48 protein-coding genes (1 of these 48 only partly in view) are annotated in these 55,653 nt (G+C 70.3%); 22 read left to right on the plus strand and 26 right to left on the minus strand.

Annotated features, from left to right (window positions below; genetic code table 11):
* Positions 1-105: 105 nt before the first annotated feature.
* From ACODT0_RS09140 to ACODT0_RS09150, 3 genes are read left to right on the plus strand one after another with little or no spacing between them, the layout of a single operon-like run.
* Positions 106-696, plus strand: a complete 591-nt coding sequence (locus tag ACODT0_RS09140) for an NAD(P)H-dependent oxidoreductase (protein ID WP_057595873.1) — start codon at positions 106-108, stop codon at positions 694-696.
* 31 nt (positions 697-727) lie between these two features.
* Positions 728-1,699: a PDR/VanB family oxidoreductase gene (locus tag ACODT0_RS09145; protein ID WP_413762026.1), complete on the plus strand. Its 972-nt coding sequence runs from the start codon at positions 728-730 to the stop codon at positions 1,697-1,699.
* Positions 1,700-1,707: 8 nt separating this feature from the next.
* Positions 1,708-2,373, plus strand: coding sequence for a TetR family transcriptional regulator C-terminal domain-containing protein (locus ACODT0_RS09150; RefSeq protein ID WP_057595875.1), 666 nt, complete (start codon positions 1,708-1,710; stop codon positions 2,371-2,373).
* On the opposite strand, the gene ACODT0_RS09155 is transcribed toward ACODT0_RS09150, so the two are convergent.
* The 11 genes from ACODT0_RS09155 to mdeB all read right to left on the minus strand — a co-directional run bounded on the left by ACODT0_RS09155 (position 2,366) and on the right by mdeB (position 14,719).
* Positions 2,366-2,830, minus strand: a complete 465-nt coding sequence (locus tag ACODT0_RS09155) for a RidA family protein (RefSeq protein WP_057595876.1) — start codon at positions 2,828-2,830, stop codon at positions 2,366-2,368. The two genes, ACODT0_RS09150 and ACODT0_RS09155, sit on opposite strands and share 8 nt — an antisense overlap.
* On the minus strand, positions 2,827-4,035 hold the full coding sequence (locus ACODT0_RS09160; protein ID WP_489041102.1) for an amidohydrolase family protein: 1,209 nt from the start codon (positions 4,033-4,035) through the stop codon (positions 2,827-2,829). The genes ACODT0_RS09155 and ACODT0_RS09160 overlap by 4 nt, the downstream gene beginning before the upstream one ends.
* On the minus strand, positions 4,017-4,835 hold the full coding sequence (gene otnI / locus ACODT0_RS09165; protein ID WP_479671097.1) for a 2-oxo-tetronate isomerase: 819 nt from the start codon (positions 4,833-4,835) through the stop codon (positions 4,017-4,019). Before otnI ends, ACODT0_RS09160 begins: the two co-directional genes overlap by 19 nt.
* A gap of 45 nt (positions 4,836-4,880) precedes the next feature.
* Positions 4,881-5,555 carry a class II aldolase/adducin family protein gene (locus tag ACODT0_RS09170; RefSeq protein WP_489041103.1) on the minus strand — a complete coding sequence of 225 codons (675 nt, stop codon included), beginning with the start codon at positions 5,553-5,555 and terminating at the stop codon, positions 4,881-4,883.
* A 75-nt stretch (positions 5,556-5,630) separates the two neighbouring features.
* The gene (gene otnK / locus ACODT0_RS09175) at positions 5,631-6,902 is read right to left on the minus strand and encodes a 3-oxo-tetronate kinase (protein ID WP_489041104.1); all 1,272 of its coding nucleotides are present in this window, start codon (positions 6,900-6,902) and stop codon (positions 5,631-5,633) included.
* 3 nt (positions 6,903-6,905) lie between these two features.
* Positions 6,906-7,919, minus strand: a complete 1,014-nt coding sequence (denD, locus tag ACODT0_RS09180; RefSeq protein WP_296742414.1) for a D-erythronate dehydrogenase — start codon at positions 7,917-7,919, stop codon at positions 6,906-6,908.
* Positions 7,920-7,924: 5 nt separating this feature from the next.
* Positions 7,925-8,848 (minus strand): L-threonate dehydrogenase, encoded by a 924-nt coding sequence (gene ltnD, locus ACODT0_RS09185; RefSeq protein ID WP_489041105.1) that lies wholly within the window; start codon positions 8,846-8,848, stop codon positions 7,925-7,927.
* A gap of 95 nt (positions 8,849-8,943) precedes the next feature.
* The gene (locus ACODT0_RS09190; protein WP_261208980.1) at positions 8,944-9,753 is read right to left on the minus strand and encodes a FadR/GntR family transcriptional regulator; all 810 of its coding nucleotides are present in this window, start codon (positions 9,751-9,753) and stop codon (positions 8,944-8,946) included.
* Between the two features lie 40 nt (positions 9,754-9,793).
* Complete coding sequence (locus tag ACODT0_RS09195; RefSeq protein WP_489041106.1) at positions 9,794-10,966, minus strand: MFS transporter; 1,173 nt, start codon at positions 10,964-10,966, stop codon at positions 9,794-9,796.
* 3 nt (positions 10,967-10,969) lie between these two features.
* Entirely contained in the window at positions 10,970-11,974 is a 1,005-nt protein-coding gene (locus tag ACODT0_RS09200; RefSeq protein ID WP_489041107.1) for a GlxA family transcriptional regulator, read from the minus strand.
* Positions 11,975-12,064: 90 nt separating this feature from the next.
* Positions 12,065-14,719, minus strand: coding sequence for an alpha-ketoglutarate dehydrogenase (gene mdeB, locus ACODT0_RS09205; RefSeq protein WP_489041108.1), 2,655 nt, complete (start codon positions 14,717-14,719; stop codon positions 12,065-12,067).
* Between the two features lie 105 nt (positions 14,720-14,824).
* Between mdeB and ACODT0_RS09210 the strand changes: the two genes are divergently transcribed.
* On the plus strand, positions 14,825-15,298 hold the full coding sequence (locus tag ACODT0_RS09210) for an Lrp/AsnC family transcriptional regulator (RefSeq protein ID WP_057595886.1): 474 nt from the start codon (positions 14,825-14,827) through the stop codon (positions 15,296-15,298).
* A gap of 18 nt (positions 15,299-15,316) precedes the next feature.
* Here the strand turns inward: ACODT0_RS09210 and ACODT0_RS09215 are convergent, their stop codons facing one another.
* The 3 genes from ACODT0_RS09215 to mltA form a co-directional block, all read right to left on the minus strand.
* On the minus strand, positions 15,317-17,365 hold the full coding sequence (locus ACODT0_RS09215) for a PhoX family protein (protein ID WP_489041109.1): 2,049 nt from the start codon (positions 17,363-17,365) through the stop codon (positions 15,317-15,319).
* 223 nt (positions 17,366-17,588) lie between these two features.
* Entirely contained in the window at positions 17,589-19,853 is a 2,265-nt protein-coding gene (locus tag ACODT0_RS09220; protein ID WP_489041110.1) for a PhoX family protein, read from the minus strand.
* Positions 19,854-20,078: 225 nt separating this feature from the next.
* Positions 20,079-21,230, minus strand: a complete 1,152-nt coding sequence (mltA, locus tag ACODT0_RS09225; RefSeq protein WP_261208972.1) for a murein transglycosylase A — start codon at positions 21,228-21,230, stop codon at positions 20,079-20,081.
* On the opposite strand from mltA, the gene ACODT0_RS09230 reads away from it, so the two are divergent.
* From ACODT0_RS09230 to ACODT0_RS09240, 3 genes are all read left to right on the plus strand, one after another.
* A complete protein-coding gene (locus ACODT0_RS09230; RefSeq protein ID WP_172705778.1) occupies positions 21,229-21,390 on the plus strand; it encodes a hypothetical protein in 162 nt (53 codons plus the stop codon). The two genes, mltA and ACODT0_RS09230, sit on opposite strands and share 2 nt — an antisense overlap.
* Positions 21,391-21,585: 195 nt before the next feature.
* The gene (locus ACODT0_RS09235) at positions 21,586-22,248 is read left to right on the plus strand and encodes a YiaD family glycine zipper/OmpA-like lipoprotein (RefSeq protein WP_057597447.1); all 663 of its coding nucleotides are present in this window, start codon (positions 21,586-21,588) and stop codon (positions 22,246-22,248) included.
* A 108-nt stretch (positions 22,249-22,356) separates the two neighbouring features.
* Positions 22,357-22,929, plus strand: a complete 573-nt coding sequence (locus ACODT0_RS09240; RefSeq protein WP_057597446.1) for an OmpA family protein — start codon at positions 22,357-22,359, stop codon at positions 22,927-22,929.
* Between the two features lie 61 nt (positions 22,930-22,990).
* On the opposite strand, the gene ACODT0_RS09245 is transcribed toward ACODT0_RS09240, so the two are convergent.
* The 4 genes from ACODT0_RS09245 to ACODT0_RS09260 form a co-directional block, all read right to left on the minus strand.
* The gene (locus tag ACODT0_RS09245) at positions 22,991-23,617 is read right to left on the minus strand and encodes a response regulator transcription factor (protein ID WP_057597445.1); all 627 of its coding nucleotides are present in this window, start codon (positions 23,615-23,617) and stop codon (positions 22,991-22,993) included.
* 44 nt (positions 23,618-23,661) lie between these two features.
* A complete protein-coding gene (locus ACODT0_RS09250) occupies positions 23,662-25,698 on the minus strand; it encodes a two-component system sensor histidine kinase NtrB (protein ID WP_057597448.1) in 2,037 nt (678 codons plus the stop codon).
* 77 nt (positions 25,699-25,775) lie between these two features.
* The gene (locus ACODT0_RS09255; protein WP_057597444.1) at positions 25,776-26,591 is read right to left on the minus strand and encodes a carbon-nitrogen hydrolase family protein; all 816 of its coding nucleotides are present in this window, start codon (positions 26,589-26,591) and stop codon (positions 25,776-25,778) included.
* Positions 26,588-30,937 (minus strand): YhdP family protein, encoded by a 4,350-nt coding sequence (locus ACODT0_RS09260; RefSeq protein WP_261208966.1) that lies wholly within the window; start codon positions 30,935-30,937, stop codon positions 26,588-26,590. The genes ACODT0_RS09255 and ACODT0_RS09260 overlap by 4 nt, the downstream gene beginning before the upstream one ends.
* A gap of 25 nt (positions 30,938-30,962) precedes the next feature.
* On the opposite strand from ACODT0_RS09260, the gene glnE reads away from it, so the two are divergent.
* Together glnE and ACODT0_RS09270 are read left to right on the plus strand one after the other, a co-directional pair.
* Positions 30,963-33,779, plus strand: coding sequence for a bifunctional [glutamate--ammonia ligase]-adenylyl-L-tyrosine phosphorylase/[glutamate--ammonia-ligase] adenylyltransferase (gene glnE, locus ACODT0_RS09265; protein ID WP_057597442.1), 2,817 nt, complete (start codon positions 30,963-30,965; stop codon positions 33,777-33,779).
* Between the two features lie 46 nt (positions 33,780-33,825).
* On the plus strand, positions 33,826-34,947 hold the full coding sequence (locus ACODT0_RS09270) for a septal ring lytic transglycosylase RlpA family protein (protein ID WP_412180239.1): 1,122 nt from the start codon (positions 33,826-33,828) through the stop codon (positions 34,945-34,947).
* Positions 34,948-34,966: 19 nt separating this feature from the next.
* On the opposite strand, the gene ACODT0_RS09275 is transcribed toward ACODT0_RS09270, so the two are convergent.
* The 3 genes from ACODT0_RS09275 to ACODT0_RS09285 form a co-directional block, all read right to left on the minus strand.
* On the minus strand, positions 34,967-35,428 hold the full coding sequence (locus tag ACODT0_RS09275) for a carboxymuconolactone decarboxylase family protein (protein WP_422099831.1): 462 nt from the start codon (positions 35,426-35,428) through the stop codon (positions 34,967-34,969).
* A 90-nt stretch (positions 35,429-35,518) separates the two neighbouring features.
* Entirely contained in the window at positions 35,519-36,412 is an 894-nt protein-coding gene (locus ACODT0_RS09280) for an RNA polymerase sigma-70 factor (protein ID WP_489041111.1), read from the minus strand.
* A 91-nt stretch (positions 36,413-36,503) separates the two neighbouring features.
* Positions 36,504-37,361 carry a ferritin family protein gene (locus ACODT0_RS09285; RefSeq protein WP_057597796.1) on the minus strand — a complete coding sequence of 286 codons (858 nt, stop codon included), beginning with the start codon at positions 37,359-37,361 and terminating at the stop codon, positions 36,504-36,506.
* A 128-nt stretch (positions 37,362-37,489) separates the two neighbouring features.
* On the opposite strand from ACODT0_RS09285, the gene ACODT0_RS09290 reads away from it, so the two are divergent.
* The 4 genes from ACODT0_RS09290 (at position 37,490) to ACODT0_RS09305 (ending at position 41,803) form a co-directional block, all read left to right on the plus strand.
* Positions 37,490-38,119, plus strand: a complete 630-nt coding sequence (locus tag ACODT0_RS09290) for a glutathione peroxidase (RefSeq protein ID WP_057597797.1) — start codon at positions 37,490-37,492, stop codon at positions 38,117-38,119.
* Between the two features lie 326 nt (positions 38,120-38,445).
* Positions 38,446-39,762 (plus strand): NAD(P)/FAD-dependent oxidoreductase, encoded by a 1,317-nt coding sequence (locus ACODT0_RS09295; protein ID WP_479671107.1) that lies wholly within the window; start codon positions 38,446-38,448, stop codon positions 39,760-39,762.
* Positions 39,759-40,562, plus strand: coding sequence for a DUF1365 domain-containing protein (locus tag ACODT0_RS09300; protein WP_413762010.1), 804 nt, complete (start codon positions 39,759-39,761; stop codon positions 40,560-40,562). Before ACODT0_RS09295 ends, ACODT0_RS09300 begins: the two co-directional genes overlap by 4 nt.
* A complete protein-coding gene (locus ACODT0_RS09305; RefSeq protein WP_261208956.1) occupies positions 40,559-41,803 on the plus strand; it encodes an SAM-dependent methyltransferase in 1,245 nt (414 codons plus the stop codon). The genes ACODT0_RS09300 and ACODT0_RS09305 overlap by 4 nt, the downstream gene beginning before the upstream one ends.
* A 65-nt stretch (positions 41,804-41,868) precedes the next feature.
* On the opposite strand, the gene ACODT0_RS09310 is transcribed toward ACODT0_RS09305, so the two are convergent.
* Positions 41,869-42,480 (minus strand): glutathione S-transferase N-terminal domain-containing protein, encoded by a 612-nt coding sequence (locus ACODT0_RS09310; RefSeq protein WP_057593676.1) that lies wholly within the window; start codon positions 42,478-42,480, stop codon positions 41,869-41,871.
* A 116-nt stretch (positions 42,481-42,596) separates the two neighbouring features.
* Between ACODT0_RS09310 and purB the strand changes: the two genes are divergently transcribed.
* From purB to ACODT0_RS09330, 4 genes are all read left to right on the plus strand, one after another.
* Positions 42,597-43,976: an adenylosuccinate lyase gene (gene purB, locus ACODT0_RS09315; protein ID WP_057593677.1), complete on the plus strand. Its 1,380-nt coding sequence runs from the start codon at positions 42,597-42,599 to the stop codon at positions 43,974-43,976.
* A gap of 193 nt (positions 43,977-44,169) precedes the next feature.
* Entirely contained in the window at positions 44,170-45,297 is a 1,128-nt protein-coding gene (locus ACODT0_RS09320; protein ID WP_489041112.1) for a PepSY-associated TM helix domain-containing protein, read from the plus strand.
* Positions 45,298-45,428: 131 nt separating this feature from the next.
* Positions 45,429-47,564 (plus strand): TonB-dependent receptor family protein, encoded by a 2,136-nt coding sequence (locus ACODT0_RS09325; RefSeq protein WP_489041113.1) that lies wholly within the window; start codon positions 45,429-45,431, stop codon positions 47,562-47,564.
* Between the two features lie 64 nt (positions 47,565-47,628).
* On the plus strand, positions 47,629-48,189 hold the full coding sequence (locus ACODT0_RS09330) for a YaeQ family protein (RefSeq protein ID WP_057593680.1): 561 nt from the start codon (positions 47,629-47,631) through the stop codon (positions 48,187-48,189).
* A 10-nt stretch (positions 48,190-48,199) separates the two neighbouring features.
* On the opposite strand, the gene ACODT0_RS09335 is transcribed toward ACODT0_RS09330, so the two are convergent.
* Both ACODT0_RS09335 and ACODT0_RS09340 read right to left on the minus strand, forming a co-directional pair.
* Complete coding sequence (locus ACODT0_RS09335; RefSeq protein ID WP_413762007.1) at positions 48,200-48,502, minus strand: DUF2007 domain-containing protein; 303 nt, start codon at positions 48,500-48,502, stop codon at positions 48,200-48,202.
* 12 nt (positions 48,503-48,514) lie between these two features.
* Positions 48,515-48,982 carry a DUF3717 domain-containing protein gene (locus tag ACODT0_RS09340; RefSeq protein WP_057593719.1) on the minus strand — a complete coding sequence of 156 codons (468 nt, stop codon included), beginning with the start codon at positions 48,980-48,982 and terminating at the stop codon, positions 48,515-48,517.
* A 494-nt stretch (positions 48,983-49,476) separates the two neighbouring features.
* Between ACODT0_RS09340 and ACODT0_RS09345 the strand changes: the two genes are divergently transcribed.
* The 3 genes from ACODT0_RS09345 to ACODT0_RS09355 all read left to right on the plus strand — a co-directional run bounded on the left by ACODT0_RS09345 (position 49,477) and on the right by ACODT0_RS09355 (position 51,270).
* Positions 49,477-50,223: a TerC family protein gene (locus ACODT0_RS09345; protein ID WP_057593682.1), complete on the plus strand. Its 747-nt coding sequence runs from the start codon at positions 49,477-49,479 to the stop codon at positions 50,221-50,223.
* Positions 50,224-50,301: 78 nt separating this feature from the next.
* Entirely contained in the window at positions 50,302-50,766 is a 465-nt protein-coding gene (locus tag ACODT0_RS09350) for a hypothetical protein (RefSeq protein WP_057593683.1), read from the plus strand.
* 150 nt (positions 50,767-50,916) lie between these two features.
* Complete coding sequence (locus tag ACODT0_RS09355; protein ID WP_489041114.1) at positions 50,917-51,270, plus strand: phage holin family protein; 354 nt, start codon at positions 50,917-50,919, stop codon at positions 51,268-51,270.
* Positions 51,271-51,286: 16 nt separating this feature from the next.
* Here ACODT0_RS09355 and ACODT0_RS09360 read toward each other — a convergent pair whose 3' ends face one another.
* Complete coding sequence (locus tag ACODT0_RS09360) at positions 51,287-52,873, minus strand: M48 family metalloprotease (RefSeq protein ID WP_489041115.1); 1,587 nt, start codon at positions 52,871-52,873, stop codon at positions 51,287-51,289.
* Between the two features lie 53 nt (positions 52,874-52,926).
* Here ACODT0_RS09360 and moaC point away from each other — a divergent pair, with 53 nt between their 5' ends.
* Positions 52,927-53,418, plus strand: coding sequence for a cyclic pyranopterin monophosphate synthase MoaC (gene moaC / locus ACODT0_RS09365; protein WP_413762005.1), 492 nt, complete (start codon positions 52,927-52,929; stop codon positions 53,416-53,418).
* On the opposite strand, the gene ACODT0_RS09370 is transcribed toward moaC, so the two are convergent.
* The gene (locus ACODT0_RS09370) at positions 53,415-54,893 is read right to left on the minus strand and encodes a PglL family O-oligosaccharyltransferase (RefSeq protein WP_489041116.1); all 1,479 of its coding nucleotides are present in this window, start codon (positions 54,891-54,893) and stop codon (positions 53,415-53,417) included. The two genes, moaC and ACODT0_RS09370, sit on opposite strands and share 4 nt — an antisense overlap.
* Before the next feature lie 415 nt (positions 54,894-55,308).
* Here ACODT0_RS09370 and ACODT0_RS09375 point away from each other — a divergent pair, with 415 nt between their 5' ends.
* Positions 55,309-55,653: the 5' portion of a type IV pilin protein gene (locus ACODT0_RS09375; RefSeq protein WP_479671116.1), read on the plus strand. The gene runs 135 nt beyond the window's last position; only the first 345 of its 480 coding nucleotides appear in the window; the start codon lies at positions 55,309-55,311; the stop codon falls past the right edge of the window.

The raw sequence follows: 55,653 nt of genomic DNA on the forward strand, positions 1-55,653 counted from the left end.
GTGCGGACGCACACGCGTCGTCGCGCGCCTTGATGGGCGGGCTCTGGCGAGCTTCGCGACCCCTTGCATAGCGTTAACAGGTCCTATCGGCGAACCGGCCCTCCCATGAAAACGCTCGTCGTTCATTGCCATCCGAACCCTGACAGCTTCAACCACGCGCTCTACCGCACGGCGCTCGCCGCCCTCGAACCCCGCCACCAGGTCCGGGCCATCGACCTGTACGCCGAGGGCTTCGACCCGACGCTGACCCGCGAGGAACGCATCGCGTACCTCGACAACACCCAATTGATCCGCGAACGCGTGCAACCCCACGTCGAAGCGCTGCTGTGGGCCGAGCACCTGGTGTTCGTCTATCCCACCTGGTTCCACGGACCGCCCTCGATGCTCAAGGGCTGGCTGGAGCGGGTGTGGCTGCCCGGCGTGGCCTTCCTGCCGGCCGAGCGCAAGGGCCAGGCCGCGCGCTCGGGCATGCGCCACATCCAGCGCCTCACGGTGGTCACCACGGGCGGCTCGCCGCGCTGGTTCGTGATGGCCATCGGCGACCCCGGGCGGCGGCTGTTCACGCGCGCGCTGCGCGCCCTGTTCGCCTGGCGCTGCAAGGTGACCTGGCTGCAGCTGCACGACATGAACGCCGTGACCGCGCTCGACCGCACGCGCTTCATCGAGCGCGTGGCGCGCAAGCTGCAAACGCTGTGACCACGACCCCAACGATCCGGGAGAAAACACCATGAGCCTCGAACGCACGCTCACCGTCCGCGTGACGCGCATCGCGCGCCAGACGCCCGAAATCCTGGCCTTCGAACTGGCCCATCCCTGGGGCCGCGCGCTGCCCGGCTACGAGGCCGGCGCGCACATCGACGTGCACATGCCCGGCGGCTTCTCGCGCCAGTACTCGCTGGCGCGCGCGCCCTCGGCGGGCGCCGTCTCGTCCTACCTGATCGGCGTCAAGCGCGAGGCCGCGAGCCGCGGCGGCTCGGCCTCGATGCACGAGCGCGTGCGCGAAGGCGACCTGCTGCCGATCAGCACGCCGCGCAACACCTTCCCGCTGCAGGCGCGGGCGCGCCATCACCTGCTGCTGGCCGGCGGCATCGGCATGACGCCGCTGCTGGCGATGGCGCAGGCACTGGCCGCGCGCGGCGAGGGCTTCACGCTGTGCGTGTTCGCGCGCGCCGAGGAGCACCTGGCCTTCGCCGAGGCGCTGCGCGATCCGGCGCTGGCGCCGCACGTGCGGCTGCACCTCGACCAGGGCGACGCCTCGCAGCGCATCGACCTGCGCGCGCTGCTGGCCGCGCATGCCGGTGCCGCCCATCTCTATGTCTGCGGCCCCGGCGGCTTCATGCAGGCGGTGCGCGACGCGGCCGCCGCCGCGCGGTGGCCCGAGGACGCGATCCACGCCGAGTACTTCGCCGCGCCCACCGATGCCGCCGCCACCGCGGGCCAGCCCTTCGTGCTGCGGCTCGCGCAGCGCGGCATCGTGGTGCCGGTGGCGGCCGACCAGACCGCCGTCGACGCACTGCACGAGGTCGGCATCGACATCCCGGTGTCCTGCGAGCAGGGCCTGTGCGGCACCTGCGTGGTCGGCGCCGAAGGCGAGGGCGCCGAGCACCGCGACTTCTGCCTCACGGGCAGCGAGCGGCGCCACAAGGTGGCGCTGTGCTGTTCGCGCGCCAAGGGGGCCGAGCTGGTGGTGCAGCTCTGAGACCGCGCATGGCCAGGACCACCGCCGTCGACACCGCCGAGGACGCCGAGGGCCCCGCCACGCGCGGGCGCTCGCGCAAGTACGCGCAGGTGCTCGGCGTGATCAACCAGGCCGCGATCGAGGTGTTCGCGAGCGAGGGCCTGGCCGGCGCCTCGACGCAGGCGATCGCCGACAAGGCCGGGCTCTCGAAGGCGCAGCTGCACTACTACATCGACAGCAAGGAGGCGCTGTACCGGCAGATCCTGCAGGACATCCTCACCGACTGGATCGTGGTGTTCGGCTTCGACGACGAGGCCCTGGGCCCGCGCAAGGTGCTCGGCGACCTGATCCGCCGCAAGATGGCGTTCTCGTTCGAGCACCCGCTGCGCTCGCGCATCTTCACGGCCGAGATGCTGCGCGGCGCGCCGGTGCTCAACCCCCTGATGGACACGAGCAAGCAGCGCACCGACCAGGCCGCCGCCGTGATCCGCAACTGGATGGACCAGGGCCTGATGGACGAGGCCGACCCGATGCTGGTGCTGTTCCACATCTGGGCCGTGACGCAGTTCTACGCCGACCACGCGACCCAGGCCGCGTACTTCCGCAACACCGCGCAGCACGGCGACGAACAGGACCGCGGCTACCTGGTCGAGCAGGTGACGGCGTTCCTGTTCAAGGGCGCGGGCGTCAGGTAGCGCGCACCGGCAGGTACATGGTGGCCTCGACCTCCACCAGCACCTCGTCGCCCGGCAGGAAGCGCGACACCTCCACCACCGTGCTGACCGGCGGCTCGCCCGGATAGAACAAACCGCGCACGCGGTTGTAGAAGGCGTAGTGCGGCAGGTGGCGGAAGTACTGCACCAGCTTCACCACGTCCTCCATGGTGCCGCCGTGCTCGGCCGCGATCTGGCGGATGCGCTCCAGCACGAACCAGCTCTGCGCCACGATCGGCGCCTCGAACACGTCGACCGACATCTGGCCGGTGGCGTAGCCCAGGCCCTGCAGCGCGCTGCGCCCGGCCTCGGGAATGGCGTCGTAGCCGGCGACCGCGCGGCGCGTGGCCGGGTCGACGGCGACCACGCCGCTCATGTAGACGAAATCGCCGACGCGCTTGGCGGCGGCATAGTTGGCCATCGGCTTGCCCATGCTCATGCGGTGTGCTCCAGGATCCGGCCCGCGCGGATGACGCTGCGGCGGCGGCCGCGCGGGTCGATGAGTTCGTGTTCGTCGGTGGCGGCCAGCACCACCAGATCGGCCGGACAACCCGCGGCGATGCGACCGTCCCAGGCCAGCCCGAGCGCGCGCGCCGGCGCGAGCGTGATGCTGTCGATCCAGTCGAGCGCCGGCGCGAGGTGCGCCACCTGCACGCCGAGGCCGAAGGTCTCGACGAGGTCGTAGCTGCCGTAGGGATAGAAGGCGTCCTGCACGTTGTCCGTTGCCAGGCTCGCACGCAAGCCGCGTGCCGCGGCCTCGCGGATGCGCGTGATGCCGCGCGGCACCGGCGTGCGGTCCCAGGCGCCCTGCAGGTAGAGGTTGGTGGTGGGCAGCGCGACCAGGTGCAGGCCCGCGCCCGCGCACAGCGCCAGGGTTTCGTGCGCCACGGCATCGTCCTGCACCGAGAGCGAGCAGGCATGGCCGCAGACCACGCGGCCCGCGAAGCCGCGTGCGCGCACCAGCTGCGCGATGGCGCGCAGGCCGCTGGCGTCGGCATCGAGGCCCTCGTCGACATGGAAGTCGAGCGACAGCCCGTGCCTGTGCGCGAGCTCGAACACGCGGTCGAGCTTGGGCAACAGGGCCTCGTTGCGGTAGACGAAGGCGCCGAGCGCGCCGCCCGCGCGCGCCACCTCGCGCGCGATGCGCTCGCCGGCCTCGGCATCGGCGAACAGGTCGAGCGGCGTGAGCGAGACGAACTGCAGCTCGACGCGGCCGCGCCAGGCCTCGCGCAGCGATTCGAACACCGCGAGCGAGACCGGCGCCTCGGGCTGCACCCAGTCGAGGTGGGTGCGCAGCGCGCGCGTGCCGCTGCGCCAGGCGTCCTCAAGCGCGCGCTCCATGCGCGGGCGCAGCGAGCCGGCGGTCCAGCCGGCGCGGTGGCCGTTCATGCGCTCGATGGCCGCGAACAGGTTGCCCTGCGCCGCGCCCACTTCCTGCACGGTGTAGTTCTTGTCGATGTGCGCATGCGCGTCGACGCAGGCGCTCAGCACGATGCCGCACGCCACCTCTTGCTGCGCGCTCGGCGCGACCGAGGCCACGCGATCGCCGTCCAGCACCAGGTCGAACAGCTCGGCCTCCGACGCGAAGCCGCGCAGCGGCTTCGGGATGCGCAGCGCCTCGAGCTTCACTGCGCCTCGCGCCACGCGCGCAGCCAGCCCAGCCCGGCCGAGGTGCCGCCGGGTTCGCTGCCGCGCCGCGGCCGGTATTCGCAGCCGACCCAGCCCTGCCAGCCGGTCTGCGCCGACACCTCGTCGATCACCTGGAACAGGTAGGGATAGTTCTGCTCGCCGATGTCGGGCTCGTGGCGCTCGGGCACGCCGGCGATCTGGATGTGGCCGACGCGGCCGGTGGGCAGGTACTGGCGGATCTTCATCGCGACGTCGCCCTCGACGATCTGGCAGTGGTAGAGGTCCATCTGCACCTTGAGGTTCGGCGCGCCGATGCTCTCGACGATGGCGTGCGCATGGTCCTGTCGGTTGAGGAAGAAGCGCGGGATGTCGCGCGTGTTGATCGGCTCGATCAGCACGTCGCGCCCGGCCTTGGCGGCCTCCTCGGCGGCCCAGCGCAGGTTGTCGACGTACACCTGCTGCACGGCATCGGCCGTGAGGCCCTCGGGCACCAGCCCGGCCATGACGTGGATGCGCGGGCAGTCGAGCGCGACCGCGTAGTCGATGGCCTTGGCAATGCCTTCGCGGAACTCGGCATCGCGCCCCGGCAGGCAGGCCAGGCCGCGTTCGCCGCCCTCCCAATTGCCGGGCGGGCCATTGAAGAGCACCTGTTGCAGGCCGTTGTGCCGGAGGCGCGCGACGATGTCCTCCTTGGAGAAGGCATAGGGAAACAGGTACTCGACGGCCTCGAAGCCGTCCTTCGCGGCGGCATCGAAGCGATCGAGGAAGTCCAGCTCGGGATAGAGCATCGAGAGGTTGGCGGCGAAGCGTGGCATGGCGTTGTCTCTTTGAAGTTCTGGCGATTGTGGTCTCGAACGAACTTACCAGCGCGCGCCGAAAGTCGCGCGCAGTTCGGCGATCTGTTCGGGCGACAGCGACGCGGGTGGCGTGGCATGGTCGCGCGTCATGAGGTGGAGCCTGGCGGTCTCCTCGAGTTCCTCGAGCACGGCCATCGCGGCGGCGGGGGTGTCGTGCCACACGTTGGGGCCGAGGCGGTCGAGCATCACGGCACGGATCGGCACGCCGGCCGCGCCGCGCTGCGCGATGGCCTGCGCGACCTCGGCCGCCGCTTCGGGCGCGCCCGGACGGTGGTAGTGGATGCGCGGCACGTGGCCGACCTTCATCACGAAATAGGGCGTGAGGGCAGGCAGCAGTTCGTCGCTGGCTCCGCTCAAGGTGAGCGCGACGCAGTGGGAGCTGTGGGTGTGGATCACGCAGGCGGTGTCGGCATCGAATGCTCGCGCTGCTTCGTAGATGCGCATGTGCAGTGCGATGGTCTTGCTGGCACGGTCACCGCTGGTCTGTTGCCCCTGCGCATCGAGCCTCGCGAGCCGCGCGGGGTCGAGGAAGCCCAGGCAGGCATCGGTGGGGGTGATGAGGAAACCGCCGTCTTCCAGGCGCACGCTGATGTTGCCGGCCGTGCCGTGGACGTAGCCTCGGTCGAACAGGCTTTTTGCCGTGCGGCAGATTTCTTCTCTTGCTTTTGTTTCGGTCATGGTTTTTTTGGCTTGTTCGGGGCGCGTGCACAGGACCCATCGGCGTGAGCCCGCCCCGAACACGACCCAGGCAGTTCACCCCAACACCGCAAACGCCTTGGTAAAGAAATCATCCCCCCCGAAGTTCCCCGACTTCAAGGCGATATGCACCCCGGTGTCAGGCGCCAACGAGGAACGCGCATGACACCACGGCACCCCCGGATCGATCTGCGGCCCGATCTGCATCTGCGCGATGCCGAGCGCCTGCACGCAGGCCCCGGAGGTTTCGCCGCCCGCCACCACGAGCTGGCGCACACCGTGCTCGACCAGCCCGCGCGCGATCGCGGCGATGGTGCGCTCGACCATCGCGCCGGCCTCTTCCACGCCCAGTTGGCCTTGCACCGACTTCACGGCACCGGCTTCGGCCGTGGAGTAGACGAGCACCGGCCCCTTGTCGATCAGCGGCGCGGCCCAGGCCAACGCCTCCGCCGCGACATCGACACCGGCCGCGATGCGCAGAGGATCGATGGCCAATGCCGCGCCGCCACGGCCGATGAAGTCGAGCACCTGCCGGTTGGTGGCCAGCGAGCAGCTGCCCGACACCACCGCCGTGCGGCCGCCGGCCTTCGGCAGCGCGCTGGCCTGCGAGGAGGGTGCGAGCCCGAAATTGGCCGGCAGGCCGATGGCCACGCCCGAGCCCGCGGTGACCAGCGGCAGCTTCGCGAGTGCCGGGCCCATGCGCAGCAGGTCGTCGTTCGACACCGCGTCGACGATCGCGATCGACACGCCCTCGGCCTTCAGCTGCGCGATGCGCGCTTCGATCGCTTCCGCGCCGCGCGCCACCACCGCGTGATCGATCAGCCCCACCTTGCGCCGGCACTGCGCCTGCAGCACCCGCACCAGGTTCGGGTCGGTCATCGGCGTCAGCGGATGGTTCTGCATGCCGCTCTCGTTGAGCAGCACCTCGCCCGCGAACAGGTAGCCCTTGAACACCGTGCGCTTGTTGTCGGGGAAGGCCGGCGTGGCGATGGTGAAGTCGCAGCCCAGCGCCTCCATCAGCGCCTCGGTCACCGGGCCGATGTTGCCCTGCGGCGTGCTGTCGAAGGTCGAGCAGTACTTGAAGTAGATCTGTTGCGCGCCCTGCGCCTGCAGCCAGCGCAGCGCCTCGAGCGACTGCGCGATGGCCTCGGCCGGCGCGATGGTGCGCGACTTGAGCGCCACCACCACCGCATCCACGTCGGCCGCGAGCGGGCCCTCGGGCACGCCGATCGTCTGCACCACGCGCATGCCCGCGCGCACCAGGTTGTTGGCGAGGTCGGTGGCGCCGGTGAAATCGTCGGCGATGCAGCCGAGCAGCAGCTTCGCCATGGCTCAGCCCTTCACCGCGAGCTTGACCGCCTGCGGGTTCTCGCGCACGTAGTCGCGCAGGATCGCGTCGAAGCTGGCATCGGCCTTCAGGCCCAGCGCCTCGGCACGCGCCGCATGCACGCGGCTGGGCCAGCTCGTGACGATCTTCGCGATCGCCGCGTCGGGCTCCCAGTCGATCAGGCTCGTCGCCTCGGTGCCCGCGATGCGCTCGAGCGCCTGCGCCATCTCGCGCACGGTGGTGGTCAGCGCGGGCAGGTTGACCGCCGTGCGCGCGCCCCACTCGGCGCCGCTGGCCGTGGCCGCGCGCACGATGCCCGCGATGGTGTTGCCGGGCGAGGCGAGTGCCACCGGCGTGTCGGGCGCGACCGGGCAGCGCGCGCGTTCGCCCGCCAGCGGTTCGCGCAGCATGCCGCTGAGGAAGCTCGAGGCCGCGCCGTTGGGCCGGCCCGGACGCACCGACACCGTCATCAGCCGCACGTTGCGGCCCTGCACGAAGCCCTTGCGCGTGAAGTCGGCCACCAGTTGCTCGCCGACGAACTTCTGGATGCCGTAGCTGTTCTGCGGCGTGGGCAGCGTCGTGTCCTCGATCAGGGCCGGCAGCCGCTGCTCGGGCGAATCGCCGAACACCGCAACGGAGCTCGAGAACACGAACACCGGCGCATGGCCGGCGCGGCGCGCGGCCTCGAGCAGCGCGCGCGTGGTGTCGAGGTTGCTGCGCATGCCGAGGTCGAAGTCGGCCTCGCATTCGCCGCTGACGGCGGCCGCCAAGTGGAACACGAGCTGGCTGCTGGCGATCGGCAGCGCGCCGCTTTGCGCCTGCTCGAGCAGGTCGCCCTGCAGGAACTGCACGCGCGCGTCGGCCGCGAGGTCGGCCGGCGGCGCCACGCGGTCGGCCAGCACGATGCGTTCGATGGGCTGCGGTGCGGCGCCGGCCAGCGCCAGCGGTCCCTGGGCGAGCAGCGTGCGCGCGAGGCGCGCGCCGAGGAAGCCGCAGCCGCCGGTGATGAGGATGTTCATGGTCGTCATTCTGGAGTGGATGTCGAGGAAGGCAGCGTGATGCCCGGGAAGATCTTGATCACCGCGCTGTCGTCCTCGCGCGCATGGCCCGCGGTCGAGGCCTGCATGAACATCTGGTGCGCGGTCGACGACAGCGGCAGCGGAAACTTGCTCGCACGCGCCACGTCGAGCACCAGGCCCAGGTCCTTCACGAAGATGTCGACCGCCGACAGCGGCGTGTAGTCGCCAGCGAGCACGTGCGCCATGCGGTTCTCGAACATCCAGCTGTTGCCCGCGCTGTGGGTGATGACCTCGTAGAGCGCGGCCGGGTCCACGCCCTCGCGCAGGCCCAGCGCCATGGCCTCGGCCGCGGCCGCGATGTGCACGCCGGCCAGCAGCTGGTTGATGACCTTCACCTTGCTGCCCGCGCCCGCGCTGTCGCCGAGCCGGTAGACCTTGGCGGCCATCGCGTCGAGCACGCCGCCGGCCTTTTCGTAGGCCGCGGGCGTGCCGGCGGTCATCATCGTCATCTGGCCGTTCGCGGCCTTGGCGGCACCGCCCGAGATCGGCGCGTCGAGGTAGAGCAGGCCGAGCTTCGCGAGCCGCGCCTCGAGCGCCACCGACCAGTTCGGGTCGACGGTCGAGCACATCACGAACAGGCTGCCGGGCTTCATCGAGGCCGCGCAGCCCGGCGTGCCGCCATCGCCGAACAGCACCGCCTCGGTCTGCTGCGCGTTCACGACGACCGAGATCACGATGTCGCTGGCGGCGCCGAGCGCGGCCAGCGTGTCGCAGGCGGTGCCGCCGTCGCGCGCGAAGGCCTGCGCGGCCTCGCGGCGCAGGTCGAACACGTGCGGCGCATGGCCCGCGCGGCGCAACGACTGCGCCATGCCGGCGCCCATGGCGCCGAGGCCCACGAGGCCGACGACGGGAGGGGAGGAAGTGGTCATGGAGGAAGGGGCAGGATGATTTGTCAGGTCATCATACAAATTTGAAGCGACTTTGTCTTGCCCGGAATTCCCCCGACCGCCCCCCCGACCGACTCTCAGGAAGCCTTCTTGCGCCGCCCCTTGCCGGCCGCCGCGCTCTCCTGCAGCCCCTCGACCAGCGGCCGCGCGAGCTGCGCGCCCTCCTGCTGCCAGAAGGCCGGGTCGGCCTGCTCGATGCGGCGGATCGCGTTGTCCATGTGAGTCTTGGCGGCCTCGCGCGCGCGCAGCGCATCGCCGGCCTCGATCGCCTCGACGATGCGCGCGTGTTCCTGCGCCACCTCGCGCGCGAAGTCGGCGCGGCGCGCCTCGTTGGCACGCGTGACGCGGGTGGCGCCATGCAGGAACTGCCGCAGGTACTGCAGGGTGCCGATCAGGAACGGGTTGCGCGCGGCCTCGGCGATGGCGCGATGGAAGCGCACGTCCTCCTCGGCGCCGTTGCCGCCCACGGCCACGGCCGCATGCAGCGCCGCGATCGCGTCGCGGATGCGGCGCACGTCCTCGGCCGTGCGGCGCTCGGCCGCCAGCGCCGCCACCTCGGCCTCGAGCGCACGGCGCAGCTCGACCATCTGGATCACCGCCTCGCGCGAGGCCACGTGCGGCAGTTCGAAGCGCAGCGGCTCGACCCCGGCCGCGCGCACATACACACCGCTGCCCTGGCGCGAATCGACCAGCCCGAGCGACTTGAGCCGCGACACCGCTTCGCGCACCACCGTGCGGCTGACGCCGAACTGCTCGGCCAGCGCGGACTCGGTCGGCAGCCGGTCGCCTTCGGACAAGCGCCCGCTGCGCACCTCGGCCGCCAGCGCATCGGCCACCTGGTCGGCCAGGCGGACGGCGGGGGCGAGCGATTGGAAGCGGGCGGTCATGAATGGGCTGCGACTCTAACGCAGGCCCTTGCAACGCCTCCTAGGCCCGTCCGACCGCCGGCCGCGCGTTGAACCAAAGCAGCGTCAGCGCGAACGCCAGCAGCGGCAGCATCGCGAGGTTGATCGCGATCCAGCCCACGCCCGCGAGCAGCGCGCCCGAACCGAAGGACATCAGCACGGCCGTGGTGCCGTTGCTCAGCTCCATCAGCGCCTGCGCGGGTCCGCGCTCGTGCTCGGCATGCGCCTCGGCCAGCAGCGTGGTGCCGGCGATCAGCATCAGGTTCCAGCCCAGGCCCAGCAGCAGCGAGCTCGCGAGGAAGTGCGCGAAGTCCTGGCCCGAGAGCGCGACCGCGGCGCTGGTCGCGAGGATCGCCGAGCCCAGCATCGCGACGCGGCGGCTGCCCCAGCGGTCGACCAGCGCGCCGGCGAAGAAGGCCGGCGCGAACATGCCGAGCACATGCCACTGGATCACCTGCGCGGCCGCGGCGGCGGAGAAGCCGCAGAAGTCCATCGCGAGCGGGGTCGCGTTCATCGCCAGCACCATGAGGCCGTGGCCGATGGCGGTCATGAGGATGGCGGCGCGCAGCATCGGTCGCGCGAGCAGCGCGCGCATCTGGGCCCAGCCGCGCGCCACGGCCGGCGGCGCCGCGCCCTCGCGCAAGCGCGACATGGCGGCCACGCCGCACAGCGCCAGCACCGCGATCGCGAGGTAGGCGCCCGCGAAGGGCACGGGCAGCGCATTGCGAGTCCAGACCGCGATGGCGGGCGCGAACACCGCCGCGCAGACACCGCCGCCGACCACCAGCGCGGCGGCGCGGCCCTTGTGGCGCGGCTCGACGGCCTCGAGCGCGGCATAGCGGTAGAAGCCGGCCGAGGCCTGGTAGCCGCCGATGCAGGCGGCGCCGAGGCAGAACAGCGCGAAGCTGCCGAGCCCCAGGCCCGTGGCGCAGACCAGCCCGCCCACCACGCCGAGCAGCGCGCCGCCCATCAGGCCATGGCGGCGGCCGCGCCGCTGCATGAACATCGACAGCGGCGACACGGCCGCGAGATTGCCGAGCACCAGCAGCGCGAGCGGCAGGGTGGCCAGCGCGGGCCAGGGCGCGAGCCGCAGGCCCGCGACCGAGGTCAGCGTGATGCCGATGATCGAGCACGACCAGTAGAGCGCCTGGCCAAGGAACAGCAGCCGGATCGCGGGATTGCGCAGCAGCTGCATCGCTCAGCCCCCGGCGCCGAAGCGCTGCACGAAGGCCTGCGGGCTCACGGCGAGGTGCTTGTGGAAGCTGCGCCGCAGCGTCTCGGGATGGCCGAAGCCGCACAGCCGCGCGACCGTCGACACCGAGGTCTGCGCATGGGCCAGCAAGGCCGAGGCGGCCTCGACGCGCACCCGCTCGACGTAGTGGCCGGGCGTCATGCCGAGCTCGCGCCGGAACACGCGGCTCAGGGTGCGCGGCGGCATGCAGGCGCGCTCGGCCAGCGCCTCGAGCGAGAGGTCGCCCGCGAGCTGGCCCGGGATCCATTCGAGCAGCGACGACAGCCTCGGCGCATGCGTGGCCTCGGGCGCGAGGAAGCGGCTGAACTGCGCCTGCCCGCCGGGCCGGCGCAGGAACATCACGAGCCGGCGCGCCACCGCCAGCGCGATCGCGCGGCCGAGGTCGTGCTCGACCAGCGCCAGCGCGAGGTCGATGCCGGTGGTGACGCCGGCCGAGGTGAAGACATGGCCATCGCCCTCGCGCCCGCTCGGGTCGTAGGTATGGAGCCGGTCGGCCGCCACCTCGATCGCGGGATGGCGCGTGCGCAGCGCCTCGACGCTGTCCCAGTGGGTGGTGGCGAGGCGGCCGTCGAGCAGGCCGGCCTGCGCGAGGATCAGCGCGCCCGAGCAGACCGAGCCGAGCCGGCGCACGCGCGGCTCGGCGCGCTGGAGCCAGGCCAGCAGCGGCGCGTTGCGCAGCTGGGCCTCGGCGCCCCAGCCGCCGGGCACGAGCACGGTGTCGAAGCGCGCCGGGTCCTGGTCCTCGCGCGCGGCCTCGGCCAGCAGCGAGAAGCCGGCCGAGCAGGCCACCGGTCCCACCGCGTCGGCCAGCAGGTGCAGCGAATAGCCGGCCGGGCGGCCCTGGCGCTGCAGCTCGACATTGGCCGAGGCGAACACCTGCAGCGGACCGGTGACGTCCAGCACCTGGACATCGGGATAGATCGTGCAGGCGATGGCGCGCGGCGTTTGCATGCCGGCAGTGTCGTGCGCGCCGCGGTTGGCCGCAACGACAACGACCCCACGGATCCGGCCACTTTCGGCGTGGCCGGCCCGTTCGGTCGATCAGCCCAGCGCGTGCCGCGCGGCCTTCGCGATGCTCTGCGCGTCGACGCCGAAGAAGCCGCGCAGGGCGGCGCGCGTGTCGCTGCGCCCGAAGCCGTCGGTGCCCAGCGTGAGGTAGCGGCGGCCCGCGGGCAGGAAGGCACGGATGCTCTCGGGCACGGCGCGCACGTAGTCGGTGGCGGCGACGATCGGCGCCTTGCCCTGGCCGAGCTGGCGCGCGACGAAGGCCTCGCCCGTGTCCTCGCCAGCGATGGCGCGCTGCTCGCAGGCCAGGCCGTCGCGCGCGAGCTCGCTCCAGCTCGTGACGCTGAACACCTCGGCCTCGATGCCCTCGTCGGCCAGCAGCTGCGCGGCCTTCACGACCTCGGTGAGGATCGCGCCCGAGCCCAGCAGCGTGACCTTCTTCTTCGCCTTGCCCGAGGCCGGCGCGTAGGTGCCAAAGCGATAGCAGCCGCGCAGGATGTCGGCCTCGGCGCCCGCGGGCACGTCGGGCTGCGCGTAGTTCTCGTTCATCAGCGTGACGTAATAGAACACGTCCTGCTGCTCGACCATCATCTCGCGGATGCCCGCGTCGACGATCACCGCCATCTCGCCCGCGTAGGCCGGGTCGTAGGCCTTGCAGTTGGGAATGGTCGCGGCCACGAGGTGGCTGCTGCCGTCCTGGTGCTGCAGGCCCTCGCCGCCGAGCGTGGTGCGCCCCGAGGTGGCGCCGAGCAGGAAGCCGCGCGCGCGCTGGTCGGCCGCGGCCCAGATCGCGTCGCCCACGCGCTGGAAGCCGAACATCGAGTAGTAGATGTAGAACGGCAGCATCGCCAGGCCGTGCACGCTGTAGCTGGTGGCCGCGGCGGTCCAGCTCGCGATGGCGCCGGCCTCGCTGATGCCTTCCTCGAGGATCTGGCCGTCGGTGGCCTCGCGGTAGCTGAGCACCGAGCCGATATCCTCGGGCGCGTAGCGCTGGCCCACGCTCGAATAGATGCCGACCTGCTTGAACAGGTTCGCCATGCCGAAGGTGCGCGCCTCGTCGGCCACGATCGGCACGATGCGCGGGCCCAGCGCCTTGTCCTTGAGCAGGTTGCCCAGCAGGCGCACGAAGGCCATGGTGGTGCTCATCTCCTTGCCAGCGGCCGCGACCGCGAACTGCGCGTAGTTCGCGATGTCGGGCTTGGCCACCGCTTCGCAGGCGGTCTCGCGGCGCGGCATGGCGCCGCCGAGCGCCTCGCGGTGCTGGCGCAGGTAGCGCATCTCGGCGCTGTCCTCGGCCGGGCGGTAGAAGTCCATGGCGGCGGCCTGCGCGTCGCTCAGCGGCAGGTCGAAGCGGTCGCGGAACTCGATCAGGTCGACCTCGCCCATCTTCTTGTGCGAGTGCGTGGTCATCTTGCCCTGGGCCGCGCTGCCCATGCCGTAGCCCTTCTTGGTGTGGGCCAGGATCACGGTGGGCCGGCCCTTGTGGACGGCCGCCGCGGCATAGGCGGCATGGATCTTCACGAGGTCGTGCCCACCGCGCTTGAGGCGGTCGATCTGCTCGTCGGTCATGCCCTCGGCCAGGCGCGCGAGCTCGGGGTTCTGGCCGAAGAAGTTGTCGCGGTTGAAGCGGCCGTCCTTGGCCGCGAAGGTCTGCATCTGGCCGTCGACGGTGGCGGCGAAGGCGCGCGCCAGCGCACCGCTGGTGTCGCGCGCGAACAGGCCGTCCCAGTCGCTGCCCCAGACCAGCTTGATCACGTTCCAGCCGGCGCCCGCGAACAGCTTCTCGAGCTCGTCGATGATGCGGCCGTTGCCGCGCACCGGGCCGTCGAGCCGCTGCAGGTTGCAGTTGACCACCCACACGAGGTTGTCGAGCTTCTCGCGCGCGGCCAGGGTCAGCGCGCTCATCGATTCGGGCTCGTCCATCTCGCCGTCGCCGAACACGCCCCAGACCTTGCGGCCTTCGCAGTTCAGCAGGTTGCGGTGCGAGAGGTAGCGCATGAAGCGCGCGTGGTAGATCGAGCTGATCGGGCCGATGCCCATCGAGCCGGTGGGGAACTGCCAGAAGTCCGGCATCAGGTAGGGATGCGGGTAGCTGCACAGGCCGCGCGCGCCGCTGCCGTCGACGAAGGCGGGCGCGGTGAGTTCCTGGCGGTAGTGCGCGAGGTCGCCTTCGCTCAGGCGCCCTTCGAGGTAGGCGCGCGCATAGACGCCGGGCGCGCTGTGCGGCTGGAAGAACACGAGGTCGCCACCATGGGCGGCGCTGCGCGCATGGAAGAAATGGTTGAAGCCGGTCTCGAACAGGTCGGCCGCGCTCGCATAGCTCGCGATGTGCCCGCCGAGCTCGCCATAGGCCTGGTTGGCCTTGGCCACCATCGCGAGCGCGTTCCAGCGCATCAGCGAGGCCAGCTTCTCCTCGACCGCGAGGTCGCCCGGGAACGGCGGCTGGTCCTCGGCCGCGATGGTGTTGACGTACGGCGTCGACAGCTCCGGCTGCCAGCCGATGCGCTGCTGGCGTGCGAGCCGTGCGAGTTCGTCGAGCATCTGGCGCGCGCGCTGCGGCCCGTGGACCTGCGCCAGCGCGAGGAAGGACTCGCGCCATTCGGCGGTCTCGGCGGGATCGGGGTCGTGCGACAGCGCTGCCTCGTCGAGCAGCAGGGCACGGATCTGGTCGGCGGAAATCGGGGCGTTCATGTCGGCACTTTAAGCCGCCACGAAAAGAATTGGCTACTGCTGCGGCCCGCAGCTTGACGGCTCGTCGGCATAAAATTCCGCCAATCCACCAGATCACGGCATTTCATGCAACTCGACGCGATCGACCTGCGCATCCTCGACGAACTGCAGCGCGACGGCGCGCTGTCGAACGTGGAGCTCGCGCGCCGCGTGCACCTGTCGCCCTCGCCCTGCCTCGCGCGCGTGAAACTGCTCGAGACCGAGGGCGTGATCGACCGCTACGTGGCGCTCGCGAGCGCCAAGGCGCTGGGCCTGGGCCTCAACGTGTTCATCTCGATCAGCCTCACGACGCAGAGCAAGCAGTCGCTGGCCGACTTCGAGCAGCGCATCGCCGAGCACGACGAGGTGATGGAGTGCTACCTGATGACCGGCGACAGCGACTACCTGATCCGCATCGCGGTGGCGGACATGGCGGCGCTCGAGAAGTTCATCCTCGAGCAGCTCACGCCGATCCCGGGGATCGAGAAGATCCGCTCGAGCTTTGCGCTCAAGCAGGTGCGATACAAAACGGCGCTGCCGTTGCCGACAGCGCCGTCCTGATCTCTTCGGCGGGGCCGATTACTTCGAGAGCTTCGGCTGGATCGGGTCGGCGGTGAGGTAGCCGACGGCCGCCGCGTAGCGTTCCTTGTAGTTCGCTCGCACGTACGGGTTGAGGAGGTCCTGCAGGGCCTTCGAGTGGATGCCGCCCCAGTCGCCCGGGTGCTGGAAGTTGCTCATGATGTAGGTCCAGCCGTTGATCTCGTCCACGGCATGCAGGCCGGTCGACTCGCCGCCTGCGGGGATCGACATGATGCGCGACAGCTTCTTGGTGTCGATGTTGTACGCCCACAGGAAGTTGTTGACGTGGCTGCTGCTGTCCTCGCCGATGAAGAGGGTGCGCATCTTCTCGGAGAACTTCAGGTTGTCGGGGTTGCCGATGATGTCCGGGTTCGAGGTGTTGCCCAGCGGGTCGGCCGTGATGTCCTCGCCCACGATCAGCGCGCGGGTCTGGGTCGGCACCCATTCGCTGACGATCGCGGCGCCGTCGCCGTCCTTCTGGCCGCCCGCGAGGTTGTGGGCCATCACGCCACCCGCGCTGAGCTTCTTCGGCAGCGCGATGTTGGTGGCGGCGGTCCAGCCCTTGCCGCCGCTGACCATCGAGTCCTGGATGTTCTGCAGTGCCGAGTAGGCGACCTTGTCCTTGATATTGACGGTCGTGCCTTCCATCTTGGTGAAGGCCATGCTCGCGCCCTTGAGGTTGGCGTAGCGGTGGGTCTCGAGGAAGGCGGCGGCCTTCTCCATGCCCGGCTTCAGGCGGACCCAGTTGGCCTTGCCGTCGCAGTACATCAGCGTGTAGCTGGCGTCGACCGGCGTCGCCGGGGTCAGCGGCGTGGCGTCGTTGCTGCCGTTCTGCACGGCGTACACCACGTCGAGGATGTCCGAGGCCTTGAGCGTGTTGGCCAGGGCTTCGATCTCGGCGCTGGTGGCGTGGCCGAGCTTGATCCACGACATCTTCGTGGCGGCGGCGGCCGGGTCGATCGAGTAGCCCGCGTCGTACCTGGCGACGTAGAGCGTGCCGGCCGAGAGGTCCTTCTCCTTGTCGGCCACGAACATGAAGAAGCCGCCGTTGGTGTAGTCGTCGCCCATGATGGCGGTGCGCTGGTCGGGCATGACCTGGATCAGCTCGTGCGAGATGCGGCCCAGGCAGTAGTGCTTCTTCACGCTGCCGGTGCCGTCGGCATTGACGGTGATCTCGGGCAGGTGGCCGTAGTGGTAGGGGTTGGCCGTGGTCTCGTCGCCGAACACGTTCTTGCTGTAGGCCTTGAACATCGTGTTGGTGGAGATGCTGGCCGCGTCGGGCTCGTACTCCTCGCTCGACAGGTGGGTGCCCCAGGGCGACAGGCTCGCGCCGCAGGTGATCCACAGGCCGTGCGCGCTCGACATGTCGACGTTGTGGTACTTCACCAGGCTGAGCTTGCCGGTGGTCTGGTCCTGGTCGAGCGTGAGCACCGCGATCGGCGAGGGCAGCGTGCCGTAGGTGTTGCCGCCGGCGAGGTCGCGCGTGGTGTATTCGAACTGGACCACGGCGAACACCGGCTTGCCCTTGACGCCGTCGACCTTGGCATTCGGCACGGTCAGCAGCGAGGTGCCGTCGGGGCTGTCGGAGTAGAACTGGCGCGTGTTGACCGGCACCGACTTGTCCATGATGGGCTGGTTCTTGATGTCGTAGTAGCCGCCGGCCAGGACCTTGCCGCCCTTGCCGTCCGGCACGAGGTCGCCGGTCAGGAAGAAGGGCTGGTAGGCGAGGCGGTACTCGGTCGAGCTGCCGTTGTCGAACGAGATCTTCAGCGTGGAACCGACCGTGGTCGTGGACATGGCGGCCGGGTCGGCCAGCGTGGGCGCGGCCATGCCGGTGAATTCGGCCGACTTGAACTGCGCGGCGGGCGCCGGTGCGGGTGCGGGCGCGGGTGCCGGAGGAATGACGGGCAGGAAGCCGCCGCCGCCTCCGCCACCGCCGCAGGCGGTCAGGAAGGCAACGCCGCCGAGCGGCAGCATCGGTGCGGCACCGAGCAGTTTGAGGGCGTGGCGGCGCGAGGCGCCGGACTGCGCCTTGGTGGAATCGGACATGGATTTCTCCCGAGTTGTCGTGGGGTGTCGAGGGCGACCGTGCAGCCTCTGTTTCTCTCCGCTGCCGGTCAGCCGCGAACCTTAGTTAACTACTGTGACGACGGCATGCATCGCACATGACAAGGCCGTGACACCGCGCACGCGGATGTGACGACATCCGCGTGTCGCTCCCACTCGGGAGCCCCATGCGCGGACCGGCGAGGCCGGTCCGCGGCGCGGGGTTTCAGAGGCCGATCAGGCCGCCGTCGTCCTTGGTGATCACCAGCGTGGCCGAGCGCGGGCGGGCATTGCCGCCCTGCGGCCAGTGGCTGCCGTACTGGGTCGGGTCGGAGATGGCCGTGCGGGCCGTGGTTTCGCCCGGATGCTGGATGTTCACGAACAGCGCGCGGCCATCGCCCGATTCGGCGATGCCGGTCAGCTCGCAGTCCTTCGGTCCCACCAGGAAGCGGCGCAGGCCGTCGGTGCCGGGGGCCTTGCCCACGAAGGTGTTCTGCGTCAGCGTGGTCGTGCCATCGGTGTTGGTGATCACCTTCGCGCCGCCGTCGCCGAGCTTGCCCGGCAGCGCCGCCAGCAGCATGCAGTTGGTGACGTCGGTGTAGGCACCGTCGTCGGTCTGCAGCCACAGCAGGCCCGGGGCGGCGTGGCTGAACCACATGCCGTCGGGGCTCGAGAAGTCGTTGTCGGCCGAGAGCTGCGACACATTGACGTCGGCCGCGGCGGTGGAGCGCGCGCCGAACAGGTAGACGTCCCACTTGAAGCTCAGCGCGGCCGGGTCGGCGTTGTCGTCCGCGAAACGCACGATGTGGCCGTTCGGATTGCCCGTCTGGTTCGTCTTGCCGTCCTTGATGTCGTTGTAGAAGCGCGGATTCGCGCCATTGGTCTGGCCGATGGGTCGCGAGCTGGCATTGGTGTTGGTCAGCGTCACGTAGACGTCGCCGTTCTTCGGGTTCACGGCGGTCCACTCGGGCCGGTCCATCTTGGTCGCGCCGGCGGAATCAGCGGCCAGGCGAGCGTTGATCACCACGTCGGCCGCGTCGGCGAAGGCGTAGTTGGTGTTGCTCGAGGTGATGCCGTTGACGCCGAGCTTGAGCTCGAGCCACTTGCCGGTGCCGTCGGCATCGAAGCGGGCCACGTAGAGGCGGCCGTCGTCCATGTACTTGTCGCCGGCGGCCATGCCGCCACCGATGTCGGCCGCGTCCCAGTTCTTCGTCGAGACGAACTTGTAGATGTACTCGTTGCGCGAGTCGTCGCCCATGTACCAGACCAGCGGCTTGCCGACCACGACCGGGCCGAGGCAGGCGCCTTCGTGGCCGAAGCGGCCGAGCGCGGTGCGCTTCTTCGGCGTGCTCGAGGGGTTGAAGGGATCGATCTCGACCACCCACCCATAGGTGTTGTGGCCGTTGCGGTAGTCAGCGGTCGCGCTGGCGCCGAGCACCTCGGTGTTCCAGCGGCCGTACTGGTTGTCGGCGGTGTCGGGCGTGACGGTGGCCCAGAGTTCGCGGCCGGTGCCGGAGACGCCGTAGCGGCTGAAGGACTTGAGTTCCTTGGCGCTGCGCTTGGCATCGTCAGTGGCGGCGACGCGGCGGAAGTAGCCGGCCCAGTTCTCCTCGCAGGTCAGGTACGTGCCCCACGGCGTGGTGCCGTTGGCGCAGTTGTTGAGCGTGCCGCGGGTCTTGCTGCCGTCGGTCGAGAACTTGGTCTTCAGGTAGTCGGTCTTGGCGGCCGGGCCCGAGAAAGCCATCTCGGTCAGCGTATGGATGCGACGGTTGAAGCTCGAGTCCTGCTTGTAGCTCCAGGTGTTGCCGGTCTTGTTGACCTCGATCACGCTCACGCCGTGCAGATAGAACTCGCGCAGCACCTCGCCGGGCACGTTGCGTTGGCCGTCGATCAGCGACGCGCTCGTTGCGCTGCTGTAGACCGGGTTGAGCGCCGTCGGGCCGGTGGGATGCAGGAACAGCGGCGTGATCGCCTCGTGGTTCATCACCAGCAGGCCGCGCGTCGCGTTGGCGGCGTCCCACTTGTTCGAACCGTTCATGCCGAAGAAGGTCATGCCGTCGTGGTGGTCGCCGGCGCGGCGGTCGTAGGTGGCCGGATCGTCGGTGCCGTCGTTCTTGTACGCGGCCACGCCGGCGGCCATCGGGTCGCCCAGGCGGAAGAGCACGCTGGCGGTGTAGCCGGCGGGCACGGTGACCACGTCGGCCAGGCTCTTGGCCACGGGGTTGAAGTTGAGCTTCAGCGGTGCCGGGGGCGCGGGCGGCGGGGGTGCCGGTGCGGGCGGGGGCGGGACGATGGGCAGGAACCCGCCACCGCCGCCTCCACCGCCGCAGGCCTGCAGCAGCGCGGTGCCGGCGGTACCGACGCCCAGGCCGAACAGATGGCGGCGGCTCAGGCGCGAAGCGATCAGGTCGTTGAACGACGGGTTCTTGCTGGGATTGGTGCCGACGTCGTCGAGATCGTACGAAGGGTCGTCGCGGGTAGGTGCGGTCATGCGCGCTGTCTTTCTCGTGGGTTGGAAAAGAAACCAGCCCGCGAAGTTAGGTAGAACGAATGACAGTTCCGTGAATTGGTCAGCTTCTGTTCAGGTTCATTCGACCTGTGTTTTTGTGGTTGTCACGATGCCGCCATGCGACGGCTCACGGCATCCAGATGCGGACGAAAAAAAGGGGGCTTCGAGCCCCCGATGAATGGACGAGGCATCGAGCCCCGCGCGGAGTCAAGGCGGCGGCAGCTGCTTCGGCCACAGCGCCCACAGGCGCAGCGACTGGTTCATGCTGGCCGCGAAGCGCCCGGCATCGGCGCCGGTGCCCGCGAAGTAGTCGGCGCGCACCGCGCCGACGATGGCGCTGCCGGTGTCCTGCGCCACCACCAGCTTCTGCAGCTGCGCGGACGGGCCCGCGGAGGCCAGCCATACCGGGGTGCCGTAGGGGATGCTCTCGCGGTCGACCGCGATCGAGCGGCCCGCGGTCAGCGGCACGCCCTGGGCGCCGCGCGGGCCGAAGGCGGCATCGACCTCGTTCAGGTCCTCCTCGCGGAAGAACACGTAGCGCGGATTGCTCCACAGGAGCTGCGACACGCGCTGCGGGTTCTGCGCCACCCAGGCCTTGGTGTCGTCGGGCCAGCGGCCGACCTTGGTCACGCCCTGCGACATCAGCCACTGCTGCACGCTGCGGTAGGGCTGCTCGTTGGTGCCGGCGAAAGCCATGCGCACCGTGCGCTGCGAGCCGTCGGCCTCGGTCAGGCGCAGCCGGCCCGAGCCCTGGATGTGCAGCATCAGCGCGTCGATGGGGTCGGCCATCCAGGCGATCTCGCGGCCGCGCAGCGCGGCCTGGGCCTCGGGCAGGGTCTCGATCTCCTGGCGCGTGTACCAGGGACGCCGCGGCACGAAGCCCGCGGGCACCTGGTAGAGCGGGATGTTGAACTGCGCGGTCGGCACGCGCGAGGCCTCGTACACCGGCTCGTAGTAGCTGGTGAGCTTGCCCTCGCTCGAGCCGGCGAGCGACTCGACGCGGTAGGGCTGCAGCCGCTGGGTCATCCACTGGCGCTGCTCGTCCAGGCTCGCGATCGCGAGCTGACGCACCTCGCGGCACAGCGGCGCGAAGGCGGCATTGGGCCGCGAGCAGTTCGCCACCAGCGCGATCCAGGCCTCGTGCAACGGGTCCTCGCCGAAGCCCGGCAGCTCGGCCCAGCCCACGGGCACCCAGCGGCTCTTGGGGTGGGCCATCGATCCGGTGAGGGGGCCGAGGTCGCGCGGCGGCTGCACGACGGGGGGGCGGGTGGGGGTGTCGGGCACGCGCGGCCCGACGGAGCAGCCGGCCAGCGTTGCTACGATCGCGAGCCCAACCAGCCACTGGAGTCCATTTCTCATGGGTTTGATTTTGCTTGAAGCCCTCGCGGCCGGACTCCTGTTCATCGGCATCGTCTGGTGGACCATGTTCTCGGGCCGCAAGAAAGGCGAGCTGCACGAGGAGGACGAGCCCAAGGCGGGGGACGCGAAGGACCAACAAGACCCGCCGCCGCATCCGTGAATTCCTCCTGCAGTCCCGGGTCGACGCGCGCTGTCGGAGAACGGCCCATTGGCTATTACTTTGGTAGCAATCCAGCGAGCAATCACGGGCCCTGTCACGGCTTCCGGTGTTTCAGGACGGCCCCGGAAGCCGTACCATCCCAGCCGCCGCAAGGCTAAGCTGTGCCCGCTTGAACCAACCTCGAAAGGGATCGCCATGAAGAAACTCGTACTCGCCACCACCTCGCTCGCCATCGTTCTCGCGGGCTGCGCGGGCGGCGGCATGTCCGACACGCAGCGCAACACCGCCATCGGCGCGGGCGCTGGCGCCCTGGGCGGCGCCGTCATCGGCTCGGCCACCGGCGGCAACCGCGGGGCGATCGGCACCGGTGCCGTGGTCGGCGCGGCGGCCGGCGCGCTCGGCGGCTACCTGTGGTCGCAGCGCATGGAAGCGCAGAAGCGCCAGATGGAAGCCGCCACCCAGGGCACCGGCGTGGCCGTGACGCAAACCCCCAACAACGAGCTCAAGCTCGCGATCCCGAGCGACGTCTCCTTCGACGTGGGCCGCTCGAACATCAAGCCCAACTTCGCGCCGGTGCTCGACCAGTTCGCCAGCGGCCTGCGCAACAACCCGGCCGCCGAGGTGCGCATCATCGGCCACACCGACAGCACCGGCTCCGACGCCATCAACAACCCGCTGTCGGTCGACCGCGCCGCGAGCACGCGCGACTACCTGGTGGCGCGCGGCGTGAACGCGGCCATCTTCCGCATCGAGGGCCGCGGCTCGCACGAGCCGATCGCCGACAACAACAGCGACGCGGGCCGGGCGCAGAACCGCCGCGTCGAGATCTACGTCGGCGAGCGCGGACCGCGCGGCTGACGACCGGACGGCCGCCAAGCGGCCGTCCCCCTGCAGGGAAGGCAGGCGCGCCGGACCACCGGCGCCCACATCCACGTCTTGTCCAATGGTTCATCAGAGGGAAATTTCATGAGGAAGCTCGCTGTTTCGAGCGCGGCCGCCGCCGTGCTCCTGTTCATCGCCGGTTGCGCCTCGCAATCGTCCGCGCCACCGGCCGACGCCGCCGCGCCCGCCGCCAAGACCGAAGCCCCGGCCGCCAACAGCTGGACCGCGCGGCTGGCCACGCTGAAGACCGACCTGGAGACCGCCACCAAGGGCACGGGCGTGGTAATCGAGCAGACGGCCGACAACCAGCTGCACCTCGTGATCCCGAACGAGCTGTCGTTCGACACCGGCCGCGCCAACGTGAAGCGCAACCTCGCGCAGGTGCTCGACAAGGTCGCCGACGGCCTGAAAAGCGCCACCGCCGCCAGCGTGCGCGTGATCGGCCACACCGACAACACCGGCAGCGAGGAAGGCAACGAGCGCCTCTCGGTGAGCCGTGCCGACAGCGTGCGCAACCATCTGGTGGGCCGCGGCGTGTCGACCACCGCCATCACCACCGACGGCCGCGGCTCGCGCGAGCCGGTGGCCGACAACGGCACGGTGGCCGGCCGCGCGCAGAACCGCCGCGTCGAATTGTTCGTGGCCGAGAAGGCCTGAGCGCCGGCCCGCCGGACGCATCGCCAGCCCTCCCTTCGCGGAGGGCTTTTTTTCGCGCGGCTCAGAGCCCGCGCAGCTTGTTCGCGAGCTCCACCGCCGACTTCACTTCCATCTTGTCGAACACGCGCGCGCGGTGGACCTCCACCGTGCGCACGCTGATCGCGAGCTGGTCGGCGATCAGCTTGTTGGGCAGCCCCTCGATCACCAGCCGCATCACGTCGCGCTCGCGCTCGGTCAGCTCCGCGATGCGGTCGGACAGCCCGCGGCGCGCGCGGCGCGCCTCGAGCGCGTCCTGCGACAGCAGCAGCGCCTGCTCGATGCGGTCGACCAGCGCGTTGTCCGAGAAGGGCTTCTCGCAGAAGTCGAAGGCACCGCGCTTGACCGCATCGACCGCGGTCGGCACGTCGGCATGGCCGGTCAGGAAGATCACGGGCAGGGCCGCCAGCAGGCCGCGCTCGACCAGCCGGTCGAACAGCACCAGCCCGCTGGTGCCGGGCATGCGCACGTCGAGCAGCAGGCACAGCGGCTGCTCGGGCAGCGGGCCCTCGGCCAGGCGCTGCTCGAAGGCCTCGGCGCTGCCGTAGTGCTCGCTGGCCAGGCGGCGCGAGCGCAGCAGCCAGGCCAGCGCCTCGCGCACGCTGGCGTCGTCGTCGACGATGAAGATCAGGCCATCGATCAGCGGTTGCATATCGGTCGGGAAGGAAATCGAAGAGAAGTCGGGGGGCGGCGGCCTCAGGCCGCGGCCGGGAGGGTAAACCGGAACACGGTGCCACGCGGCCGGTTGGGCTCGAACATCAGCGCGCCGCCGTGCTGCTCGACCACGGTGCGGCACAGGCTCAGGCCCAGCCCCATGCCGTCGGCGCGGGTGGTGAAGAAGGGCGTGAACAGGCGCGCGGCGACTTCCTCGCCGATGCCGCTGCCGAGGTCGGCCACCGAGAACTCGAGCCAGCGCCGTGCATCCTCCGTGCCGCTGCCGCCGACCGCCACCGCGCGCGCCACGCGCAGCCGCAGCACGCGGTTGCCGATGTTGTCGGCCGTGTCCATGGCCTGCATCGCGTTGCGCGCGAGGTTCAGCAGCACCTGCTCGACCAGCGTGCGGTCGCACATCGCGGCCGGCAGCCGGTCCTCGAGCACCACCTCGATGATCACCCCGAGCTTGCGCGCCTGCAGCCGCACCAGCGGCAGCACGGCATCGATCAGCGCCTGCGGCGCCACCGCCTCGCGCGTGCGGTCGCGCCGGCGCACGAAGTCGTGCACGCTGCGGATCACCTGGCCCGCGCGGTCGGCCTGCTCGGCGATGCGGCGCACCGCCATCGCCACCTCGCCCTGTTCGCCGCGCGCGTCGGGACCGAGCATATTGAGCGAACCGGTGGCGTAGCTGGCGATCGCGGCCAGCGGCTGGGTGAGCTCGTGGCTCAGCAACGAGGCCATCTCGCCCACGGTGGCCAATCGCGCGCTGGCCTGCAGCCGCTCCTGGCTGGCGCGCGAGAGCTCCTCGATGCGGCGCTGCTCGCTGACGTCGATGAAGGCGCTCATCCAGCCGGTCTGCACGCGCTGCGCGTTGAGCAGCGGCGCCTCGAAGATCAGCACCGGGAAGCGGGTGCCGTCCTTGCGCATGAAGACCGACTCGAAGCCCTCGCGCGGCGGCATGCCGCCGGCCAGCCGGCGCGCCTGGCGCTGCTGGTACTCGTGCGCGAGCTCGGTCGGCCAGTAGGGCGCGTCGTTGGCCTCGCGCGCCATCAGCTCCTCGGCGCTGAAGCCCACCATCTCGCAGAAGGCCGGGTTGACGTAGGTGATGCGGCCCTGCAGGTCGCGCGCGCGCAGGCCGGTGATCACCGAGTCCTCCATCGCCTTGCGGAAGGCCAGCGAGTCGGCGAGGTCGCGCTCGGCGCGCAGGCGCCGCCGCGTGTCGCGCGCCAGCAGCACCAGCACCGACACCAGCGCGATCGAGATCGCCGTGACCAGCGCGGTCAGCACGTTCGGGAACAGGTCGGGCGCGGAGCGCCAGCCGTCCACGCGCAGCATCAGCGCGGCGCCCGGCAGGTCGATCAGCTGCTGCGAGGTGAACACGCGCGTGCCGACGCGGCGCGCGGTGCCGATGGCCACGAGACGCGTGCCGTCGGTCTCGGTGAAGGCCACCTCCTGGCCGCGCGTGAGCGTGGGGCCGACCAGCTCGGCCAGCGTGTCGCGCAGCGAGTAGCTGGCCACCAGGAAGCCGCCGCCGGCGTCCATCGGCACGCACAGCTCCATCACCTCCATGCCGCCACCGCCACCCAGCGGCACGTAGTGGCTCGGCGAGTAGGCCGGCGTGCCGAGCTTGCGCGCGGCGGCGCAGGCGAGCGAGACGTCGGACTGCTCGGCGGTGCGGGTCGCGGGATCGAGCACATGCAGCCGGTAGGGCGTGTCGACCGCGTCGAGCGTGCGCAGCCGCGCGTCGCGCCATTCGAGCCGCAGCCATTCGCGGTGCTCGCGCAGCAGCGCGGCCGCGGCCTCGGGCCAGTGCGAGCGGTCGGGGCCGGGCGCCTGCGTGGCGCGCAGGCTCTGGGCATTGCGCTGCATGCCGCTGCGCAGGTCGGTCACGGCATCGGCGGTGTCGCGGTCGAGCGCGGCCTGCACCTGCTCGACCTCGTGCTTGCCCGCGAGCCAGACCACGGTGACCAGCAGCGCCAGCACCAGGATCGCGAGCAGCAGCCAGAGGAACCAGCGCTGCCACAGCGAGCGCAGCCGCGCGAGGCCGGTCACGACGCGGCGATAGGGCGGCACCGGCATCGGCGGTGGCGCGAAGCCGGGCTCCGGCGCGCCGGGCACCGCGAGATCGGCCGCATCCACCGCCATCGCGCCCGGCCCTACAGGATGCGGTGCGACAGCGCGGGCAGCTGCGTGCGCGCGCGCTCGACCTGCGCGGTGTCGATGTCGAACAGCACCACGCCCTCCTCGCTCGCCTGCTGCGCGACCACCGTGCCCCAGGGATCGACGATCAGCGACTGGCCCCAGGTGCGGCGGCCGTTCTCGTGCGTGCCGCCCTGCGCGGGCGCGACCACCCAGGCCAGGTTCTCGATGGCGCGCGCGCGCAGCAGCACCTCCCAGTGCGCGGCGCCCGTGGTGTGGGTGAAGGCGCTGGGTACCAGCAGCAGGTCGGCGCCCTGGCGCGAGAGCGCGCGGTAGAGCTCGGGAAAGCGCAGGTCGTAGCACACGCTCAGGCCGATGCGCCAGGCATGGCCATCGCGCGAGGGCAGCTCGAACAGCACCGGCTCGGCACCCGGCGCGATCACGCGGCGCTCGTCGAAGCGCTCGCGGCCGTTGTCGAAGAAGAACAGGTGGATCTTGTCGTAGCGCGCCACGCACTTGCCCTCGGGCGAGAAGGCCAGCGAGCTGTTGAAGACGTGGTCGGCATCGGTGCTCTCGATCGGCAGCGTGCCGCCGACGATCCACAGGCCGAACTCGCGCGCCGCGTCGGCCAGGAAGCCCTGCACCGTGCCCGCGCCGGCGGTCTCGCGCAAGGCCAGCTTGTCGGTGTCGCGCGCGCCCATCATGCAGAAGTACTCGGGCAGCACCGCGAGCTCGGCGCCCTCGGCGGCGGCGCGCGCGAGCAGGTCGTGCGCGCGTGCGAGGTTGGCTTCGCGGGCGATGGCCGACACCATCTGGATCGCTGCGACTCTCATTGCGTGGTCTCCGGTCTCTTGCTCTCGCCCGCGGCCGGCAGCCCCGGGATGCCCGGCAGGCTGGGGATGGCCGGCAGGTGCGGCAGATTGTTGGAAATATTGGGCAGCAGCGGGCGCGCCACCTTCGCTATTTTGGGGTCGGCCCAGGTGCCCTCGATCTGGAACTCCTGGGTGGCCGCGCTCGACAGCGGCTTGCTCAGCACCCACTGCGCGAGGAAGGTGCCGAGGCCGATGGCCGGATTGATCGCGGTCGCCACCAGCGCGGCGGTGCCGGCGTTGATCTCGGGCACCACCACCACGCGCAGGTTCTGCGTCTCGTGGACGATGTCGGCCGAGCCGTCCATCAGCGCGGCGGCATTCACGCCCTTCATCTGCAGGTTGTTGGTGCTCGCGGTGCCGTTCGCGATCTTGGCGTCGCCGCGGATGAAGTCGAAGGCGAAGCCCTGGCTGAACACGTCGCGGAAGTCGAGCGTGAGCCGGCGCGGCAGCGCCTGCAGGCTCAGCACGCCGAGCAGCTTGGCGAGACCCGGGTCGGCCTTGAGGAACTGGCCCGACTCGACGTTCACGCCGAGCTGGCCGCCCAGGCTCGGGTAGTCGATGGAGAACGGCGAGCCGCGCCAGTCGACGTTGCCCTCGAGCCGGCCGCTGCCGCGGCGCAGCACGCCGGGCATGCCGAAGCGCCCGAGCAGGATGCCGGCATCGTTGATGTCGAGGCGGAAGGTCATGGCGGTGCGGCGCTGCTCGGCGCGGCCGCCGCCGCCCGAGCCCGGGATCGCGGCCCAGGTGCCCTTGGCCACGAAGCTGGCCTCGGGCATGGTGAAGCTCAGCCGGTTGAGCAGCCATTCGCGGCCCACGCCGCCGCGGTTGACCGCGTCGATCTCGGCGCGGCCCAGGCGCTTGCCGAGCAGCTCGAAGTCGTCGACCACGATGTCGAGCGCGGGCAGGGTGCCGGGCTGCTCGTCGAGCAGGGCCTCGACCTGGGGCGCCTCGCTCGGCGCGATCTTCAGCCGCGCGAGCCGCGCATAGAGCCGGCCGGCCTGGGTGTGGCGGTACTCGGCATAGCCGCTGAGCTCGGTGGCGTCGATGTTGGCGCGCCACAGCGCGCCGTCGCGCGTTCCGCCGAGCACCACCTCGTGCAGGGTGCGGCCCGCCACGCTGAGCTGCTGCGCGCGCACCGCGATGCGCGTGGGCAGGTAGGGCGAGGCCTCGTCGCCGGCCGCGGCCTGCACCTCGGCATTGCTCGCGCCGGTGGCCTCGCCGAAGGCCGCCTGCCAGGCCGCCATGTCGAGCCGCGCGAGATTGATGTTGGCGAGCACGCCGCGCTCGGGCACGCTCGCGGTCTCGCCGGCCGCGAGGCCGACCGCGATGGCGCCGCGCAGCACGCGCGGCTCGCTGCCCGAGATGTCGCGCACGTACTGCACCGAGCCGACGCGGCCGATCTCCAGGCCGATCTGGTCCTGCGTGGCGACGCTGGCCGCGGCCGCGCTGCCCGCCGTGCCGGCGCGCGCCTCGCGCTGCACGATCTTCTTCTCGATGCGCAGCGGCATCTGCTCCTCGGCACTCTTGGCGAGCGGCGCCGGCAGCTGCAGCGCCAGGCCCTGCAGGCTGCTGGCCACCGAGAACTCGGAGACACCCTCGCGCATCGAGAAGCTCGCGCTGTAGGGCGCGCCGCCGGTGGCCTTCTTCGCCAGCCGCGCGAGCCAGTCGACCTCGCGCGCGGCGCGCATGCCCTCGGCGCTGACGCTGCCCTGCGCGCGGATGGCGAGCTCGTGGCTCGCGGCCGGGCCGGTGTAGCGGCCGCGGCCGTCGATGCGCACGTCGCCGCCGAGCAGCCGGGCCTGCACGCCGGCCAGCGCGAAGCCGGTCTCGGTGAAGTTCAGCGTGCCCTTGGCCTGGGTCAGCAGCGGCGCCTCGGGCACCGGCTGCACCTCGTTGTTGTCGCCGAAAGCCACGCTGGCCTGCACCTTCGCCTTGTCCATGGCCTCGAGCGGCAACTCCAGGTGCAGCTTGTAGTCGGCCACGCCGTTGGCGCGCACGCCGCGCAGGAACTCGCCGGCATCGCCGGCCAGCGGCGCGCCCACGCGCAGCAGCTCGCCCAGCGGCCCGCGCGCCTGCGCGTCGACCTTGAGCAGCGCGGCGTGGTGCGACATGTCGGGGATCTGCGCCTCGGCCTTCGACACCTCGATGGCGGTGGCGCCCGCGAGCCGGCCGCGCGCGTTGCGCACCTGCATGCCGGCGCGCTCGAAGATCAGCTCGCCCGACAGGCCGGTGATCGCGGGCCACTGGGCCACACCGGGCGCGGCGGGCGAGGCGACGGTCGGCGGATTGGGCGCGGCGGCGACGCGGGAGGCCGCGGTGCCGCGTGCGGGCGCCGGCGCGGCGGGAACGGGCGTGGCCGCGGGCACGTGCGGCGGCGCATAGGCGTAGTGCACGTCCTGCACCTTGGCCGCGATGCGGAACTCGCCGAGCCGCGGGTCCATGAAGGGCATGTCGTGCAGGTCGCCGCGCACGCGGAAGTCGACGCTGCTCGCGACGCCCTTGGTGACCGCGTCGCGCACGTAGTCGCGCGTGTGCTGCGGGATGTCGAGCGGCAGGTAGCGGTAGACCCGCGTGCCGTCGGCCCGGGTCAGCTTGCCGCGCAGGTCGAGCACGCCGGGAAAGCGCGCCTTGCTGCTCGAGGTGGCCGGGTCGCTGGTGCGCCAGCTGGCCTCGGCATCGCCCTCGGCATCGACGTTGGCGAAGCGCAGCTTCGATACCTGCAGCTGCGTGTTGCCGTTGTCGATCTTCCACTGCAGCTGGGCCGAGAGCCGGTCGACCGGGATCGCGGGCTCCTCGAACACGCCGGGGAATTCGAGCCCGCCCTGCGCGATCGCGAGCGTGGCGCTGCCGCCCGTGTGGCTGGCGTCGAAGTCGAGCGTGGCACCGCTGAGGCCCGGGGTGCCGGGGTGCACGCGCGGCGGGGCGGCCGCGGTCGCGCCGCTCGTCGAGGGTGCCGGAGCGGGCGGCTTGGCCGCGGGCGTGGCGGGCGCGGCAGCGGGGGTCTCGGCCGGCGCCGCACCTGGCTGCGAGGCGATGCGCAGCCCGCTGATCCGGCCCTTGGCCTGGTAGCGGTCGGGCGCGCCCAGCGAGCCCTGCCAGTTCAGGTCGATGCGCTCGACCAGCCCGCGCGGGCCGTAGGCATCGAGCACGCGGTGGGTGGCGTCTCCGAGCGGCAGCCGGTCGGCGATGAGCGCCAGCGCCGCAAGGTCGAGGCGGTCGGCGCGCAAGGCGCCGTGCTCGGGCGTGCGGCCCTTGGCGGGCGTGTGCTGCAGCCAGAGGTTGCCGCCGGGCCAGCGCAGGCCGTCGGCGGTGTCGAACTGCAGCGCGGTGGTCGAGAACTCCATCGTGTCGACCGTGAGCCGGCCCGCGAGCCGGCCCGTGACCGCGCGCAGCACCAGCGGCTGCAGTCCCTGGCCGAGCGAGGCATCGACGCGGTCGAGCCCGAGGTCGGCGGCCGCGCCCACGATCTGGCCGTCGTCCACGTCGGCCCACAGCCGCAGCGCGCCGTTGCCCTCGCGGATGCGCGCGTCGATCGACACATAGCGCCCGAGCCGGGTCACGTCGATGTAGGGCAGGTCGGCGTAGATCTGGCCGTCCCAGGTCTGCCAGCGGCCGGTGCGCACCGACAGCAGCGGCTGGCGGAACTCGCCGCGCAGCGTGAACCGATCGCCCCAGCCGGCCGGCGGCGTGGCATCGAGCCGCAGGCCATGGCGGCGGCCGCCGTTGCGCGCCACGAAGCGCACGTCGGTCAGCATCAGCGGCTCGGCCTGGCGCTGCTCGTCGGTCCAGCGCACCGTGCCGCCTTCGATCACCAGTTCGCGCTGCGCGAAAAACCAGTCGGCGGCGCGGGTTTCTCCGGTCGTATCGGTCGACATGTGCAGGCCCGCGACATGGAGTTTTCCCTGAGTGTCGCGGCGCACGTCGAGCGCCGGGCCCTCGATGTAGAGCTGCTCGAAATTGAAGCGCCACAGCGAGCGCGGAGAGACGCTGGCCACCACGCGCACGAGGCGCAGCGCCTCGCGCTGCTGCGCGTCCTGCAGCACCACGTCGCGCAGCTCGAAGGCGGGGAACAGGCTGCCCGAGCGGGCCGTGATCGAACCGATGCGCACCGGCACCCCGATCGCCTTGCTGGCCTGCGCCTCCAGCGCACCACGGTAATCGCCGATTCGCGGCACAATCCACGCGTGCAGGACCACGACTGCCAGGGCCAGGAGAAGCCACGCAGCCACGAGAAGACCCAGGAGCCAGCGCGCCGTCACAGCGGTGATCTTGAGCAGACGTGAAGGGGAAGACACCGTGTCGTTCATTGAGGATCGCGCTGTGCCGGGAATTATGACCGCCACCATCGGGACGGGTTCCGCCGCAACCAGCACCAGTTTGAATCAGTTGTCAGCTACAGCATCGACGAACCCCGACGCGGACAAGCCCGCCTTGTCCTCCTATTCGCGCTTCGTGCAGCGCCTGCGCCGCCGCTATGCGGGCGAACTCGCGCTGCTGCCCGAGGGCGAACCGCGCCGCGCATCGATGACGCAGGCCTACGAGGCACTGCGCGCGCGCGGCGACGGCGTGGGCGACGCCCTGCGCATCGTGCGGCAGCTGGTGATGGAACGCCTTGTCACACTCGACTGCGACCGCCAGGCGCCGCTGGCCGTGGTGACCACCGCGGTCACCGAGCTCGCCGAGTTCGCGCTCGACACCGCCTGCCGCGAGGCCTGCGCCGAGCTCGACGCCGCGCATGGCGCGCCGCAGGGCGCCGACGGCCAGCGCTCGCAGCTGTGGATCGTGGGCATGGGCAAGCTCGGCGCGCGCGAGCTCAACGTGTCGAGCGACATCGACCTCATCTACCTCTACGACCAGGACGGCGACACCGCCGGCGACCCCCAGGGCCGCGGCAAGCTCGCGAACCAGGAGTACTTCGCGCGCGCCGTGAAGCGCATCTACGCGCTGGTGGGCGACACCACCGAGCACGGCTTCGTGTTCCGCGTCGACCTGGCGCTGCGGCCCAACGGCAACTCGGGGCCGCCCGTGGTCTCGCTCGATGCGCTGGAGGAGTATTTCCAGGTGCAGGGCCGCGAATGGGAGCGCTTCGCCTGGATGAAGAGCCGCGTGGTCGCGCCCACCGAGGTGGTCGCGCAAGGCCAGGCCCAGGGCCTGCGCGGCGCGGTGCTGCCCTTCGTGTTCCGCCGCTACCTCGACTACAGCGTGTTCGATTCGCTGCGCGTGCTGCACCGCCAGATCCGCGAGCAGTCGGCGCGCCGCAGCGCGGGCCGGCCCGAGCGCGCGAACGACGTCAAGCTGTCGCGCGGCGGCATCCGCGAGATCGAATTCACCGTGCAGCTGCTGCAGGTGGTGCGCGGCGGCCAGTTCCCCGAGCTGCGCACCCGGCCCACGCTCGATGCGCTGCAGCGGCTCGCGCGCGCCGGCCTGATGCCGCAGGAAACCGCCGACACGCTGGCCGCGGCCTACGAGTTCCTGCGCCGGGTCGAGCACCGCATCCAGTACCTCGACGACCAGCAGACCCATGCGCTGCCCGTGGCCGACGAGGACCTGCGCTGGATCGCGCAGACCCTCGGCTATGCCGACTGCTGCCCGTTCCTGGCCCAGCTCGACACCCACCGCGAGTTCGTCGCGCAGGAGTTCGACAAGCTGCTGGGCGGCGACAAGCCCTGCAACGGCAAGTGCAACGGCGCGCGCAAGGCGGCCGCGCCGGCCGAGCTCTCGGACCTGCTCGACGAGCTGCCGCCGGCCTTCGCCGAACGCATCAAGGACTGGTGCGAGACGCCGCGCATGATGGCGCTGCGCGATGAAACGCGCGCGCGGCTGCGCCAGTTGGTGCAGCGCACCGGCCAGTGGCTGCGCGAACCCGACGGCGACGGCCAGGGCCAGACCGCGCACCACGTCGATGCCGCGCTGCGCTGGGCCGACTGGATCGAGCCGCTGCTGCGCCGCGAGAGCTACCTCGCGCTGCTGGTCGAGCGGCCCGCGGTGCAGGAACGCCTGCTGCGGCTGCTGGGCTCGGCGCGCTGGCCGGCGCGCTACCTGATGCAGCACCCGGGCGTGATCGACGAGCTGGCCAGCGACGAGATGCTGTCGGGCCGCTTCGTGGCCGCCGAGTTCGAGCGCGAGCTCGAGGCGCGCCATGCCTCGCTGAGCCGCACCGGCGAGGCCGACGAGGAGCGCCTCTTGAATCTGCTGCGCCACGCGCACCATGCCGAGGTGTTCCGCACCCTGGCGCGCGACGTGGACGGCCGCATCAGCGTCGAGCAGGTGGCCGACGACCTGAGCGCGCTGGCCGACACCACCTTGCGCGTGACCGCCCGCTGGTGCTGGCCGCACGTGCGCAACCGGCACCGCGAGGTGGCGCAGTTCGCGATCATCGGCTACGGCAAGCTGGGCGGCAAAGAGCTCGGCTACGGCAGCGACCTCGACATCGTGTTCGTCTACGACGACGACGACGAGCGCGCCGGCGAGGTCTACGCGGCCTACGTGCGCAAGCTCATCAACTGGCTCACGGTGAAGACGCGCGAGGGCGACCTGTTCGAGATCGACACCGCGCTGCGGCCCAACGGCAACTCGGGCCTCTTGACCACGAGCTTCGAGGCCTACGAGAAGTACCAGCTCGGCCGCGGCAGCAACACCGCCTGGACCTGGGAACACCAGGCCATGACGCGCGCGCGCTTCGTGCTCGGCAGCGAGGACCATGGCGCCGAACTTGGCGCGCGCTTCGACCAGGTGCGCGAGGCCGTGCTGGTGGCGCCGCGCGACCGCGAGGCGCTGAAGGCCGAGATCATCGCGATGCGCGACAAGCTGCGCGGCGCGCGGCCCGTGAAGGCCGACCGTTTCGACGTCAAGCACAGCCCTGGCGGCATGGTCGATGCCGAGTTCGCGGTGCAGTTCCTGGTGCTGTCGGCCTCGGGCGAGCATCCCGAACTGATCCCCAACCTCGGCAACATCGCGCTGCTGATCCGCGCCGAAGACGCCGGCCTGCTGCCTCCGGGCGTGGGCCGCAACGCGGCCGCGGCCTACCGCGAGCTGCGGCGCGTGCAGCACCGCGCACGCCTCAACGAAGAACCCACGCAGGTGACGCCGCCCGCGCTGGCCACGCAGCGCGAGGCGATGCTGGCGCTGTGGAGGGCCGTGTTTGGTTGAGGCGCGCGGCGCCCGCCGACCCAGCGCGGCCTGCGCCGCCTGTGCGGTGGCTGTCGCCGTCGTGCTCGCGGGATGCGCGAGCGGGCCGCGCGGTGGCCGCGACGGTCCGGGCACCAGCCCGCCGTCCAACCTCGAGCGCGTGCCCGACGCCGAGCCCCGCATCGAGCCGATCCGCGGCAGCGGCGGCACCAGCAAGCCCTACACCGTGCTCGGCCGCGGCTACACGCCGATCACCGACGACCGGCCGTTCCGCGAATCGGGCCTGGCCTCCTGGTACGGGCGCAAGTTCCACGCGGGCTCGACGGCCAGCGGCGAGCCCTACGACATGTACGCGATGACGGCGGCCCACAAGACGCTGCCGCTGCCGAGCTACGTGCGCGTGCGCAACCCGGCCAACGGCCGCGAGGCGATCGTGCGCGTGAACGACCGCGGGCCCTTCGTCGACGGCCGCGTCATCGACCTGAGCTACACGGCCGCGCTCAAGCTCGACCTGCTGCGCGGCGTGGCGCCGGTGGAGATCGAGCGCATCACGAACGAGGACATCCGCACCGGCGCGTGGCGGCGCGGGTCGGACACGATGCTGGCGGCGGCCCCCGTGCCCCCACCCGTGCCCGCGGCGCCGGTCTACGTACCGCCACCGCCGATGCCCGCGCGCGCGGCCGCCGCGCCGGTGGCCGTGCCCTCGGCCTGGGTCTCGACGGTGGGCACCAGCGCGCCCGAAGCCTCGCCGATGCCGGTGGCGCCGCCCGCCACGGCCGCGCCCGCCCCCGGCGTCGACGACGAGGTCGAGCCGCCGGGGCCGCGCCCGCCGATGGTGGTGAACACCTTGCCGCCGCTGGCACCGGCCGCATCCGCGCCGCCGCCGAGCGGGCCGACGCCCGCGGCGGTGGCTGCCGCCGCCGCGGCTTCGCTGGCCGGGCCCGACACGCCCTCGGCCGGCTTCTGGGTCCAGCTCGGCGCCTTCCGCGAACGCGGCGGCGCCGAGACCCTGCGCGCCCAGGCCGCGCGCGGCCTGCCCTCGCTCGCGCCGCAGCTGCGCGTGTTCAGCGAAGCCGGCACGCACCGGCTGCAGGCCGGCCCCTTCGCCTCGCGCGGCGAAGCGGGCGAGGCCGTGTCGCAGGTGCGCGAGAGCCTGCGCATCTCGCCGATGGTGGTCGAGCGGCGCTAGGAGCGCCCGGCCGCTGCACTTATTCGAGCGGCTTGACCGGCACGGGCACGTGCATCGCGACGTTCATGCGGTTCCACGAATTGATCTGCGCCACCGCGACCGTGAGCTCGGCGATCTCGAGGTCGCTGAAGGCCGCCTTCAGCGCCTCGTACTCGGCATCGCGCGCATCGTGGCGGTCGGCCATGCGCGTGAGCGATTCGGCCCAGGCCAGCGCGGCGCGCTCGCGCGCGTCGTAGAAACTCATCTCGCGCCAGGTCGGGAGGCTGTTGATGCGCTGCCAGCCTTCGCCCTCCTTGCGCAGGTCGCGCACGTGCATGTCGAGGCAGTAGGCGCAGCCGTTGATCTGCGAGACGCGGGCGAACACGAGGTCGACCAGCTTCTTCTCGAGCGTGGTGCCGGCGATGGCGGTGTTGACCGACAGCAGGGCCTCGAAGGCCTTGGGCACGGTCTTGAACCAGTTGAGGCGGGGAGTGGTGTTCATGGCGATGTTCTCCAGTGGTTGACGATGAAATCGGGATACACACTGAAGACGCGCCGGCCCGCCGGCCTGTGACACGAAGTCCGAAAAAAATCAGCGCGCGAAGGCCGCGGCGATGCGTGCGAGCTTGTCGGGGTTGCGCTGCGCGCGCACGCGGGAGATGCGGTCGCCGTCGAACTCGAAGGTCTGGGCCGACTCGAGCACGCCGCCGATGAAGCGCAACAGGCCCGGCTCGCCGTTGATGTCGACCAGCTCGGTGCGCACGCTGCGTTCCGGCTCGCCGCCCGCGTGGCGTCGCTGCACCGCGAAATAGAGCTGCGCGATGCGGCGCGCGCCGACCAGCCCGTGCGTGAAGGTCTGGACCTTGCCGCCGCCGTCGCCGACCAGCTCGGCCTCCTCGGTGAAGAAGGCCTCGAGCTCGCGCACGCTGCCCTTGGCCGAGGCCTCGGCGAAGCTGCGCAGCAGCCGCATCTGGGTCTCGCGCGAGACGCGGTAGCGCGGCCGCCCCTCCTGCACCTGGGTCTTGGCGCGGTGCACGAGCTGGCGGCAGGCGGCCTCGCTCTTGCCGAGCATGCGCGCGATCTCGTCGTAGTCGGTGTCGAACACCTCGCGCAGCAGGAAGGCCGCGCGCGCCTCGGGCGCCAGCCGCTCGAGCACGGTCAGGAAGGCCACCGAGACGTCGTCGGCGCGCTCGAGCATCTGCTCGGGCGTGGCCGGCGACTCGGTGAGCATGGGCTCGGGCATCCAGTGGCCGCTGTAGTGCTCGCGCTGCACCTTGGCCGCGCGCAGCCGGTCGATCGACAGCCGGGTCACGACCGTGACCAGCCAGGCCTCGGTGCTGTCGAGCGCCTCGGTGGCGGTTTCGTGCCAGCGCAGCCAGGCGTCCTGCACGACCTCCTCGGCCTCGGCCACGGAGCCGAGCATGCGGTAGGCGATGCCCTGCAGGCGCGGGCGGTGGCGATCGAAGGCGAGGGTGGCGGCGTCCATGAGGCCAAGACGGCTGGCGTTCCCGGTTTGTGACAGGGGCGCCCCAAAAAAAACGCCCCGGCGTGCGGGGCGATTTTCTGCGGTCCTGGCTTTACGCGCCCTGGTATTCGGGCTTGGGGCCGAGGCTGGCCGCCAGTTCCTTGCGGTAGCGGTTCAGTTCCTGGACCGTCTTGAAGCTGCGGTTCATCAGCAGGCTCAGGTTGTGCAGGATGCGCTCGCCGACCTTGGTTTCCCAGACGGCGTCGAACTTGATCTGCTTGTCGAGCCAGTGCTCGAGCCAGTCCGGATCGGGCATGCGGCTCTGGATGGTGTCGTTCGGGAACAGCGCCTTGTTCACGTGCAGGTTGGTCGGGTGCAGCGCCTGGGCGGTGCGCCGGGCGCTCGCCATCAGCACGCCGACCTTGGTGAAGGCCGAGCGGGCCTCGTCGCCGAACTTCTCGAGCGCGCGCTTCATGTAGCGCAGGTAGGCGCCGCCATGGCGGGCCTCGTCCTGGCTCAGCGTGGTGTAGATGTGCTTGATGACCGGCTCGGTGTGCCACTGGGCGGCACGGCGGTACCAGTGGTTGAGGCGGATCTCGCCGCAGAAGTGCAGCATCAGGGTTTCGAGCGGGGGCGCCGGGTCGAAGTCGAAGCGCACCTCGTGCAGCTCGGCCTCGGTGGGCGCATGCTGGGGACTGAAGCGCTTCAGGTACTCCATGAGCACCAGCGAGTGCTTCTGCTCCTCGAAGAACCAGATCGACATGAAAGCGGAAAAATCGCTATCGTGGCGGTTGTCGCGCAGGAACATCTCGGTGGCCGGCAGCGCCGCCCACTCCGTGATGGCGTTCATCTTGATGGTTTGCGCCTGCTCTTCGGACAGCAGCGAAGCGTCGAACGACTGCCACGGGATGTCCTTGTCCATGTCCCAGCGGACGGATTCGAGTTGTCTGAAGAGTTCCGGATAGAGCATCTATATCTTTCTAAGGCCGCCGATTTTAAACGGCACGTTTGGCGCGTCCATGACAAGCGCGCGATGATGCGGATACGTGCGCCGTCGCGGCACGGATGCGCCCCCCCTTTGTGAACCAGGAGCCCGCCATGCGAACCCCCACCCCATTGTCGGTCCCGATGCTCCGTACGTCGGCAATGGCCCTGATGGCCGGCCTGTTGACCGCGGCAACGGCCCTCGCCCAGCAACCCGCGGCACCGGCGCCTGCCGCCGCGCCCCAGGCGGCGGCAGGCTGTCCCGCCATACTGCAACACACCTTCCCACGGCTGCAGGACGAAAAACCACAGTCGCTGTGCCAGTACTCGGGCAAGGTGGTGCTCGTGGTCAACACGGCCAGCTTCTGCGGCTTCACCCCGCAGTACAAGGGACTGGAGGCACTCGACTCCAAGTACCGCGCGCGCGGGCTGGTGGTGCTGGGCTTCCCGTCGAACGATTTCGCCCAGGAATCGGCCTCGAACAAGGAGATTGCCGACTTCTGCGAAAGCACTTTCGGCGTGAAATTCCCGATGTTCGGCAAGTCCTCGGTGCGCGGCTCGGACGCCAATCCGCTGTTCAAGCAACTGGCCCAGGCCTCGGGCACCACGCCCAAATGGAACTTCTACAAGTACCTGATCGGCCGCGACGGCAAGGTCGTGCAGGCCTGGTCGAGCATGACGGCGCCCGACGAGAACGCCTTCATCGCGATCATCGAGAAGCAGTTGGCGGCCAATCCGGGCTGATGCCGGCGAGTTCGCACCAACGATGTAAATAGAAACTGATCAGTTCGCACCGAGACGTATCGGTAATATTATTTACCGATGCGTCAATCAGATTGTGAACCGATCGTCACAAACGCTTACCACTGCGGTGGGAACCGTGCGGCGAGGTCCTCGCTCATAACTCGCGTGGGCAGTGAATGCCCCACGGTTTTCATGTTGCGAGGTCTTCCGGGCGCCTGCCGTCCGGTCGAAATCCCGAGGCGATTCTTCTCCTCCTCCCTCCCTCCCTCCTTCGCGTCGGGGCGCCTCGCAGCATTTTTGTCTTCCAGCCAGCACGGGGCGGTGCCATGAGGCCGCCGGCCCGGGTCGCCATCGTCGGCGCCGGCATCTCGGGACTGGCCGCGGCCCACGCGCTGCGCGACTCGGCCCGCATCACCCTCTTCGAAGCCAGTGACTACTTCGGTGGCCACGCCCACACGGCCACGATCTCGCTGCCGGTTTCGCCCGGTTCGGGCGAACGCGTCGCGCACGGCGTCGACACCGGCTTCCTGGTCTACAACGACCGCACCTACCCCGAGCTGATCCGCCTGTTCGCCGACCTGGGCGTGGCGACCGCCGACTCGGACATGTCGTTCTCGGTCCAGGCCACGCGGCCCGGCGGCGGCCGGCTCGAATGGAGCGGCAGCAGCCTCGCGACCGTGTTCGCGCAGCGCCGCAACCTCGTCGACCCGCGCTTCCTGGGCATGCTGGCCGACCTGATGCGCTTCAACCGGCTGACGACGCGCATCGCGCTCGCCGGCACCGAAGGCGAACTGGCCCAGCCGCTGGGCGACTTCCTCGACGCCCACCGCTTCGGCCCGGCCTTTCGCGACTGGTACTTCCTGCCGATGATGGCCTGCATCTGGAGCTGCCCGACCGCGCAGATGCTGGCCTTCCCGGTCGCGACCATGATCCGCTTCTGCCACAACCACGGCCTGATCCAGATCGCCAACCGGCCGCAGTGGCGCACCGTGCGCGGCGGCTCGCGCCAGTACGTCGAGAAGATCGTCGCGGGCCTGTCCGATGCGCGGCTGAACACCCCGGTGCGGCGCATCGAGCGCGATGTCGACGGCGTGCGCATCGCCACCGATGCCGGCACCGAGGCCTTCGACCATCTGGTGCTCGCCACCCATTCCGACCAGGCCCTGGCTCTCTTGGCCGAGCCCAGCGCCGCCGAGGCCGCGGTGCTCGGCGCCATCCGCTACCAGCCGAACCACGCGGTGCTGCACACCGACGCCTCGGTGCTGCCCGAGCGGCCCTCCGCCTGGGCGGCCTGGAACTACCAGCGCGCGGACGGCGCGCGGGAATCGGGCGGGGTCTGCCTGCACTACCTGCTCAACAGGCTGCAGCCGCTGCCCTGGTCGCAACCGGTGATCGTTTCGCTGAATCCGGTTCGCGAGATCGCGCGTAGTGAGGTCATGGCCGAATACGACTACGCCCACCCGGTACTCGATCTCGAAGCGATCGACGCCCAGTCGCGGGTGCCCGCGCTGCAGGGACAGCGCCGCACCTGGTTCGCGGGTGCCTGGATGGGCTACGGCTTCCACGAGGACGGCCTGAAGGCCGGCCTGGCCGCGGCCCGCGGCCTGCAGGCGCAGTTGGCGACCGGGAAAGACGCCCCATGACCACGGCGGGGCCGTTGCCGCTGATCGGCTTCGGCGAGGTCCGGCATGCGCGGCTGCGCCCGGCCCGCAACGCCTTCGCCTATCCCACCTTCTTCCTCATGCTGCCGATGCGCGCCCTGCGCCGCGACGGCAGCCCGGCGCTCGCGTTCAACCGCCGCGGCGCGCTGTCCTTCCACGACGTCGACCATGGCGACGGCCGCGCGCCCGGTGCCGGCGGCGCGCTGGCCTGGCTCGACGAGCTGCTGGCGTCGCACGGCATCGACGACGCCGATGGCGAGGCCTGGCTGCACTGCTACCCGCGGGTGTTCGGCTACACCTTCAAGCCGGTCAGCTTCTGGTACTGCCACGACCGCGCGGGCGCGCTGCGCGCGATCGTGGTCGAGGTCAACAACACCTTCGGCGAGCGCCATTGCTACCTGCTCGACCGGCCGGCCTACGGCCCCGAGCTGCGCGCGACCAAGGCCTTCCACGTCTCGCCGTTCTGCCGCATCGACGGCAGCTACCGCTTCCGCTTCTTCACCGACGCCGAACGCACGCGCACGCTGGTGCGCATCGACCACGACGACGCCGACGGCCCGCTGCTGCAGACCAGCGTCGGCGGCGAACTCCAGGCGCTCGACGCGGCCAGCCTGCGGCGCGCGCTCTGGCGCTACCCGGCGATGACGCTGGGCCTGATCGCGCGCATCCACTGGCAGGCCGCGCGGCTGTGGCTCAAGCGCGTGCCCTTCGTCCACAAGCCGGCCCCGCCGCTTCATTCCGTGTCGCGCGGCGAGCCGCGCCAGCCGCAGGCGAATCCATGACCCCGACGACGACCACCGCCGACTCGCCCGCCTCGGGCTTCCACCTGCCGCAGGACGCGCCGCGCGCGGCCCGCAGCGTGCTGCGCCTCTTGCAGCGCCTCGCGCACGGCTCGCTGACCGTGCGGCTGCCCGACGATTCGGTGCGCCACTTCGGCGCCGCGCCGGGCGAGGGCCCGACCGCCTCGCTCACGCTGCGCAACTGGACGGTCTGCAGCGCCGCGCTGAAGTCGGGCGACATCGGTTTCGCCGAGAGCTACATCGCGGGCGACTGGACCACGCCGAACCTGGTCGAGCTGCTGCGCGTGTTCGTGGCGAACCGGCGCGCGATCGAGAACGTGTTCTACGGCAGCTGGACCGGCCGCCTGCTCTACCGCCTGCGCCACCTGCTGCTGAACCGCAACAGCAGGACCGGCAGCGCGCGCAACATCCAGGCGCACTACGACCTGGGCAATGCCTTCTACGAACTCTGGCTCGACGAGACGATGAACTACTCGTCGGCCTGGTTCGAGGGCGACCTGACGCGGCCGATGCCCGAGGCGCAGCACGCCAAGGTGCGGCGCGCGCTCGCCATGGCGGGCGTGCGGCCCGGCGACCGGGTGCTCGAGATCGGCTGCGGCTGGGGCGCGCTGGCCGAGAAGGCCGCGACCGAATTCGGCGCGGCCGTCACCGGCGTGACGCTCTCGCACGAGCAGCTCGCCCACGCGCGCCGGCGCACCGAAGGCCTGCCGGTCGACCTGCGGCTGCAGGACTACCGCGACATCGGCCGGACCACCGGCGACGCGCCCTTCGACGCGATCTGCTCGATCGAGATGGTCGAGGCCGTGGGCCGCGAATACTGGCCCACCTACTTCGCGAGCGTGAGCCGGCTGCTCAAGCCGGGCGGGCGCGCCTGCATCCAGAGCATCGTGATCGACGACGCGCTGTTCGAGCGCTACGTGGACGCCACCGACTTCATCCAGCAGTACATCTTCCCGGGCGGCTGCCTGCCCTGCCCGCGCGAGTTCCGGCGCGCCGCCGAGGCCGCGGGGCTCGAAGTGATCGACGAATTCGCCTTCGGCGCCGACTACGCCGAGACCCTGCGGCGCTGGCGCGAGCGCTTCCTGGCGCAGCGCGCCCAGGTGCTGCAGCTCGGTTTCGACGAGCGCTTCATGCGGATCTGGGAGTTCTACCTGGCCTACTGCGAGGCGGCCTTCGCCGAGCGCAGCATCGACGTGGTGCAGTACACGCTGCGCAAGCCCTGAGCCGGGGCAAACGACAAAAAAGCGCCGGAAGGCGCTTTTTTCATGGGCGAAAACGGTTCAGCCGCTCAGGGCTGGGTGTCGATGAAGCTCGGCCGCTGCATCAGCTTGTCGTAGAGCTTCGCGAGATTCGCGTAGTCGGCACGCCACTCGATCTCGGGGAAGCGCAGGTTCAGCCAGCCCAGGGTGCAGCCCACCGCGATGTCCGACAGGCTCAGGTGGATGCCGCTGCAGAAGGGCTTGTCGCCCAGGCCCTTGGCCATGGCGGCCACGCCGGCCTCGACCTTGGCGCGCTGGCGGTCGATCCAGGCCTCGCTGCGCTCGCCGTCGGCGCGGCCGGACCAGGTGCGCTCCAGGCGCCACAGCACGCCGGCGTCCATCACGCCGTCGGCCAGCGCTTCCCAGGTCTTGACCTCGGCGCGCTCGCGGCTTTGCTGCGGAATCAGCTTGCCGACCGGCGACAGGGTGTCGATGTATTCGACGATCACGCGCGAGTCGAACATCGCCTCGCCGCCTTCCATGATCAGGCACGGCACCTTGCCCAGGGGGTTGGAATGGGCGATGGTCGTGTCGGGCGACCAGACGTCCTCGATCACGAACTGGTAGTCGAGCCGCTTCTCGGCCAGCACCACGCGCACCTTGCGCACATAGGGGCTGGCGGCGGATCCGATCAGTTTCATGAAGGCGCTCTCCCTCGATTTTGATAACGTTTGTTCATAATCATTTTAGGGGAACGCCAAAGCCCGGCTTTCGGTGTACCGGGTTCGTCCCCGGGCGGCCCGCCTAAAATTCGGGCATGAGCTTCTCCACCGTCTCCGCCCTTTCCCCCCTGGACGGCCGCTACGCGGCCAAACTCGCGGCCCTGCGCCCCCTGATGAGCGAGCAGGGCTACATGCACCGGCGCGTGCAGGTCGAAGTGGCGTGGTTCATCGCGCTGTCGGACTGCGGCTTCGCCGAATTCAAGCCGCTGACCGGCGGCGCCCGCAAGTACCTGATGGGCCTGGTCTCGCACTTCTCCGAGGCCGACGCACTGGCCATCAAGGAGATCGAAAAGACCACCAACCACGACGTGAAGGCGGTCGAATACTGGATCAAGTCCAAGTTCGAGGCCCGCCCCGAGCTGCTGGCCGCGGCCGAGTTCGTGCACTTCGCCTGCACCAGCGAGGACATCAACAACACCAGCCACGCGCTGCAGATCCAGGCCTCGCGCGACACCGTGCTGCTGCCCGCGATCGACGGCCTGATCGCCAAGCTGCGCGAGATGGCGCACCAGTTCGCCGACGTGTCGATGCTCTCGCGCACCCATGGCCAGACCGCCAGCCCGACCACGGTCGGCAAGGAGATCGCCAACGTGGCGGTGCGGCTGTCGAAGGCGCGCGCGCAGATCGCCTCGGTGCAGCTGCTGGGCAAGATGAACGGCGCGGTCGGCAACTACAACGCCCACCTGGCGGCCTGGCCCGACTTCGACTGGGAGGCCTTCAGCCGCAAGGTCGTCGAAACCCCGGCGCCGCTGGGCCTGGGCCTGAGCTTCCAGCCCTACAGCATCCAGATCGAGCCCCACGACTACATGGCCGAGCTGTTCGATGCCGTGGCGCGCGCCAACACCATCCTGGTCGACTTCTCGCGCGACGTCTGGGGCTACGTGAGCCTGGGCTACTTCAAGCAGCGGCTCAAGAAGGGCGAGATCGGCTCCTCGACCATGCCGCACAAGGTCAACCCGATCGACTTCGAGAACGCCGAGGGCAACCTGGGCCTGGCCAACGCGCTGCTGCGCCACCTGAGCGAGAAGCTGCCGATCAGCCGCTGGCAGCGCGACCTGACCGACAGCACCGTGCTGCGCAACATCGGCGTGGCCTTCGGCTACGCGACCCTGGCCTATGCCAGCCTGGCCACCGGCCTGGGCAAGCTCGAGCTCAACCGCGACGCGCTCGCGGCCGACCTCGACGCCTCGTGGGAAGTGCTGGCCGAGCCGATCCAGACCGTGATGCGCCGCTTCGGCGTGCAGGGCGCCTACGAGCAGCTCAAGGAAGTGACGCGCGGCCAGACCGTGACGGCCGAGGCGCTGCATGGCCTGATCCGCTCGCTCGCGATTCCCGAAGAGGAAAAAGCCCGCCTGCTGGCCATGACGCCGGCCAGCTACGTGGGCAAGGCGGCCGAACTCGCCGGTAGAATCTGACGCCCTGTGCATCGATGCACCAACCGCTTTTCTAAGCGGTTGGTTCATTCGCTGAGGCCGCCCACGGGCGGCCGATTCGTTTCGATCGCCCATTCCGGTTTCCTTTCAAATTCCCAGCCAACGCACGCCGCATGCCGGCCGTGCGCCAGCCAGCAACACTTCCGTGCGGGACGCCTCGGCGTCCCCGTCGTCCATGCTGCGCGCCTCCCTGCGACGTCTCTGGCTCAAGATCCACCGCTGGGTCGGCCTCACGCTCGGCCCGATCCTCGCCGTCACCGCGCTGCTCGGCGCGGCGCTGGTCGTGGGCCAGCCCCTCGACCGCCAGGCCCACCCCGAGCTCTTCGTCGCGCGCACGGCCGGTGACGCCACCGCGGCACGGCTGCCGCTGGAACCGCTGCGCCAGCGCCTGCTGGCCGAGTTCGGCCCCGACACCAACCTGACCCTGCGACCGCCGCGCCAGTCCGGCGACACCTACTGGGTGCTGGTGCGCGGCCCCTGGGACGGCACGGTCTACCTCGATCCCTTCACCGGCGCCGAACAGGGCCGGCGCGGCACCCAGGAAGGTGCCTACAGCCTGATCTACAAGATCCACAACAGCCTGCTGCTCGACAAGACCGGCAAGGGCATCCTGGCCTTCGTGGCGCTGGCCTACCTGGTGCTGCTGGTGACGGGCCTGGTGCTGTGGTGGCCGACGCGCTGGCCGCCGTCGCTGCGCATCGTGCTGAACCGCGGCCTGCTGCGCGGGCTGTTCGACCTGCACCGCACGGGCGGCGCGGTGCTCGGCCTGCTGATCGCGGTGTCGGTCGCCACGGGCGCCTACATGGCCTGGCGACCGCTGGGCGACTTCATCTCCGCCGCCATGGGGCAGCAGCCGGTCAAGGCGCCGACGATCGCCAAGGGCGCGGCCCAGGGCCCGCGCCTGCCGCTGGACGAAATCGTGGCGCGCGCGCAGCAGGTGCATCCGGGCCAGCCGATCGGCTACGTGGTGGTGCCCGGCAAGGCCGACCGGCCCGTGCGCGTTCGCTTCAAGCTGCCCGACGACCCGCATCCCAACGGCATCAGCTCGGCCTGGCTCAACCCGGTCACCGGCGAGGTGCTGGCCGCGCGCAAGTGGCAGGAGCTCGATGCCGGCAACGGCTGGGTGGCGGTGATCTTCCCGCTGCATACCGGCGAGCTCGGCGGCGTGGTCCACGAGATCGTGACCGCGCTGCTGGGCCTGGCGCTCGGCGGCCTGGGCTTCAGCGGCATCTGGCTCTGGTGGCGCCGCCGCCGCACGGCCGCGACGGCGCGCCGCGATGCGGTCGCGCGCCCCACCTCCTGAGCCCAAACGATTCGACGACGGCGCGACGACGCCGGCCTGCCCGAACGACGCGCCCCACGCCCGCCCGTTCCTTTTGCAATTTCAAAAACCGAGGAGTTCCCGTGTCTGCTTTCAAACGCACCGCCATCGCGATGGCCCTGCTTCCCCTGAGCCTGCCCGGCTTCGCCGCCGAGGGCGATGCGCCCGCGGGCGCCGACGGCAAGGCGCTCGAGGCCATCACCGTCACCGGTGACTGGCTCGGCAGCCCCACCGAGAAGAAGGTCGTCGAGCATCCGGGTGCGCGGACCATCGTCGAGCAGCGCCAGATCCGCGAGAGCGGCTCGTCCAGCGTGCGCGACGTGCTGCGCCAGATCCCCGGCGTGCAGGTGCAGGAGAGCAACGGCACCGGCGGCAGCGACATCTCGCTGAACGTCGGCGTGCGCGGCCTGACCTCGCGCCTGTCGCCGCGCTCCACCATCCTGATGGACGGCGTGCCGCTGGCCTACGCGCCCTACGGCCAGCCGCAGCTGTCGCTGGCGCCGCTGTCGCTGGGCAACATCGAGACCGTGGACGTGGTGCGCGGCGCCGGCTCGGTGCGCTTCGGACCGCAGAACGTGGGCGGCATCATCAACTTCGTGACGCGCTCGATCCCGGAGAAGTTCGCCGCCGAGGCGAGCGTCGGCGTGGAGAGCGCGGGCCATGGCGGCGGCACCAAGTCGACGCCCAGCGTGTTCGTCGGCGGCACCAACGACAAGGGCCTGGGCCTGGCGCTGCTGTATTCGGGCACGCACGGCGAGGGCTTCCGCCAGAGCAACGACAAGACGAACATCGACGATGTGATGCTCAAGGGCAGCTACCGCTTCTCGAAGACCGACGACATCGCGGTGTCGCTGCACCACTTCGAGGGCCAGGGCCGCATGCCCGGCGGTCTGACGACGGCACAGTACGCACTGAACCCGTTCCAGTCGGACCGTCCCTTCGACGAATTCACCGGACGGCGCACCGACGGCTCGCTGCGCTACACGCACAACGACGGCATCAACAAGTTCGAGCTGCTGACCTACTACACCGACTCGTTCCGCGGCAGCCACCTCGAGCAGGAAGGCACGGGCACCAGCGCCGGCCAGCGCCGCCTGACCGCCGCGCCGCGCGAGTACCACACCTTCGCGATCGAACCGCGCTACTCGCGCCTGATCGACTCGGGCAGCGTGGTGCAGGAAGTCAGCGTGGGCTACCGCTACCTCAAGGAGGCCAGCTCCGAGGTGGCCACGCGCAGCAGCTACTACCGGCCGCGCCTGGGCTTCGACGCCACCACGCTGGCGCAGCCGGCCTACCAGACCAGCGCCGGCGGCACCACCGCCAACGCCTTCTACATCGACGACCGCATCGACTTCGGCAACTGGACCGTGACGCCCGGCGTGCGCTACGAGGCGATCCGCTCGCACAACGACGTGGTGGGACTCACCAGCGGCCGCATCACCAGCGTGATCGCGCCGAAGATCGACTCCAACGAATGGCTGCCGACCGTGTCGGTGATGTACCGCATGAACGAGCGCTGGTCGCTGTTCGCGAACGCCGGCGTGTCCTTCGGCCCGCAGCAGTACGCGCAGCTCGCGCAGTCCACCGACGGCCTGCATCCCGAGAAGGCGAAGACCTATGAGATCGGCACGCACTACAAGGGCGAGGCCTGGAGCTCGGAACTCACACTGTTCAACATCGACTTCGACAAGGAGCTGCAGCTCGCGCGCTCGATCACCGGCGACGTCGGCCAGTGGACCGACCTGGGCGCCACGCGCCACCGCGGCCTGGAATCGGCGCTGCGCTACGAGCTCGGCGACCTGAGCCCGGCCCTCAAGGGGCTGTCGCTGTCGGCGACCTACACCTACACCCAGGCCACGCAGAAGGCCGGCGCCTTCGCGGGCCGCGACCTGCCGTTCTACTCGCGCCAGGTGGCCACGCTGGGCGCGCGCTACGAGCGCGGCCCGTGGACCTTCAACGCCGACGTCTACGCGCAGTCGAAGCAGCGCTCGCCGGGCTCGCCCGACACCAATGCGCGCTACGTCACGCTCGAGGACAGCACCGGCCGCCTGGGCAACATCCCCGGCTACGCGGTGATGAACCTGCGCGCGGGCTACGACTTCGGCCCGACCATGCGCAACCTCAAGCTGGCCGTGGGCGTGAAGAACCTGTTCGACCGCCGCTACTTCAACCGCTCGGTGGACAACAACGGCGGCAAGTACGTGGGCCAGCCGCGCACCGTGTACCTGCAGGCCTCGGTCGCCTACTGATCGGCCGGCGGGCAGCTCCCGGGCCGGCGCCGGCCCGGGAGCGCGCGCATACACTCGCGCACCCATGGCGCTCAAATCCACCATCTTCAAGGCCAACCTCGCGGTGGCCGACATCGACCACGGCTACTACGCCGACCACGCGCTCACGCTGGCGCGCCATCCGAGCGAGACCGACGAGCGGATGATGATCCGCCTGGTCGCGCTGGCGCTCAACGCGCACCAGTTGCAGGACATCTGCAAGGGCGACGGCACGCTGGCCTTCGGCGCCGGCCTGTCGAACGTGGACGAACCCGATGTCTGGCTGCGCGACTTCACGGGCCAGACCCGGCTGTGGATCGAAGTCGGCCAGCCCGAGGACAAGCCCGTCATCAAGGCCTGCGGCAAGGCCGACCAGGTGATCGTCTACTGCTTCAACCACGCGGCCGAGATCTGGTGGCGCGGCATCGAGAACAAGCTCGCGCGGCCGCAGAACCTGAGCGTCTACCGCGTGCCCACGGCCGCCTCGCAGGCGCTCGCGGCGCTGGCGCAGCGCTCGATGCAGCTGCAGGCGACGATCCAGGAGAACACGCTGACGCTCGGCGACGGCGCGAACAGCGTCGACATCGAGCTGCTGCGCTGGAAGTAACGCAGGGGCCTCAGGGCGGCATCATCTCGCCGCATTGCCAGCACTGCTCGAAGCCGCCCTCGATCCGCTCGCCGCAGACGCACTGCCAGCTGCGCTGCGGCCGGTGCTGCAACGCATGCAGCAGCCGCTGCGCGAGCTCGAACTGGCTTTCGTCGTCGATCCAGATCTCGGGCAGGCACTGGTCGGGCGGCAGCTGGCCGGCCGCCGCGCCCAGGTATTCGCGCTGCACAGTGGCGGCCACGCCGTCCTCGCGCAGCGCATGCACCCACAGCGTCGCGATGGCGAGGTTGGGGGCTTGCGCGAGGCGACGCATCGGGCCGGCTGTTCAGCTCGCGTCTTCGGGCCCGGTGGGCACGGCGGGGTCGTCATCGGGCCACTGCGGCGGCTCGGCCTCGCGCGCGCGCTCGGCATAGCGGTTGAAGCGCCAGGCCGAATCCTCCATGGTGATGCGGCGCCAGGTGACGCGCTTCTCGGCCGGCGTCATCGCGGGCCAGTGCTGCACCTCGTCGAAGCTGCGCCCGCAGCCCTTGCACTGGTCGTCGCCCTGGCTGGTGGAGCAGATCGCGATGCAGGGGGTGTCGGGCGTGCTCTGGTACCAGTCCAGCCAGGCGGCCCAGGCCTTGGCCGGGAAGCCGACCTCGTCGACCTCGTCCTCGTGGTGGTAGACCATGAGCGCATAGACCTCGGCCAGCGCGCGCAGCTCGGGCGCGAGCGTGACGCCATCGGGCGAGGGGCTCTTCTCGCGCCAGTGATTGATGGCGGCCTCGATGTCGGTGATGTGGATGGCGGCCATGAAACGCAGAAAGATGGCAGGGCGGGCGATCATAGTCCGCCAATGTCCCGGGACCTCCGAAGGTTATAGGCGCTACCAAACTTGTAGCAATAGACCTTGCGGCGATGCAGGTTTTGAACGCCTTCCGTTTGAAAGCTTGAAACTTTCGGTTGCCAGCGCGCGAGCGCCGATGCTCTAATCGCGCCCACGAAGGGGAGTAGCTCCCGGCCGTCGCATACGCGGCGGACATCGCCAGGTCGTCAATACGAAGCACAACACTTCCGGCCTGTCGGGCATCGCGCATGTCGCCGAGCGGCCATGCGCATGCCGAGCCAGACCTTCGATTTGAACCTGTGCAGGTTTGGTCGAAGCGTCGTTGAAGTCCCCGGTGTCACCCGGTTTCATTTCCTCGCATCGATCAGCCCGCCCGGGATGAATCGAAACGCATCGATGTGCCTTGCCCGCGGCCGCCACGTACCGGCGCAGCGGACCGGGTACGAGGAACAGAGGAAACTATGGAACAGTTCATGACCCCGGAATTCTGGGTCGCCGTCGGTCAGATCATCATGATCGACATCCTTCTTGGCGGCGACAACGCCGTCGTGATCGCGCTGGCCTGCCGCAAGCTGCCGCCGGCCCAGCGCACGCAGGGCATCCTGTGGGGCACCGCCGGCGCCATCCTGCTGCGCGTGATCCTGATCTTCTTCGCGCTGACCCTGCTGGCCATTCCGTTCCTGAAGCTCGTGGGCGCGATCCTGCTGCTGTGGATCGGCGTCAAGCTGCTGGCGCCCGAGCATGACGACGCGCACGGCAACATCGCCGGCAGCGACAGGCTCTGGGGTGCCGTCAAGACCGTGATCATTGCCGACCTCGTGATGAGCGTCGACAACGTGATCGCCATCGCGGGTGCCGCCCAAGGCGCCGGCGAAGGCCACCAGATGCCGCTCGTGATCTTCGGCCTGCTCGTGAGCATCCCGATCATCGTCTGGGGCAGCCAGCTCGTGATCAAGCTGATGGACCGCTTCCCGATGATCATCACGCTCGGCGGCATGCTGCTGGGCTGGATCGCCGGCACCATGGCCGTGTCCGACCCCGCCGTGGTCAACCCCGCCGCCTGGACCTGGGTGCCGAAGCTGCCGCAGACCGATGTCGTGAAGTACGCCTCCGGCATCATCGGTGCGCTGCTCGTGCTGGCCATCGGCAAGTGGGTGGCCGCGCGCCAGGCCCGCGCCAAGGCTTCCACGCCGGCCACCGCGAGCTGAGCCCGCTGCCCGCCCCACGAAAGTCCCCTATCCATTTCGACCCGTCTCTGCCACTCTAACTACCTGAAGGAGCACCCTATGGAAAAGATCATTCTTTACGTCGACGACGCCGTCTACGCCTGCGAACAGTTCGCCGAACTGGCGCCGGATGCCGATGCGGTCGTGGCGCGTCACTGGGTGCTCGTGGCCTGCGCGCCGCGCATGACGCATCGCATCAGCAAGTGGGTGAGCCACAGCGCGCGCGAGAACTGGCGCGCGAAGTGGTTCAGCAAGCTGCAGGCGCAGCTGCTGCCGCTGCTGGAGCGCAATGGCGGGCAGGTCACGGCCGTGCTGGCCAAGGGTCCGCTGGCCGAGCTCACGCAGCAGCTCAAGCGCGAGCACATGGCATCGCACGTGGTCGATGCCCGCCGTCCGAAGGTCGGCGTGGACCTCGAGCCGGTCACGCCCGAGCAGAAGCCGGCCGGCCAGCAGGGCTGGGCTTTTCCCGGTGCCGTGATGGGCATGGGCGCGCTGCTGGTGCTGGCGAACGAACTGGCGGAATAAGGGGGTCGCGGCCCTGGTGCCGCGCCATCCCGCTCAGGCGACGGCTCCTTCGGGAGCCGTTTTTTTTGGCCTTGCCAACGCCCCGTCCCACGCGGATTCGCGGGCATGTCCGTCTCGCCGCCGCCCCGGCGCTGCGGTATCCTGGGCCGCATGCGCATCCTCCTCAAATGGCTGCTCAGCGCGGTGGCGCTGCTCGCGGTGGCCTACCTCTACAGCGGCGTCCAGGTCAGCAGTTTCGGCGCGGCACTGATCGCGGCCGTGGTCATCGGCCTGCTCAACATGATCGTGCGCCCGGTGCTGGTGGTGCTCACGCTGCCGGTCACCATCGTCACGCTCGGGCTGTTCCTGTTCGTGATCAACGCGCTGATGTTCTGGGCCGCCTCCGGCCTGCTGCCGGGCTTCCACGTCAACGGCTTCCTGGCCGCGCTCGTGGGCTCGCTGCTCTACTCGGTGCTCGGCCTGCTGATCGAGAGCGCGCTCGGCGGGCTGCTGACGCGCCGCTGATCGGCCTGCCGCCGGCTCAACGCAGTGCCGGCTCCTCGGCCTGCCGCTTCACCAGCACCTCGATCTCGCGCGCGCGGGTGTCGATGATCGACGCCTCGAAGTGGTCGACCGGCACCGCGCCCGGACGGCCGCTCTGACTCTGGCGGATCAGTTCCTGCGCCGCCTTGAAGCGGTCGCGCGCGGCCGGATAGTCGAGGATCGCCACGTTCGACTCGGCGTCCGCGCGGATCGCGTGCAGCGTGTCGCCCTGCGCGCCATAGAGATTGGCCAGCGTGCGCCAGGCGGTGGCATCGCGCGGGTTCGTCGCCACCCAGTCGCGCAGCACCGGGATCATCGGCGCCGGCTGCCGGGCCGCCACCGCGGCGTCCGCCGCCAAGAGCATCTCGGGCCGCGACTTCGCCTTGCCATCGAGCAGCGAAGCCGCCTTGGCCACGCCCGCGCCGCCCGCCGCCAGTTCGATCTCGGCCTGCAGCCAGCGCGCCTGGCGCGCGGCCGGGACATCGTCCGCCGTGCGCTCGACCAGCCGCTGCGCCAGCGCGCGCGCCGCCCTGTAGTCGCGCAATTCCTTGGCCGACAGCGCCGCCGCGTAGAGCGTGCCGGCCTGCTGGGCCGGCGAGCTCCTGGCGAACTCGCCGCTGGCGGCCGCGTCGACCCACTGGCGCAGCACGTCGACGCCAGGGCGCGTCAGCACGCGCGCGCGCGAAGAGACCATCGCGTGGTCCATCACGAGTACCGGTGCCGGCACCGCGTCCATGCGGAACTGGAAGCGGCCCTGCATGTCGGAGATTCGCTCGCTCGTCAGCGGATGGCTGCGCAGGTAGGGGAAGGAACCGTTGTCGTTGAGCCGCGAGGCGTACTGCAGCTTCTCGAACATCGTCGCCGCGCCCTGCGGCGCGAAGCCGGCCTGCGTCATCACGCCGAAGCCCACGCGGTCGGCCTCGCGCTCCATGTCGCGCGAGAAGTTCAGCTGGTTCTGCATGAACGCCGCCTGGCTGCCCATGACCATCGCCTGGCCCGCGTCGCCGCCGCTGCGGCTCTTGCCCGCGGCGATCATGCCGAGGATCAGGCCCGCGAGCATCAGCGGGAACTGCTTGCTCTGCTTGTCCATCATGCGGGCGATGTGGCGCTGCGTGACGTGCGACAGCTCGTGCCCGAGCACCGTCGCCAGCTCGTCGCGGCTGCCCACCGCCGCCACCAGCCCCAGGTTGAGCCCGAGGTAGCCGCCCGGCAGCGCGAAGGCATTGATGTTGCGGTCGCGCCCCAGCATCACCACCCAGGCATAGCGCTCGTCGAGTTCGGGCGTGAGTTCGCCGCGCACCCGCGCCGCCGCCAGCAGGCGCTGCCAGATCTCCTGCACGTAGTCGGCGATCACCGGATCGTCGATGTAGTCCGTGTCGCGGTAGAGCTCGCGCGCGATCTGGTCGCCAAGGTGGCGCTCGGCGGTCGCCGTCATCTCGCCGCCGTCGCCGAGCCCCGGCAGCAGCTGGGCGCGCGCCAATGGCGGCATCAGCACCTGCGAAGCTATCAAAACACTAGCGCAAACCGTCCGCATGGCGGGCGCGAAGAGGCGTTTCTTGCGAGGGGGTGGGGTCCAGCGTGGCATGGCTTGTCCAGAACTCGGGCTCGTATGATGCACCTCCCTCTTGAACGTTCACCATGAGCTCACTCACCCATTTCGACGCCCAGGGCCAGGCCCACATGGTCGACGTCGCCGCCAAGCCCGCCACCCATCGCGTGGCCGTGGCCACCGGCCGCATCGAGATGCGGGCCGAGACCCTGGCGCTGATCGCCTCGGGCAGCGCGAAGAAGGGCGACGTGCTCGGCATCGCGCGCATCGCCGGCATCCAGGCGGCCAAGAAGACCAGCGACCTGATCCCGCTGTGCCATCCGCTGGCCATCACCCGGGTGGCGGTCGACCTGGCGCTCTCCGAGGCCGGCGACGCGACCCCGCACGTGCGGTGCACCGCCACCGTCGAGACCGTCGGGCCGACCGGCGTGGAGATGGAGGCGCTCACTGCCGTGCAGATCGCGCTCCTGACCGTGTACGACATGTGCAAGGCCGTGGACCGCGGGATGACGGTCACCGGGGTGCATGTGGTGGAGAAGCACGGCGGGAAGTCGGGGAGCTGGACTGCGCCTGCAGCCTAGGGAGCCGGGGCCTTGTCGCCCGGGTTGTGCCTGAGCCAGTGGACGTAGGCGCTCGGATAGGCCTCCCTGAAGCGCTCGGCGATCAGACGCGCCTCGTCTTCATGGCCCGAGAGCTCCGCGCTCTCGATCAGCTTCACGATCACGCGCGGCTCCGGCGAGAAATGCAGCGTTCGCTGCGCGAGCACATGCATCCGGGCCGCGTTCTCGTGCGTGACCGGCGTCAACGTCAGCTCGGCGAAATCGACCTGGCGCGCGAACAGCCAGGAACTGCGGACCTTCGCAAGCGTGTCGTCCTGCCAGGGTGGCAGGCGCGCATCGCGCGGCAGGTAGATCTGGCTGATGCGCGTGTAGTCCCAGGCGGCGTAGACGACGAACGAGAGCAGGGCGATGCCTGCCAGCGCCTGGAATCTTCGGCGATCGGGGAGCCACTTTCTGCTCGATCGCGGTGACGATTCCTCGGTTCGGCGCGCGGGCCACAGCATGCCCAGGCACAGGCCGAAGACCAGCTGGAAGGGGCCGTACCACAGCGGGTACTCGAGCAGGCTGTGCACGAGGATGACGGCCAGCAGGCCCCAGGCCATGAGTCGGTTCGGGTCGCGCTCGCGCCAGGGACGGGCGGAAATCACCAGCCAGAGGAAGCCACCGCAGATCAGCACGGCAGCGGGGATGCCGAGTTCGACCGCGAGGTGCAGGGGGAGGTTGTGGGCGTTGTCCAGGAGCACCGGGAAGCGCGGGCCCGGGTAGACAGCCATGAAGTGGGCGTAACTGAGTTCGCCCCAGCCCCAGCCCGTCAGCGGGCGCTCGGCGATCAGGGAGAGGACGTTGTGCCAGAGGGTGAGGCGGCTTTCGTTGCCGAGGGCGGAGGGTTGGAGGCGTTGGACGAGGGCGCCGGCGGAGGTGAGGGCCTTGCTGCTCGTGCCGATGGCTGCGAGTTGGGGTAGCAGCCAGTTCAGGGCGAAGTAGAGGGGGAGGATGGCCAGCAGCGCCAGGGGTGGGGGCAGGCGGCGGTGCGCCGCTGGATCGGAAGTGGTGCGGTGTTCCTTCCAGGCAGCAACTCCTGCGGTGACCACAATCAACGCGAGTTGAAGCACACCGGTGCGAGAGCCTGATGCGGCGGTGGCGGTGATCAACAGGACGGCGGCGGCGACCAGGCCGGTCCGCACGCGGCAGGAGCCCTTCATCGCGTACAGCCACAAGACCCCGATCAGCGCGAGGCTGATCAATGTGGCGAATTGGTTGGGCTGGCGAAGCGTGCCCCAGGCGCGACCGGGGGAGGGAGAGGTGATCCAAGGGATAAGAGCGTCAGCGAGCTTGTAGTACTGGAGTAGGCCGACGAGGGCATTGCAGGCCCCTGCAAGCAGCAAGCCCCAGGCCAAGGCGCTCGGGATGGCGCTTTGCCGAATCGCCGCGGCGCCCGCGACGCCCAACAAGCCAACCGCTGCAAGCACCGTGCATGCCATGAGCCGAATGTCCATCGGGCTGTGAGCTGAGAGTGCAAAGGCCGCTACACACAGGCCCAGCCAGGCGAGCAATCCACGGCCCAGCGATCCATTTGGCGAACAGAACAGCAGAAGGGCAGCACACACCCCAGAAGTGAGCAGTTGCCACGCATTCGCGGAGGGGCCAGAGGCGAGTGGGCAAAGGAGTGGAAACGCAATGAGGCACAGACGAAGCCGATGCTTCCAGTTGTCCCAAGAGGAAGTTCGGAGCAAGGTCGCCTCAGATGTCATCCGCGAGATTGTTGCCGCCTCCGCCCCATGACAAGCGGCTTCCGCAAGTGGATGAGCGGATTTGCAAAAAGCAACATTCAGAGACATTCTTTAACCGCTGTTCCCACTCCGTTTCCGGATTGTGGGACCACTTTAGCCAGCCCCCTTAAAAGGCCATCCCTTGATAAACCACCTCACTGAACATCGGCGTTCCGCAGAGGCCCGCAGCGCAGCCGGCTTCACGCTCATCGAAGTCATGATTACCGTGGCAATCGTCGCCATCCTGGCGGCAGTGGCACTTCCGTCCTACAACGACTATCTGCGTCGCGGCAAGATGCCCGAGGCATTCAGCCAACTGTCCGACCTGCGCTCCAAGATGGAACAGTACTACCAGGACTACAGAAGCTACGGCGACGCGACGAAGTGCGCGAAAAACATGGCATCAGGGACATGGGGTGACTTTGCCTCGACGGCCAATTTCACCTATGAGTGCACGACCTCGTCGCCGTTCGACACCTACACCATC

The organism is Variovorax sp. FG153 (genome assembly GCF_057809595.1).

Bases quoted from the DNA above. Each gene is read 5' to 3' on its own strand.
- ACODT0_RS09140 (WP_057595873.1), top strand. From the start codon at position 106: ATGAAAACGCTCGTCGTTCATTGCCATCCGAACCCTGACAGCTTCAAC.
- ACODT0_RS09145 (WP_413762026.1), top strand. From the start codon at position 728: ATGAGCCTCGAACGCACGCTCACCGTCCGCGTGACGCGCATCGCGCGC.
- ACODT0_RS09150 (WP_057595875.1), top strand. From the start codon at position 1,708: ATGGCCAGGACCACCGCCGTCGACACCGCCGAGGACGCCGAGGGCCCC.
- ACODT0_RS09155 (WP_057595876.1), bottom strand. From the start codon at position 2,830: ATGAGCATGGGCAAGCCGATGGCCAACTATGCCGCCGCCAAGCGCGTC.
- otnI (WP_479671097.1), bottom strand. From the start codon at position 4,835: ATGCCACGCTTCGCCGCCAACCTCTCGATGCTCTATCCCGAGCTGGAC.
- ACODT0_RS09170 (WP_489041103.1), bottom strand. From the start codon at position 5,555: ATGACCGAAACAAAAGCAAGAGAAGAAATCTGCCGCACGGCAAAAAGC.
- otnK (WP_489041104.1), bottom strand. From the start codon at position 6,902: ATGGCGAAGCTGCTGCTCGGCTGCATCGCCGACGATTTCACCGGCGCC.
- denD (WP_296742414.1), bottom strand. From the start codon at position 7,919: ATGAACATCCTCATCACCGGCGGCTGCGGCTTCCTCGGCGCGCGCCTC.
- ltnD (WP_489041105.1), bottom strand. From the start codon at position 8,848: ATGACCACTTCCTCCCCTCCCGTCGTCGGCCTCGTGGGCCTCGGCGCC.
- ACODT0_RS09190 (WP_261208980.1), bottom strand. From the start codon at position 9,753: ATGACCGCCCGCTTCCAATCGCTCGCCCCCGCCGTCCGCCTGGCCGAC.
- ACODT0_RS09195 (WP_489041106.1), bottom strand. From the start codon at position 10,966: ATGCAGCTGCTGCGCAATCCCGCGATCCGGCTGCTGTTCCTTGGCCAG.
- ACODT0_RS09200 (WP_489041107.1), bottom strand. From the start codon at position 11,974: ATGCAAACGCCGCGCGCCATCGCCTGCACGATCTATCCCGATGTCCAG.
- mdeB (WP_489041108.1), bottom strand. From the start codon at position 14,719: ATGAACGCCCCGATTTCCGCCGACCAGATCCGTGCCCTGCTGCTCGAC.
- ACODT0_RS09210 (WP_057595886.1), top strand. From the start codon at position 14,825: ATGCAACTCGACGCGATCGACCTGCGCATCCTCGACGAACTGCAGCGC.
- ACODT0_RS09215 (WP_489041109.1), bottom strand. From the start codon at position 17,365: ATGTCCGATTCCACCAAGGCGCAGTCCGGCGCCTCGCGCCGCCACGCC.
- ACODT0_RS09220 (WP_489041110.1), bottom strand. From the start codon at position 19,853: ATGACCGCACCTACCCGCGACGACCCTTCGTACGATCTCGACGACGTC.
- ACODT0_RS09230 (WP_172705778.1), top strand. From the start codon at position 21,229: ATGGGTTTGATTTTGCTTGAAGCCCTCGCGGCCGGACTCCTGTTCATC.
- mltA (WP_261208972.1), bottom strand. From the start codon at position 21,230: ATGAGAAATGGACTCCAGTGGCTGGTTGGGCTCGCGATCGTAGCAACG.
- ACODT0_RS09235 (WP_057597447.1), top strand. From the start codon at position 21,586: ATGAAGAAACTCGTACTCGCCACCACCTCGCTCGCCATCGTTCTCGCG.
- ACODT0_RS09240 (WP_057597446.1), top strand. From the start codon at position 22,357: ATGAGGAAGCTCGCTGTTTCGAGCGCGGCCGCCGCCGTGCTCCTGTTC.
- ACODT0_RS09245 (WP_057597445.1), bottom strand. From the start codon at position 23,617: ATGCAACCGCTGATCGATGGCCTGATCTTCATCGTCGACGACGACGCC.
- ACODT0_RS09250 (WP_057597448.1), bottom strand. From the start codon at position 25,698: ATGCCGGTGCCGCCCTATCGCCGCGTCGTGACCGGCCTCGCGCGGCTG.
- ACODT0_RS09255 (WP_057597444.1), bottom strand. From the start codon at position 26,591: ATGAGAGTCGCAGCGATCCAGATGGTGTCGGCCATCGCCCGCGAAGCC.
- ACODT0_RS09260 (WP_261208966.1), bottom strand. From the start codon at position 30,937: ATGAACGACACGGTGTCTTCCCCTTCACGTCTGCTCAAGATCACCGCT.
- glnE (WP_057597442.1), top strand. From the start codon at position 30,963: ATGACCGCCACCATCGGGACGGGTTCCGCCGCAACCAGCACCAGTTTG.
- ACODT0_RS09275 (WP_422099831.1), bottom strand. From the start codon at position 35,428: ATGAACACCACTCCCCGCCTCAACTGGTTCAAGACCGTGCCCAAGGCC.
- ACODT0_RS09280 (WP_489041111.1), bottom strand. From the start codon at position 36,412: ATGGACGCCGCCACCCTCGCCTTCGATCGCCACCGCCCGCGCCTGCAG.
- ACODT0_RS09285 (WP_057597796.1), bottom strand. From the start codon at position 37,361: ATGCTCTATCCGGAACTCTTCAGACAACTCGAATCCGTCCGCTGGGAC.
- ACODT0_RS09290 (WP_057597797.1), top strand. From the start codon at position 37,490: ATGCGAACCCCCACCCCATTGTCGGTCCCGATGCTCCGTACGTCGGCA.
- ACODT0_RS09295 (WP_479671107.1), top strand. From the start codon at position 38,446: ATGAGGCCGCCGGCCCGGGTCGCCATCGTCGGCGCCGGCATCTCGGGA.
- ACODT0_RS09300 (WP_413762010.1), top strand. From the start codon at position 39,759: ATGACCACGGCGGGGCCGTTGCCGCTGATCGGCTTCGGCGAGGTCCGG.
- ACODT0_RS09305 (WP_261208956.1), top strand. From the start codon at position 40,559: ATGACCCCGACGACGACCACCGCCGACTCGCCCGCCTCGGGCTTCCAC.
- ACODT0_RS09310 (WP_057593676.1), bottom strand. From the start codon at position 42,480: ATGAAACTGATCGGATCCGCCGCCAGCCCCTATGTGCGCAAGGTGCGC.
- purB (WP_057593677.1), top strand. From the start codon at position 42,597: ATGAGCTTCTCCACCGTCTCCGCCCTTTCCCCCCTGGACGGCCGCTAC.
- ACODT0_RS09320 (WP_489041112.1), top strand. From the start codon at position 44,170: ATGCTGCGCGCCTCCCTGCGACGTCTCTGGCTCAAGATCCACCGCTGG.
- ACODT0_RS09325 (WP_489041113.1), top strand. From the start codon at position 45,429: ATGGCCCTGCTTCCCCTGAGCCTGCCCGGCTTCGCCGCCGAGGGCGAT.
- ACODT0_RS09330 (WP_057593680.1), top strand. From the start codon at position 47,629: ATGGCGCTCAAATCCACCATCTTCAAGGCCAACCTCGCGGTGGCCGAC.
- ACODT0_RS09335 (WP_413762007.1), bottom strand. From the start codon at position 48,502: ATGCGTCGCCTCGCGCAAGCCCCCAACCTCGCCATCGCGACGCTGTGG.
- ACODT0_RS09340 (WP_057593719.1), bottom strand. From the start codon at position 48,982: ATGGCCGCCATCCACATCACCGACATCGAGGCCGCCATCAATCACTGG.
- ACODT0_RS09345 (WP_057593682.1), top strand. From the start codon at position 49,477: ATGGAACAGTTCATGACCCCGGAATTCTGGGTCGCCGTCGGTCAGATC.
- ACODT0_RS09350 (WP_057593683.1), top strand. From the start codon at position 50,302: ATGGAAAAGATCATTCTTTACGTCGACGACGCCGTCTACGCCTGCGAA.
- ACODT0_RS09355 (WP_489041114.1), top strand. From the start codon at position 50,917: ATGCGCATCCTCCTCAAATGGCTGCTCAGCGCGGTGGCGCTGCTCGCG.
- ACODT0_RS09360 (WP_489041115.1), bottom strand. From the start codon at position 52,873: ATGCCACGCTGGACCCCACCCCCTCGCAAGAAACGCCTCTTCGCGCCC.
- moaC (WP_413762005.1), top strand. From the start codon at position 52,927: ATGAGCTCACTCACCCATTTCGACGCCCAGGGCCAGGCCCACATGGTC.
- ACODT0_RS09370 (WP_489041116.1), bottom strand. From the start codon at position 54,893: ATGGACATTCGGCTCATGGCATGCACGGTGCTTGCAGCGGTTGGCTTG.